Here is a 57,494-nt window from a genome sequence, read left to right on the forward strand (position 1 = left end):
AGGTAGAAGTCGGTGACCGGCAACGAGGCATTTTGTGCGCGCACGGCTTGCATCACACGGTACATGTCTTCGGCGTCTTCCTGGGTGATACCCGGGGTGGCGAAGCGCGACGCGGCGCTGATGAAGTCGAAACTGGTGGGCGATGACAACTGCACCACGTGGTAGCCGGCCTGGTAATACAGCTTTTTCAGGTATTCATTGATGCTGCTGTCAAATCGCGCACCGGTACCGGCGATCAGGAAGATCAACGGCGCAGCGCGATCTTGCTTGGCAATGCGGTAGGTGAGTTTCTTCACCGGCCAGAAATTGTCCGGCAGGCTGAATTCGCGCTCGGGGCGCATATTCAGGGTGTAATCGGATTGGTTGATTTCGTCGTCGGTCGGCAAGGTTGGCCGAAGATCGGGAGGCGTGGTGGCGATGGTCGCTTCGAACGGGTTGGTCAAAGGGTAGCCATAGCTGGCTTGGTCGATATCGACGGCCAGTGCTGACGCACTCAAAAATAGGCTGCCCAGCAAGGCAGCACAGCGCAAGGAACGGAGCATGACTTAATCCCTAAGAGGAAACGTGCTGAATGAAATTCGCAGGCTATGACCACCGCCTAGTCACCGAAGTGCCAGCACTCGGCACGAAAAGTCGGAAAAAACGTCGGAATCGGGGTAATAGTAGCCAGACGATACACTTTGCCATGCATTGTTGAACAGATATCTGCGCGAACACCTTGCTAACCGCCGCGGTCGGATTAAGCTGAGCGCCGTTTTTGCCTATCGGAGTGCTCCATGTCCCCTCGTTTGCCGTTGATCCTGCTGCTTATTGCCCTGCCGTTGTGGTTGGCTGCCAGTTATGCCGCACGTTATGGCTTTATGGAGGATGGACAATGGGTCGGCATCTGCGCCGAGCAAGCCAGCCGCTGGGAATGCCTGGTGCGTGCGAACCTGGGGTTGATGATTCACTTCAAGGTGCTGGGCTGGGCGGCGTTGATCACTTCGGTGTTGGGCTTTTTTGTACCGGGGCGTGCGGGATGGGGCTTGGCGGTGCTGGGGATGGTGTTCGGGTTACCGGCCTTGGCGTTGTACAACACGACGCTTGCGGTGTTTGCGGTGGTGATTGCGGGGTTGCGGTTGGTCCGGTAGGAGCGAGCTTGCTCGCGATGGTCGTTAACGATAACGCGGGGCACCTGATGCCCCGCATTGTCCTGATGTTTTTCGCGAGCAAGCTCGCTCCTACACCTGATTGTGTTAAGCCTTGCGCACCCGCAAGCAACGCCACAAAGCCATAACCATCAGCAGGCTTACAATCGCCCAACCCCAAGCCTGCTGGTTCAACAGACCTTCACGGTACAGTTGTGGCGCAATGCCAGCACCGATGATGAAGGCCAGCAGCGCAATCTCCCGACGCGGTCCGGTCACCGGGCGCACCAGGTACACCAGGGCTGGCAGCACCAGCGCCGCACTTGGAAAGCTGCGATAACGCGGGTCAAACACCAACGCCAGCATCATCACCGCCCCCGCAAACCCAGCGATTGCCATCAACCAGCCTGCGCGTTGCTCCAGCCAGTCGAACGCGCGTGTGCGCCAGCCGTCACGGGTGCTGAGGGTCAGGGCGGCGTGGGCCAGCACCAACAGGTTCAAGACCACCAGCAAGCCTGCCCATACCCATTCATCGTTGAAACGCGCAGTGACGCGGGTCAGTTCGGCCCAAGTGCCGATGGAGCAGGCAGCCACCGCACCGAGCAGTGGCAGGAGCAGCGCGGAGCGCGTGCTGCGAACGCGGCCACCAAGCGCCAGGGTGCCGAGCAGAATCACGGCGCCTACGCCCAGCCACAATGGCCAGTACGGCACATTGGTCACCGGCCCTGCGAGGATGCCCTTGTCCTGGCGGTCTGCATCGAACAGCCCCCAGTAACCGCCCACTGCGCCTTCACTTGCACGTTTCCACGGCTGGTCAAACGCTTCGATCAGGTTGTAGCGCCAGCCATTGGCTTCGGCCATGGCGACAAAGCCGCGCATGAACCTGGCTTCATTCACCCGGCTCGGCACGGCAGTTTCGCGCTGACGGCCTTCGCTCGGCCAACCGGTCTCGCCGATGACGATGTCCTTGGGCGCAAACTTGTGGCCGAAGGTCTGGCGTACATCGCCTACGTGCTTGAGCGCCTGGTCGATGCCGGACGGCTCATCTTCCCAGTACGGCAGCAAGTGAATGGTCAGGAAGTCCACCGCCGGCTCGATTTCCGGGTGTTGCAGCCAGAACTCCCATACATCGGCATACGTGACCGGTTGCTTGATCTGGCTTTTGACCTGATGGATCAGCGCCACCAGTTGCTTGGCCGTGACTTCCTTGCGCAGCAGCGCCTCGTTGCCGACGATCACCGAGGTGACGATATCGGGATTGGTGTTGGCCGCCGCGATCAGTTCGTTGATTTCTTTCTGGGTCGCCACCGGATCACTGCTGACCCAGGCGCCGGCCATGACCTTCAAACCATGCTTGCGCGCCATGTCCGGCAAGGCTTCCAGGCCGGTCATGGAGTAGGTGCGGATGCATTCAAAGCGTGTGGCCAGCAAGGCCAGGTCGGCATCCATGCGTTCGGGGCGCAGCTTGAATGGCTGGTCAAACGGCGACTGGTCCTTGTCGAAGGGCGTGTAGGACGCACATTGCAACTTGTGACTGGCGCTCGCCACATCCGGCAGCACTACCGGCCGGCCGAGGCCATACCAGTAGCCAGCGAGGGCAAGCACGCCAAGGATCAAGGCAAGAAAATAGGGCAGGGCAGGAAAGCGGGCAGTCGCGGGCATGGTCGGCTTATCTGGGGGAGCAAAGGCGCGCATCTTACCCGGATTTGGCGCGTGCCAGTGCGGCTGCATAATTTTGACATGCAAACTTCGGGCGGGATTCTGAGGATAACTCCTACAAAACGTCCTGCTGGCGATGTGATGTCGTTTCTTGCTCAACCAAGGTCGCCCACAGAGCAGGGCAAAGGCCTACGCAGGTTGATGATAAAACTGTCAGTACTCCACTGATGCCTCAGCAACCGGATCGATGCGCGTGAAGGGGGCGCGGTGCACCGCATAACAACAGGTTGATGTCGCTCGACATCCGTCGGGCGCAGCACTTTCGGGGAAGTACATATGAAGATGCGACGACTCTTGGGCGCAGCTGCCACGCTGGTAGTTGCGATGGGCTCCACACTGGTCAGTGCCGACAGCAAAACCCTGAGCATCGGTTACGTGGACGGTTGGTCCGACAGCGTTGCCACGACCCATGTGGCGGCGGAAGTGATCAAGCAAAAGCTCGGTTATGACGTGAAACTGCAAGCGGTCGCCACGGGGATCATGTGGCAGGGCGTCGCCACCGGCAAGCTCGATGCCATGCTGTCTGCCTGGCTGCCGGTGACCCATGGTGAATACTGGACCAAGAACAAGGACAAGGTGGTCGACTACGGCCCCAACTTCAAGGATGCAAAAATTGGCTTGATCGTGCCGGAGTACGTCAAGGCCAAATCCATCGAAGACCTCAAGACCGACACTACCTTCAAGAACAAGATCGTCGGCATCGACGCCGGTTCAGGCGTGATGCTCAAGACCGACGACGCCATCAAGCAATACGGCCTGGACTACAAACTGCAAGCCAGTTCGGGCGCGGCGATGATCGCTGAACTGACCCGTGCCGAAGACAAGCAGGAATCCATTGCGGTAACCGGTTGGGTGCCCCATTGGATGTTCGCCAAGTGGAAACTGCGTTTCCTGGACGACCCAAAAGGGATTTATGGTGCTGCTGAAACCGTCAACAGCATCGGCAGCAAGGGCCTGGAAAAGAAAGCGCCGGAAGTGGCGGCTTTCCTGAAGAAATTCCAGTGGGCCTCCAAGGATGAGATCGGTGAAGTCATGCTCGCTATCCAGGAAGGCGCCAAGCCAGACGCCGCGGCCAAGGATTGGGTGGCCAAGCACCCTGAGCGCGTCGCTGAGTGGACCGCTAAATAAAAGCCGCTGATGCACCCCTGTGGGAGGGGGCTTGCTCCCGATAGCGGTAGGTCAGTCACAGATTTTTTGACTGGCACATCGCTATCGGGAGCAAGCCCCCTCCCACATTGGTTTCGCACCGCCTCAAATCTTCCTGCACTTTGGCCATCCCTCGCTACACTCGATCTACTACTAAGGTCGTCTGGAACCTCTTCCGCAGCCGCATACAGTGGATATGTTCCAAAATAATAAAAAAGCTGTGCTGCGAGGATAAAAACAATGAACGACAGCATTTACCTCTCGATTCAAAACAGCCCGCGTTTCAAGGAGCTGGTCAGGAAAAGGGAAAGGTTCGCCTGGATTCTCTCGGCGATCATGCTAGGGCTTTACTCCGCTTTCATCCTGTTGATTGCCTACGGGCCACAAATACTGGGGGCCAAGATCAGCCCCGGTTCCTCGATTACCTGGGGTATTCCCCTGGGCGTCGGGCTGATTGTGTCTGCCTTCATTCTTACCGGCATCTACGTACGCCGGGCCAACGGCGAATTTGACGACCTGAACAATGCGATTCTCAAGGAGGCTGCGCAATGATCCGGCGTCTATTGGCTATATTCGGCGCTTCGCTGTTTGCTCCGGCCGTCTGGGCGGCGGACGCATTGACCGGTGAAGTGCACAAGCAACCGCTGAACGTCTCGGCCATCGTGATGTTCGTCGCGTTTGTCGGCGCCACCCTGTGCATCACGTATTGGGCGTCCAAGCGCAACAAGTCGGCGGCTGACTACTATGCGGCAGGCGGCAAGATCACCGGTTTCCAGAATGGCCTGGCGATTGCCGGCGACTACATGTCGGCCGCGTCCTTCCTGGGGATTTCCGCGCTGGTGTTCACCTCCGGCTACGACGGCTTGATCTACTCGATCGGCTTTCTGGTGGGCTGGCCGATCATTCTGTTCCTGATCGCCGAGCGCCTGCGTAACCTGGGCAAATACACCTTTGCCGACGTGGCGTCCTATCGCCTGGGGCAAACCCAGATCCGCAGCCTGTCGGCCTGTGGCTCGCTGGTGGTGGTGGCGTTCTACCTGATCGCGCAGATGGTTGGCGCGGGCAAGTTGATCCAGCTGCTGTTTGGCCTGGACTACCATGTGGCGGTGATTCTGGTCGGCATCCTGATGTGCCTGTACGTGTTGTTCGGCGGCATGTTGGCGACCACCTGGGTGCAGATCATCAAGGCAGTGCTGCTGCTCTCCGGTGCCTCGTTCATGGCGCTGATGGTGATGAAGCACGTCAACTTCGACTTCAACACGCTGTTTGCCGAGGCGATCAAGGTTCACCCTAAAGGTGAAGCGATCATGAGCCCGGGTGGGCTGGTGAAAGACCCGATCTCGGCATTCTCCCTTGGCCTGGCCCTGATGTTCGGTACCGCCGGCCTGCCGCACATCCTGATGCGCTTCTTCACGGTGAGCGATGCCAAGGAAGCGCGTAAAAGCGTGCTGTATGCAACCGGCTTCATTGGTTACTTCTACATCCTGACGTTCATCATCGGCTTTGGCGCGATTTTGCTGGTCAGCACCAACCCGGCGTTCAAGGATGCAGCAGGCGCCTTGCTCGGCGGTAACAACATGGCGGCGGTGCACCTGGCTAATGCGGTGGGCGGCAGTATCTTCCTGGGCTTCATCTCGGCCGTGGCCTTCGCCACCATTCTTGCGGTGGTTGCCGGCTTGACCCTGGCCGGCGCTTCGGCGGTGTCCCATGACCTGTATGCCAGCGTGATCAAGAAGGGTAAGGCCAACGAGAAGGATGAAATTCGCGTATCGAAGATCACCACCATCGCCCTGGCGGTGTTGGCGATTGGCTTGGGCATCCTGTTCGAAAGCCAGAACATTGCGTTCATGGTCGGCCTGGCGTTCTCGATTGCCGCCAGCTGTAACTTCCCGGTGTTGCTGCTTTCCATGTACTGGAAAAATCTCACCACCCGTGGCGCCATGATCGGCGGCTGGCTGGGCTTGATCAGTGCCGTGGGCCTGATGATCCTCGGCCCGACCATCTGGGTCTCGATCCTGCACCATGAAAAAGCCATCTTCCCGTACGAATACCCGGCGCTGTTCTCGATGATCATTGCGTTCATCGGCATCTGGTTCTTCTCCATCACCGACAAATCGGCGGCGGCGGAGAAAGAGCGTGCGCTGTATTTCCCGCAGTTTGTGCGTTCGCAGACTGGCCTGGGGGCGAGCGGGGCGGTTAATCACTAAGTCGTCAGATGCATAAGAGATACCTCGGTCGCAAGGCCGGGGTATTTTTTTGCCTGGGTCTTTTGTGTTGCCTGGGCTGGCCTCATCGCGGGCAAGCCCGGCTCCCACAGGTTGACTGTGTGAACCCGATCGACTGTGGGAGCTGGCTTGCCTGCGATGGCGGTAGATCAGGCCACACAAACAAAAACGGCCTCCGCTAAGGGAGGCCGTTCTCATTGCAAGCAAGCCGTTAAGTGCTTACTTGCGATCTTCCAGCTTGGTAATGTCACGCGACTCGTAGCCGGTGTACAGCTGGCGTGGGCGGCCAATCTTGTACGGGCTGGAGAGCATTTCTTTCCAGTGGGAAATCCAGCCCACGGTCCGCGCCAGGGCGAAGATCACGGTGAACATGCTGGTTGGAATGCCGATCGCCTTGAGGATGATCCCCGAGTAGAAGTCGACGTTCGGGTACAGCGAGCGCTCGATGAAGTACGGGTCGGTCAGGGCGATCTCTTCCAGGCGCATGGCCAGTTCGAGTTGCGGATCGTTCTTGATGCCCAGTTCCTTCAACACTTCGTCGCAGGTCTGCTTCATCACGGTCGCGCGAGGGTCGCGGTTCTTGTAGACCCGGTGACCGAAGCCCATCAGCTTGAATGGATCGTTCTTGTCCTTGGCCTTGGCGATGAACGTGTCGATGTTGGATACATCCCCGATTTCATCGAGCATGGTCAATACGGCTTCGTTCGCACCGCCGTGGGCAGGGCCCCACAGTGCGGCGATGCCGGCGGCGATACAGGCAAACGGGTTGGCACCCGAAGAGCCGGCCAGGCGGACGGTAGAAGTGGAGGCGTTTTGCTCGTGGTCGGCGTGGAGGATGAAGATCCGGTCCATTGCCTTGGCCAGCACCGGGCTGATCGGTTTGATCTCGCACGGGGTGTTGAACATCATGTGCAGGAAGTTTTCCGCGTACGTCAGATCGTTGCGCGGGTACATCATGGGCTGGCCCATGGAGTACTTGTAAACCATTGCGGCCAGGGTCGGCATCTTGGCAACCAGGCGGATCGCGGAAATTTCGCGATGCTCGGCGTTATTGATGTCCAGGGAGTCGTGATAGAAGGCCGACAGGGCGCCGACCACGCCGCACATGACGGCCATTGGGTGGGCGTCGCGACGGAAGCCGTTGAAGAAGGTCTTCAACTGCTCGTGAACCATGGTGTGGTTCTTCACGGTGCTGACGAACTGGGCCTTTTGCTCGGCTGTTGGCAATTCGCCATTTAGCAGCAGGTAGCAGGTTTCCAGGTAGTCCGACTTTTCAGCCAGTTGTTCGATCGGGTAGCCGCGATGAAGCAGAATGCCATTATCACCATCGATATAGGTGATCTTCGACTCGCAGGAAGCGGTCGACATGAAGCCTGGGTCGAAAGTAAAACGGCCCGTGGCCGTCAGGCCCCGTACGTCGATAACATCGGGACCAACGGTGCCGGTTAAAATGGGCAGCTCGACGGGGGCTGCGCCCTCGATGATCAACTGCGCTTTTTTGTCAGCCATGTGGCCTCCTATTTATGCTTCAAATCATCAGACAGACCCCCCACGCAGGGCCCGCACCACTATATTGATATAAATCCAGATGTCAATTTGCCTAAAGTCTTGCGCCAGAAGGCTTTAACCGTACTTTTTCGTCGAAATTGACTGCCATTTACGCCTTTTATCCCGCCAGCGCAATCAGCTATTAGGGTGAGGTGTGCGCGTTGTCATTAGTAACCTAACTGTCTATACTCGGCCACCGACCGCCAAGGGCTTTTGGGCTTGCTTTCATTGGGGGTCGCACTCCCTGGGTGGTGCTTACCTGACCAGTCGCACTCCCCAACAACTTTGCCCTGATTGTTAGGGGCTCTTCAGTGTGAAAAAAAGCCGTGAATAGCCAACGACCTGTAAACCTAGACCTAAGGACCATCAAACTCCCCATCACCGGCGTTACGTCGTTCCTGCACCGTGTTTCCGGCATCATCCTGTTCCTGGGCTTGGGCATCATGCTTTATGCATTGAGCAAATCCCTGGGTTCCGAGGAAGGTTACGCCGAGGTGAAGGCATGCTTGACCAGCCCGCTGGCCAAGTTCGTAGCATGGGGCCTCCTGTCCTCTCTTCTGTATCACCTGGTAGCCGGTGTGCGCCATTTGATCATGGACATGGGCATCGGTGAGACGCTGGAAGGCGGCCGCCTGGGCTCGAAAATCATCATCGCCATTTCCGTGGTGCTGATCGTTCTGGCAGGAGTTTGGATATGGTAACCAGCGTAACGAATCTGTCGCGTTCGGGCCTCTATGACTGGATGGCACAGCGTGTGTCTGCGGTCGTTCTCGCGGCTTATTTCATTTTTCTGATCGGATACCTCGTCGCAAACCCGGGCATCGGCTATGAGCAGTGGCACGGGCTGTTTTCCCACAATGCGATGCGAATCTTCAGTCTGCTGGCCCTTGTAGCCCTGGGCGCACACGCCTGGGTCGGCATGTGGACCATCGCGACCGACTACCTGACGCCGATGGCGCTGGGCAAGTCCGCGACTGCAGTACGTTTCCTCTTCCAGGCAGTATGCGGCGTCGCGATGTTCGCTTACTTCGTCTGGGGTGTGCAGATTCTTTGGGGTATCTGATTCATGGCTAACATTCCAACTATTTCATTCGACGCCATCATTATTGGTGGCGGCGGTGCGGGCATGCGCGCTGCGCTGCAGCTGGCCCAGGGTGGTCACAAGACTGCCGTGATCACCAAGGTGTTCCCGACGCGCTCCCACACCGTATCGGCCCAGGGTGGCATCACCTGCGCCATCGCCTCCGCCGACCCGAACGATGACTGGCGCTGGCACATGTACGATACCGTCAAGGGTTCCGACTACATCGGTGACCAGGACGCTATCGAGTACATGTGTCAGGAAGGCCCGGCCGCAGTGTTCGAGCTGGACCACATGGGGCTGCCGTTCTCGCGTACCGAGCAGGGTCGTATCTACCAGCGTCCATTCGGCGGCCAGTCGAAGGATTACGGTAAAGGCGGGCAGGCTGCCCGTACTTGCGCTGCGTCCGACCGTACCGGTCACGCGCTGCTGCACACCCTTTATCAGGGCAACCTGAAAGCCGGTACCACGTTCCTGAACGAGTACTACGCTGTTGATCTGGTGAAGAACGGCAAGGGCGAGTTCGTCGGCGTGATCGCCATCTGCATCGAAACCGGTGAAACCACCTACATCCGCGCCAAGGCTACCGTGCTGGCGACTGGCGGTGCAGGCCGTATCTACGCCTCGACCACCAATGCCCTGATCAACACCGGTGACGGCGTCGGCATGGCACTGCGTGCTGGCGTACCGGTGCAAGACATCGAAATGTGGCAGTTCCACCCCACCGGCATCGCCGGCGCCGGTGTACTGGTCACCGAAGGTTGCCGTGGTGAAGGTGGTTACCTGATCAACAAGCATGGCGAGCGTTTCATGGAGCGTTATGCTCCGAACGCCAAAGACCTGGCTGGCCGTGACGTCGTGGCCCGTTCGATGGTTAAAGAGATCATCGCCGGTAACGGTTGTGGCCCGAATGGTGACCACGTACTGCTGAAACTCGATCACCTCGGTGAAGAAGTGCTGCACAGCCGCCTGCCAGGTATCTGCGAACTGTCCAAGACCTTTGCTCACGTTGATCCAGTGGTTGCTCCGGTTCCGGTTGTTCCGACCTGCCACTATATGATGGGCGGCGTACCGACCAACATTCACGGCCAGGCGATCACCCAGAATGCCGAAGGCGTGGACGAGATCATCCATGGTCTGTTCGCGGTAGGTGAAGTGGCTTGTGTATCGGTTCACGGTGCCAACCGCCTGGGCGGCAACTCGTTGCTCGACCTGGTAGTGTTCGGTCGCGCGGCCGGCCTGCACCTGGAAAAGGCGCTGACCGACGGCATCGAATACGATGACGCCACCGACGCCAATATCGAAGCGGCCCTGGCGCGCCTGAACGCTCTGAACGAGCGCACTGATGGCGAAGACGTGGCAACCCTGCGTCGCGAGCTGCAAAACTGCATGCAGAACTACTTCGGTGTGTTCCGTACCGGCGAATACATGCAGAAAGGTATCGCCCAGTTGGCTGACCTGCGCAAGCGTATCGCCAACGTCAAGATCAACGATAAGAGCCAGGCGTTCAACACCGCTCGTATCGAAGCCCTTGAGCTGCAAAACCTGCTGGAAGTGGCTGAAGCGACGGCGATCGCCGCCGAGGTTCGTAAAGAATCCCGTGGTGCTCACGCTCGTGAAGACTTTGAAGATCGCGATGACGAAAACTGGTTGTGCCACACCCTGTACTTCCCGGGTGACAAGCGCGTAACCAAGCGTGCCGTGAACTTCTCGCCGAAGACGGTGCCGACGTTTGAACCGAAGATTCGGACTTACTAAGGGTGGCTGCCATGTTGAAAGTCAGTGTTTATCGCTACAACCCTGATCAGGACGCTGCGCCGTTCATGCAGGAGTTCCAGGTCGATACCGGTGGTAAAGACCTGATGGTGCTGGATGTACTGGCACTGATCAAAGAGCAGGACGAAGGTTTCTCCTATCGTCGCTCTTGCCGTGAGGGTGTCTGCGGCTCCGACGGCATGAACATCAACGGCAAGAATGGCCTGGCGTGCATCACGCCGCTGTCTGCTGTTGTCAAAGGCAACAAGCTGATCGTTCGTCCTCTGCCAGGTTTGCCGGTTATCCGTGACCTGGTCGTCGATATGAGCATCTTCTACAAGCAATACGAGAAAGTTAAGCCGTTCTTGCAGAATGACACGCCGGCTCCGGCCATCGAGCGTCTGCAATCCCCGGAAGAGCGTGAAAAGCTCGATGGCTTGTACGAGTGCATCCTGTGCGCTTGCTGCTCGACTTCGTGCCCATCCTTCTGGTGGAACCCGGACAAGTTCCTGGGTCCAGCTGCCTTGCTGCAAGCCTACCGCTTCCTGGCAGACAGCCGTGATACCAAGACGTCCGAGCGCCTGGCTTCGCTGGATGACCCGTTCAGCGTATTCCGCTGCCGCGGGATCATGAACTGCGTCAACGTATGTCCCAAAGGCCTGAACCCGACTAAGGCCATTGGTCACATCCGTAACATGCTGCTGCACAGCGGCGTGTAACTGACGTTGTAGTAATAGCAGGACCGTTGTGCCCGTAAATGCTGCGGCGCAGGCTTCAACCGGCGCCGTAGTTTTAACTTGAGCAGCGACTTACAAAGCCGCGGCTCTTATTTTGAAGAAATGAGACAAGCAGGGGCATTCGGGTTGGTACCCGAACTATCAGCGTGATCCTAAGTGGCTTGTTTTGGTCGCTGCACTTGGCCTTTTGCAAGCAAACTCGGTGTTTTCGCCGGTGGTGTCCCCAAATCGAGGGTGACCAAGCATGCAAGAAAGCGTGATGCAGCGCATGTGGAACAGCGGCTATCTTTCAGGTGGTAACGCTGCCTATGTGGAAGAGCTTTATGAGCTCTACCTGCACGACCCTAACGCTGTGCCAGAAGAATGGCGCACCAAATTTCAGACGTTGTCTTCAGACGGCAACGCTGCCACCGATGTATCGCACGCAACAATTCGCGATCAGTTCGTGCTGCTGGCAAAGAACCAGCGCCGCGCCCAACCGGTTTCCGCCGGCAGCGTGAGCAGTGAGCACGAGAAGAAGCAAGTTGAAGTATTGCGACTGATCCAGGCCTACCGTATGCGTGGCCACCAGGCAGCCCAGCTTGACCCGCTGGGGCTGTGGCAGCGTCCTGCACCTGCAGACCTGTCGATCAATCATTACGGCTTGACCAATGCCGATCTTGATACGACCTTCCGTGCCGGCGACCTGTTCATCGGCAAAGAGGAAGCGAGCCTACGCGAAATTCACGAAGCGTTGCAGCAGACATATTGCCGCACCATCGGCGCTGAATTCACGCACATCACCGATTCCGAGCAGCGCCAGTGGTTCCAGCACCGCCTGGAAGGCGTGCGTGGCCGTCCGGTCTTGTCCGCCGATGTCCGCAGCCACTTGCTGGAGCGTGTGACCGCGGCCGAGGGCCTCGAGAAATACCTGGGTACCAAATACCCGGGCACCAAGCGTTTCGGCCTGGAAGGCGGCGAAAGCCTGATTCCGATGCTCGACGAGCTGATCCAGCGTTCCGGTTCCTACGGCACCAAGGAAATCGTGATCGGCATGGCTCACCGTGGTCGCCTGAACGTGTTGGTCAACACCTTCGGCAAGAACCCGCGCGAGCTGTTCGACGAGTTCGAAGGCAAGAAGAAGGTCGAGCTGGGTTCCGGTGACGTCAAATACCACCAGGGCTTCTCGTCCAACGTGATGACCACCGGCGGTGAAGTTCACCTGGCCATGGCGTTCAACCCATCCCACCTGGAAATCGTTTCGCCAGTGGTCGAGGGTTCGGTACGTGCGCGCCAGGATCGTCGTAACGATGCCACCGGTGAGAAGGTTCTGCCGATTTCCATCCACGGTGACGCGGCATTTGCCGGTCAAGGCGTGGTCCTGGAAACGTTCCAGATGTCGCAGACTCGCGGCTTCAAGACCGGCGGTACCGTTCACATCGTCATCAACAACCAGGTCGGCTTCACCATCAGCAACCCGTTGGACGCGCGCTCCACCGAGTACGCCACCGATGTTGCCAAGATGATCCAGGCGCCGATCCTCCATGTGAATGGCGATGATCCGGAAGCCGTGCTGTTCGTGACCCAACTGGCAGTCGACTACCGCATGCAGTTCAAGCGTGATGTGGTGATCGACCTGGTTTGCTACCGCCGTCGCGGTCACAACGAAGCGGACGAGCCAAGCGGCACCCAGCCGTTGATGTACCAGCAGATCACCAAGCAGCGCACCACCCGTGAGCTGTACGCCGAAAGCCTGACCAAGGCCGGCGTGGTTGACGATGCGCGTGTTCAGGCGAAAGTCGATGAATACCGCAACGCGCTGGACAATGGCCTGCATGTAGTGAAAAGCCTGGTCAAGGAGCCGAACAAAGAGCTGTTCGTTGACTGGCGTCCGTACCTGGGCCACACCTGGACTGCACGTCACGATACATCCTTCGATTTGAAGACGTTGCAGGAACTGTCCGCCAAGCTGCTGGAAATTCCCGAAGGCTTCGTCGTACAGCGCCAGGTGGCGAAGATCTACGAAGATCGTCAGAAGATGCAAGCCGGCGGCCTGCCGATCAACTGGGGTTACGCCGAAACCATGGCGTACGCGACCCTGGCGTTCGAAGGTCACCCGATCCGCATGACCGGCCAGGACATCGGCCGCGGTACGTTCTCGCACCGCCATGCTGTATTGCACAACCAGAAAGACGCGGGCACCTACATCCCGTTGCAGAACCTGTACGAAGGCCAGCCACGTTTCGACCTGTACGATTCGTTCCTGTCCGAAGAAGCTGTACTGGCGTTCGAATACGGCTACTCCACCACCACGCCGAATGCGCTGGTGATCTGGGAAGCCCAGTTCGGCGACTTCGCCAACGGTGCCCAGGTAGTGATCGACCAGTTCATCACCAGCGGCGAGCACAAGTGGGGCCGCCTGTGCGGTCTGACCATGCTGCTGCCGCACGGTTATGAAGGCCAGGGTCCGGAGCACTCCTCGGCCCGTCTGGAGCGTTACCTGCAATTGTGCGCCGAGCACAACATCCAGGTGTGCGTGCCGACCACCCCGGCGCAGATCTACCACTTGCTGCGTCGCCAGGTGATTCGCCCGCTGCGCAAGCCGCTGGTGGTGCTGACCCCGAAATCGCTGTTGCGTCACAAACTGGCCGTTTCGACCCTGGAAGATCTGGCCCAAGGTTCGTTCCAGACCGTGATTCCAGAGATCGATACACTGGACGCCGCCAAGGTCACTCGCCTGATCCTGTGCAGCGGCAAGGTCTATTACGATCTGTTGGAAAAACGCCGTGCCGAAGGCCGCGAAGACATCGCCATCGTGCGTATCGAGCAGCTTTACCCGTTCCCGGAAGATGACCTCATGGAGATCATCGCGCCTTACACCAACCTCACGAACGTGGTGTGGTGTCAGGAAGAACCGATGAACCAGGGCGCCTGGTACAGCAGCCAGCATCATCTGCGTCGCAGCATCGGCAACCACAACAAGGCCTTGGTCCTTGAGTACGCCGGTCGTGATGCTTCTGCTGCACCTGCGTGTGGCTATGCGTCGATGCACGCCGAGCAGCAGGAAAAACTGCTGCAAGATGCTTTCACTGTTTAACGCCTTCGCGCTGACTGAAACCGAATTTTAAGGACCTACAGATAATGGCTATCGAAATCAAAGCCCCGTCATTCCCGGAATCGGTTGCCGATGGCACCGTTGCCACCTGGCACAAGAAACCAGGCGAGGCCGTCAAGCGTGACGACCTGATCGTCGACATCGAGACCGACAAGGTCGTACTGGAAGTGTTGGCCGAAGCTGACGGCGTGCTGGGCGCGATCGTGGCTGAAGAGGGCGCTACCGTTCTGTCGAACCAGGTACTGGGTTCGATCGAAGAGGGCAGCGCTGCTGCAGCTCCTGCTCCTGCCGCCGCTGCTGCTGCACCGGCTGCTTCGGCGCCTGCCGCTGCACCGGCAGCCGGTGGCGAAGATCCAATCGCTGCACCGGCTGCGCGTCAATTGGCTGAAGAGAACGGCATCAACCTGGCTTCCATCAAGGGCACCGGCAAAGACGGCCGCGTGACCAAGGAAGACGTGGTTGCTGCGGTTGAAGCCAAGAAGAACGCTCCGGCTGCCGCGCCTGCCAAGGCTGCTGCTCCAGCGGCTGCTGCCCCTGTGTTCGCTGCCGGCGACCGTACCGAGAAGCGCGTACCGATGACTCGCGTGCGTGCCACCGTGGCCAAGCGCCTGGTTGAAGCGCAGTCGAACATGGCGATGCTGACCACGTTCAACGAAGTCGACATGACCGAAGTCATGGCCCTGCGCTCCAAGTACAAGGATCTGTTCGAGAAGTCCCACAACGGCGTGCGCCTGGGCTTCATGTCGTTCTTCGTGAAAGCGGCCACCGAAGCACTCAAGCGCTTCCCGGCAGTCAACGCTTCCATCGACGGCGGCGACATCGTTTACCACGGCTATGCAGATATCGGCGTTGCCGTGTCCAGCGACCGTGGCCTGGTGGTTCCAGTGCTGCGTAACGCCGAGCTGATGAGCCTGGCCGAAATCGAAGGCGGCATCGCCGGCTTCGGCAAGAAAGCCCGTGACGGCAAGCTGACCATCGACGAGATGACCGGCGGTACCTTCACCATCACTAACGGTGGTACCTTCGGTTCGATGATGTCGACGCCGATCGTCAACCCACCGCAAGCCGCGATCCTGGGCATGCACAACATTATCCAGCGTCCGATGGCCATCAACGGCCAGGTCGTGATCCGCCCAATGATGTACCTGGCATTGTCTTACGATCACCGCCTGATCGATGGTAAAGAAGCCGTGACGTTCCTGGTGACCATCAAGAACCTGCTGGAAGACCCGGCTCGCCTGCTCCTGGACATCTGATAGAAGCAGCTGCAAGTTGCGAGCTACAAGCTGTAGGAAAAAGCAGCTTGGCTTGCAGCTTGTGGCTAGAAGCTTGTCGCAAATAGAGGATCTATTTTCATGACACAGAAATTTGACGTTGTAGTGATTGGTGCAGGCCCTGGCGGCTATGTTGCCGCCATCAAGGCTGCGCAACTGGGCCTCTCGACTGCTTGCATCGAAAAGTACACCGACAAGGAAGGCAAACTGGCGCTGGGCGGTACCTGCCTGAACGTTGGTTGCATTCCTTCCAAGGCGCTGCTGGACAGCTCCTGGAAATTCCACGAAGCCCAAGACGGCTTCGCGATCCACGGCATCAACCATGCTGGCGTTACCATGGACGTGCCAGCAATGGTCGGCCGTAAAGCCAACATCGTCAAAGGCCTGACTTCCGGCGTTGCCACCTTGTTCAAGGCCAACGGTGTGACTTCCATTCAAGGCCACGGCAAGCTGCTGGCCGGCAAGAAAGTCGAAGTCACCAAGCCAGACGGTTCGGTTGAAGTCATCGAAGCCGAAAACGTGATCCTGGCACCTGGCTCGCGTCCAATCGACATTCCGCCTGCTCCAGTTGATAACAACGTGATCGTTGATTCGACCGGCGCCCTGGAATTCCAGGCTGTGCCTAAGCGTCTGGGCGTGATCGGCGCTGGCGTAATCGGTCTGGAACTGGGTTCGGTATGGTCCCGTCTGGGCGCTGAAGTCACCGTGCTGGAAGCCCTGGACACGTTCCTGCTGGCGGCCGACACTGCAGTCTCCAAAGAGGCGCTGAAAACCCTGACCAAACAAGGTCTGGACATCAAGCTTGGCGCCCGTGTTACCGGTTCCAAGGTCAACGGCGAAGAAGTCGTGGTGACCTACACCGATAAAGACGGCGAGCAGACCATCACCTTCGACAAGCTGATCGTTGCCGTTGGTCGTCGTCCAGTGACCAATGACCTGTTGGCTTCCGACAGCGGCGTGAACATCGACGAGCGTGGCTTCATCCACGTTGATGATCACTGCGCAACCACCGTACCGGGCGTATATGCGATCGGCGACGTGGTTCGTGGGATGATGTTGGCCCACAAGGCTTCCGAAGAAGGCATCATGGTCGTCGAGCGCATCAAGGGTCACAAGACCCAGATGAACTACGACCTGATCCCGTCGGTTATCTACACCCACCCGGAAATTGCATGGGTCGGCAAGAACGAACAGCAGTTGAAAGCTGAAGGCGTTGAAGTTAACGTCGGCACCTTCCCGTTCGCCGCTTCCGGCCGTGCCATGGCAGCCAACGACACCGGTGGTTTTGTCAAAGTCATCGCTGATGCCAAGACTGACCGCGTATTGGGCGTCCACGTGATTGGCCCAAGCGCTGCAGAACTGGTTCAGCAAGGCGCGATCGGTATGGAATTCGGCACCAGTGCCGAGGACCTGGGTATGATGGTCTTCTCCCATCCGACCCTGTCCGAAGCGTTGCACGAAGCAGCGTTGGCAGTGAATGGCGGTGCCATCCACATCGCCAACAAGAAGAAGCGCTAAGCGAGATAATAAGAAACCACGGCGGAGTTGCCCGTCGTGAGCCTTGCGCGCAAGACTCACCGCGGAATATCCGCTGGACGCAGCCTTGCGCAGCTTTACGGGCCATAAGCCCCGCAAGTTGCGCAAGCAGCAGTCACAGGTGGTGCGGCACTCATAATGAGCGCAGCGCCGAATGCGCAGTACCTAACGAAGACGGTAAAAAGCATGAATCTTCACGAGTATCAGGGTAAGCAGCTGTTCGCTGAATACGGCCTGCCAGTTTCCAAGGGCTACGCAGTAGACACCCCGGAAGCAGCAGCAGAAGCTTGCGACAAAATCGGTGGCAGCGAGTGGGTTGTCAAAGCCCAGGTCCACGCCGGTGGTCGCGGTAAAGCGGGCGGCGTTAAGCTGGTTCGCAGCAAAGAAGACGCCAAGGCCTTCGCACAGCAGTGGCTGGGCAAGCGTCTGGTGACTTACCAGACTGATGCCAATGGCCAGCCAGTCACCAAGATCCTGGTTGAATCGTGCACTGATATCGCTAAAGAGCTGTACCTGGGCGCTGTCGTTGACCGTTCGAGCCGTCGCATCGTGTTCATGGCTTCCACCGAAGGTGGCGTGGACATCGAGAAGATCGCTCACGAAACCCCAGAAAAAATTCTGAAGGCCACTATCGATCCACTGGTTGGCGCACAGCCATTCCAGGGTCGTGAACTGGCGTTCCAGCTGGGTCTGGAAGGCAAGCAAGTTGCCCAGTTCGCCAAGATCTTCGTAGGTCTGGCCAAACTGTTCCAGGATCACGATCTGGCCCTGCTGGAAGTGAACCCGCTGGTGATCAAGGCTGACGGCGACCTGCATTGCCTCGATGCCAAGATCAACATCGACGCCAACGCCATGTACCGTCAGCCCAAGCTGAAGACTTTCCACGATCCGTCGCAAGACGATCCGCGCGAAGCGCACGCTGCCAAGTTCGAACTGAACTACGTAGCCCTGGAAGGCAACATCGGCTGCATGGTCAACGGTGCCGGCCTGGCCATGGGTACCATGGACATCGTCAACCTGCATGGCGGCAAGCCAGCCAACTTCCTCGACGTAGGTGGTGGCGCTACCAAGGAACGCGTTACCGAAGCGTTCAAGATCATCCTGTCCGACTCCAACGTCGCAGCAGTGCTGGTCAACATCTTCGGCGGCATCGTTCGTTGCGACATGATTGCCGAAGGCATCATCGGTGCAGTGAAAGAAGTCGGCGTTAAAATCCCGGTTGTTGTTCGCCTTGAAGGTAACAACGCTGAACTGGGCGCTAAAGTACTGGCAGAAAGCGGTTTGAACATCATCGCGGCTACCAGCCTGACCGACGCTGCTCAACAAGTTGTCAAAGCTGCGGAGGGCAAGTAATGAGCGTCCTGATCAATAAAGACACCAAAGTTATCTGCCAGGGTATTACCGGTTCGCAAGGTAGTTTCCACACCCAGCAAGCCATTGAATACGGCACCCAGATGGTTGGTGGCGTAACTCCGGGCAAAGGCGGCACCGAGCACCTGGGCCTGCCAGTGTTCAACACCGTGAAAGAAGCGGTAGAAGCCACTGGCGCCACCGCCAGCGTGATCTACGTTCCAGCTCCTTTCTGCAAGGACTCGATCCTGGAAGCGGCATTCGGCGGCATCAAGCTGATCGTGTGCATCACCGAAGGCATTCCTACCCTGGACATGCTGGACGCTAAAGTTAAGTGCGACGAGCTGGGTGTAGTCCTGATCGGCCCTAACTGCCCAGGCGTGATCACTCCAGGCGAATGCAAGATCGGCATCATGCCAGGTCACATTCACTTGCCAGGCAAGGTCGGTATCGTTTCCCGTTCCGGCACCCTGACCTACGAAGCTGTGAAGCAGACCACTGACGCCGGTTTCGGTCAGTCGACTTGCGTCGGCATCGGCGGTGACCCGATCCCAGGCTCCAACTTCATCGACATCCTGAAGCTGTTCCAGGAAGACCCGAAAACCGAAGCGATCGTGATGATCGGTGAGATCGGCGGTTCGGCTGAAGAAGAAGCGGCTGCCTACATCAAGGCACACGTGACCAAGCCGGTTGTTTCCTACATCGCTGGTGTGACTGCCCCTGCGGGCAAGCGCATGGGCCATGCTGGCGCAATCATCTCTGGCGGCAAAGGCACTGCAGACGAGAAATTCGCTGCTCTGCAAGACGCAGGTGTGAAAACCGTGCGTTCGCTGGCAGACATCGGCAAGGCCCTGGCCGAGCTGACCGGTTGGGCTGTCAAGTAAGCCTCGCGCTTAGCTGACGCTTCACCACACAAAGGCCACCTTCGGGTGGCCTTTGTGCATTCTGAAATAGAGTGAGGATGTACTTGGTCCCGTGTGGGAGCTGGCTTGCCTGCGATGCAGGCACCTCGGTGCATCAGACACATCGAGTCGATGCCATCGCAGGCAAGCCAGCTCCCACAGGGGCCAGCATTGCCCAATTAAGTACGAAAACGCGACATTCAAATGTCGCTTATCGGACAGTTCGCCGCGCAACAGTGCGTTTGTCAGCCTGATTCTGTACTCTAGCCGCCTCTTTATGCGTCCGCATCCCAAAAGGAAGCTGCGCGCTAGACCGGTCGGTCCCCATAAGGGCCGGCAGCATTTCCCTCATCCATAGGGAAGCCCTCTCTAAATTCCGATTCAGTAGTGTGGTATTTCCTCAAATGAAAGTGTTGAAAAGCCAGGATATCCTGGCGCTGGGCTTTATGACTTTTGCCCTGTTCGTGGGCGCCGGCAACATCATCTTCCCGCCTATCGTGGGTTTGCAGTCCGGGCCACATGTCTGGATGGCCGCGCTTGGCTTTTTGATCACCGCGGTCGGTTTGCCGGTGGTCACCGTGATCGCCCTGGCCAAGGTCGGTGGTGGTATGGATGCATTGAGCAGCCCGATTGGCAAGGTCGCGGGTGGCCTGCTCGCGGCAGCCGCGTACCTGGCGGTGGGACCGCTGTTTGCCACCCCGCGTACGGCGACGGTGTCGTTCGAAGTGGGCCTGGCGCCGCTGACGGGTGAAAGCCCATTGGCGCTGTTCCTCTACAGCTCGGTGTATTTCCTGGTGGTGTTCTTCGTGTCCCTGTACCCGGGCCGCTTGCTGGACACCGTGGGTCGTTTTCTCGCGCCGCTGAAGATCATTGCCCTGGCCATCCTCGGTATCGCTGCGTTTGCGTTGCCGGCTGGTGAAGTGGGCGTCGCCACGCCGGAATACGTTGCTGCGCCGTTCTCCCAGGGTTTTATCAATGGTTACCTGACCATGGATACCCTGGGGGCGCTGGTGTTCGGCATCGTGATCGTCAACGCGATCCGTTCCCGTGGGGTCGAGTCACCCAAGCTGATCACCCGTTACGCAATCATTGCCGGGCTGATTGCCGGCGTGGGCCTGGCATTGGTTTACGTCAGTCTGTTCCGTCTGGGTTCGGGCAGCCATGCCGTGGCTGCCGGTGCCAGCAACGGCGCAGCCGTACTGCACGCTTATGTGCAACACACATTCGGCTCCCTGGGCAGCGGCTTCCTCGCCGTGCTGATCTCCCTGGCGTGCCTGGTCACTGCCGTCGGCCTGACCTGCGCCTGCGCCGAGTACTTCAGCAAAATCCTGCCGCTGTCCTACAAGACACTGGTGGTGATTCTGGCGTTGTTCTCGCTGTTCGTGTCCAACCTGGGCCTGACCAAACTGATCGCGTTCTCGATTCCGGTGCTTACAGCGATTTACCCGCCGTGCATCGTGCTGGTAGCCCTGAGTTTCTGCAAAGGCTTCTGGCAGGAACAGGGCCGTATCGTCGGCCCGGTGATGCTGGTGTCATTCATCTTTGGTTGCATTGACGCACTCAAGGGCGCGGGCCTGGCGGGTTGGATGCCTACACAGTTGGCAAACCTGCCGCTGAGCGAGCAAGGCCTGGCGTGGCTGGTGCCGTCAGTGATGACGCTGGTGGTGGCCGTGGTGATCGACCGTATGCTGGGCAAGCGTAGCGAAGCCGTCGCATAACCTGCGGTTTGTGCTGCACTGAAATGCCCCGTATCAAACGATACGGGGCATTTTTTTTGAGTCGATGGCAGTGTCTTTTTTTTGGGGATGGCGTCAAAAATCTCAAGTTGAAAACACCGGTCGGTGTGGGAGCTGGCTTGCCTGCGATGGCGGTACATCGGTTGGCGCGGTGGTGACTGCAAAGACGCTATCGCAGGCAAGCCAGCTCCCACATTTGGACCGTGTCGGCCCTATCATCCTGTGTACAAGGACCCGCATGTCGTTCGTCGAAACCAATCAAGTCCATCTGCTTGCCGCCCTCTGGTTCATCCTGTGCTGGGGTGGCTACACCCGTTATGCCACCTGGAAAGCCCGGGACACCGCGTGCCTGGCCAGCGTGTTGCACCTGTACCGCGAAGACTGGATGCGTCGCATGTTGTTGCGCGATAACCGCATCGCCGATGCCAGCGTGATCGGCAACCTGGAACGTAATGCCTCGTTCTTTGCCTCCAGCACCTTGATCATCCTTGCGGGTATTCTGACCGTGCTCGGTGCTTCCGAGCGGGCGGTGTCGTTGCTGGCAGACATTCCTATTGTGCAGCAGGCCTCCCAAGGCATGTCGGAGATCAAGTTGCTGTGCCTGGCCCTGGTATTTGTCTATGCGTTTTTTACTTTCAGCTGGTGCATGCGTCAGTACAACTTCGCTGCGGTGCTGGTGGGCTCGGCGCCGATGATTGGTGAGCGGCACGTGTCGGAGCAGGAGCGCAATGCATTTGCCTTGCGGGCGGCGCGGGTGATTTCGATGGCGGCCAACCAGTTCAACTTTGGCCTGCGTGCTTATTACTTCGGCATGACCATGCTGGCCTGGTTTGTCAGCCCCTGGTTGTTCATGTTGATGAGCAGCGGGGTGGTCTTGGTGCTTTATCGCCGCGAGTTTTACTCCGACGTCTTGCAGGTGATGGTGTATACCCCGACGAATATGCAAGCTTCGGATGCCGCAAAAGAGAGTGTTTCTTAAAGACCGGATAAAACAGCAGGCAAAGAAAAGCCCGCTTTATAAGCGGGCTATCTTTTGCAGCACTACAGGTTCACACCCGGCAATTACTGCTTGGCAGGTTCTGCAGGTGCGGCAGGTGCAGCTTCTTTTGCAGCTTCGGCGTTCGATTCAGCCTGAGCTTTGGCAGCTTCGGCGTTTTCTTTCGCAGCGTCGTTCACTTTATCCTGTGCTTTAGCCATGTCTTGCTGTGCTTGCTCAGAATGTGCAGCGGCATCCTGGGCTTTGTCTTCGGATTTCTTGTCGCAGGCAGCCAGACCGAGTGCAGCGGCCAGCATCATGGAAATAGCTAATGTCTTGCGCATGGGGTGTTTCTCCTTATTGAAGATATCTACTGGCCTTTCGAACCCAAGGGGCCAGCATTAGTTCCTTTTGTCCCACAGATATATAACGCTTTTCGCACAAAAACTTTTTTCGGCGATTTAGTCCACTGCTTTCACACTAATAAGAGTCTAAAAACAATGACCGAAAACCCCTTGTTAGAGCGTGCCGCGCGCTTTGTCTCGGCGCTGCGCCATTGCCAGGTGCTGGGTGTGGCTGTCCACGCTGCAAGCGAGGAGGGCATGACCCTGGTGTTGCCGTATGGGCCCCATCTTGTTGGTGATCCCGCGACCTGCGTGATTCATGGTGGCGCCCTGACCTCGTTGATGGACACAGCCTGCGGCATGGCCACCTTGTGCGTATTACCTGAATTCGAGGTGTGCCCGACCCTGGACCTGCGTATCGACTACATGCGTGCGGCCGAGCCGCACAAGCCGGTGTATGGCTTCGCGCAATGTTACCGGGTGACCACCGATGTGATCTTTACGCGCGGGTTCGCCTATCAGGATGACCCGCAACAACCCATCGCCCATGTGGTGGGCACGTTCATGCGTATGGGCAAGCGCCTGAAAGGCACGCAAGGGCTGGGCAGCACGATCAAGGGAGAGCAGGCATGACGCATCGATTCAAGACCCGCCTGGAGCAGGCTCTTGAGCGTGGCAACTACGACGCCCTGCTGGGCTTGGTGCCCTACGCCAAGCTGATCGGCATCGAATGCACCCGCCTGGGAGATGAGCTGCTGTTTCGCCTGCCGGCCAACAAGGACAATATTGGTAACCCCATATTGCCGGCGTTGCACGGCGGGGTGATCGCCGGCTTCATGGAACTGTCGGCGGCCCTGCATCTACGGGTATTTACCGGGGCTCCGGGCCTGCCAAAAATCATCGACTTTTCCCTGGATTACCTGCGCGCCGGCCAGTTTCGTGACACTTACGCCAAATGCCAGGTGTGGCGCCAGGGCCGGCGCGTCGCCAATGTGGCGATCACCGCCTGGCAAACCACCGAGGCCGAGCCGATTGCCACCGCCCGCGCACATTTCAAGATTGAGGAATTGGCTCGCCCTTGAAATCCCGGTCTTAGCCCCCAACTTTGATGACAACCCGCCGCCAACCCTTTCGGGCGCGGCCACTGCCATCCAATTGGAGTTTGATGACCATGAGTGTGGAAACTCAAAAGGAAACCCTGGGCTTCCAGACCGAGGTGAAGCAACTGCTGCACCTCATGATCCATTCGCTGTATTCCAACAAGGAAATCTTCCTTCGCGAATTGATCTCGAACGCCTCTGACGCTGTCGACAAATTACGTTTCGAAGCCCTGTCCAAGCCTGAGTTGCTGGAAGGTGGCGCGGAACTGAAAATCCGTGTGAGCTACGACAAGGACGCCAAGACCGTCACGATCGAAGACAACGGTATCGGCATGAGCCGTGAGGACGCGATTACCCACTTGGGTACCATCGCCAAATCCGGCACCGCAGATTTCATGAAGAACCTGTCGGGCGACCAGAAAAAAGATTCTCACCTGATCGGCCAATTCGGCGTGGGCTTCTATTCGGCCTTCATCGTTGCCGACAAGGTTGAAGTATTCAGCCGCCGTGCCGGCCTCGACGCCAGCGAAGGCGTGCATTGGGCGTCCAAAGGCGAGGGCGAGTTTGAAATCGCCACTGTCGACAAGGCAGACCGTGGTACCCGCATCGTGCTGCACCTGAAATCCGGTGAAGACGAATTCGCCGATGGCTGGCGCCTGCGCAACATCATCAAGAAATACTCCGACCACATCGCTTTGCCGATCGAGCTGCCGAAAGAACAGACAGCTGCCGAAGGCGAAGAGAAGCCTGCCGAGGAATGGGAAACCGTCAACCGCGCCAGCGCCCTGTGGACCCGTCCGCGTACCGAGATCAAGGACGAGGAATACCAGGAGTTCTACAAGCACATCGGCCACGACTACGAAAACCCGCTGAGCTGGAGCCACAACAAGGTTGAAGGCAAGCTGGAATACAGCTCGCTGCTCTACGTACCGGCCCGTGCTCCGTTCGACCTGTACCAGCGCGAAGCGCCGAAGGGCTTGAAGCTCTACGTGCAGCGCGTGTTCGTGATGGACCAGGCGGAATCCTTCCTGCCGCTGTACCTGCGCTTTATCAAGGGCGTGGTTGACTCCAACGACCTGTCGCTGAACGTGTCGCGGGAAATCCTGCAAAAAGACCCGATCATCGACTCCATGAAGTCGGCGCTGACCAAGCGCGTGCTCGACATGCTGGAAAAACTGGCGAAGAACGAGCCTGAGCAATACAAGAGCTTCTGGAAAAACTTCGGTCAGGTGATGAAGGAAGGCCCGGCGGAAGACTTTGCCAACAAGGAAAAAATCGCCGGCCTGCTGCGTTTTGCTTCGACTCAGGGCGAAGACGGCGAGCAGGTTGTGTCCCTGGCTGACTACCTGGCACGCGCCAAGGAAGGTCAGGACAAGATCTACTACCTGACCGGCGAAACCTACGCGCAGGTTAAAAACAGCCCGCACCTGGAAGTCTTCCGCAAGAAAGGCATCGAAGTGCTGCTGCTGACCGACCGTATCGATGAGTGGCTGATGAGCTACCTCACTGAGTTCGACGGCAAGTCGTTCGTTGACGTTGCCCGTGGCGACCTGGATCTGGGCAACCTGGATTCCGAGGAAGACAAGAAAGCCGCCGAAGAAGTCGCCAAGTCCAAAGAGGGCCTGGTTGAACGGATCAAGGCGTCCCTTGGCGAAGCAGTCAGTGAAGTGCGGGTTTCCCACCGCCTGACCGACTCCCCGGCGATCCTGGCCATTGGCGAGCAGGACCTGGGCATGCAGATGCGTCAGATCCTTGAAGCCAGCGGCCAGAAGGTCCCGGACTCCAAGCCGATCTTCGAATTCAACCCGGCTCACCCGCTGATCGAGAAACTCGATGGCGAGCAGAGCGAAGAGCGGTTTGGCGACCTGTCGCACATCCTCTTCGACCAGGCGGCTCTGGCCGCTGGCGACAGCCTCAAGGACCCGGCCGCCTATGTGCGCCGACTGAACAAGCTGTTGGTTGAATTGTCGGTTTAACACCGTTGTAGAAAAAACCCGCTTCGGCGGGTTTTTTCGTTCTTGCTCTACTGTAGGAGCGAGGGGGACGCCTAGTTCTTGCTCGCGAAGAATGTCAACGATAACGCGCAAATGCTGAATGAACGCGGTGATCTCACGTTTTTCGCGAGCAAGCTCGCTCCTACAGGGAGCATCGTCAATCCATCTGAATTGGAGAAAATGATGAGCCAAGTCACAGTACGTTCCGTGGTCTATCAGATTGATGGCCAGTCTTATGAAAGCCGCCTGGCGTTCGATGCCAGCCACAAGGGCCCGCTGCCGGGGCTGCTGATGGCACCGAACTGGATGGGTGTGAGTGCGGGTGCCGAAGAAATCGCCAAGAGTGTTGCCGGCAAAGGCTACGTGGTGCTGATTGCCGATTTGTATGGGCAAACCGTACGCCCGACCAATGGCGATGAAGCCGGCGCAGCGATGATGCCGTTGAAAAATGATCGTCCGTTGTTGAACAAGCGTATGCAGGCGGCCTTCGAGCAACTGCAAGGCCAGACCGAGGCAGCTGTTGATACGTCGAAGCTGGCGACCTTCGGTTTCTGCTTCGGCGGCTGCTGCTCTCTGGAATTGGCGCGTACCGGTGCGCCGGTGAAGGCGGCTGTCTCTTTCCACGGTACCCTCGACACGCCGAACCCGGCGGATGCGAAAAACATCAAGGGTTCAGTGTTGGTATTGCATGGTGCGTCCGACCCATTGGTGCCCAAAGAGCAACTGCCAGCGTTCGAAGAGGAAATGAACGCAGCGGGTGTGGATTGGCAGTTGCTGAGCTACGGCGGCGCAGTGCATTCCTTCACCGACCCCCATGCCAATGTGCCGGGCAAGATGATGTACGACGCCAAGACCGCTGCGCGGGCTTTTCAGTCGATGCATAACTTGCTGGATGAAGTGTTCAAGGGCTGATTCTGACGCCATCGCGGGCAAGTCCCGCTCCCACATTTCAAGGTGCACACCCATCCAGTGTGGGAGCTGGCTTGCCTGCGATAGCTATTTCACAGGCAACTCAATTCGTTCTGACTCCCCCGGCACCGTCGGCCAGTCCCCAGCAGCCCAGCGCTGTCTGGCGTGCTCGATCACTGCCGGATCGCTCGCCACGAAATTCCAGTTGATCCGCCGCGGCCCGTCCAGCGGCGCCCCGCCAAACACCACCACATGGCAGTCGGTTTCGGCAAACAATGTCATCTCTTGCCCTGGCGGCAATACCACCAGGCTATGCACTGCCAGCGACTCACCGTCGAGCTGCGCCTCACCTTCCAGCACATACACCGCGCGCTCCTCATGCTCATCGGGGATCAGCAAGGTGGTGGCTGTTTGCATCTGCACCTCGGCATACAGGGTCGGCGAGAGCACCGGCACCGGTGATTTGAGACAGAAGCCGTCGCCAGCAATCAGACGCACCTTTACACCCAGGTTATCGCTTATCGGCAAGCTCGCCGCGGGGTGATGGCTGTAGTGCCCCGGGCCTGTCTCGTGGTCTTTGGGGGAGGCGAGCCATACTTGCAGGCCATGCAGGTTGAAACCACTGGCCTTGAGCGCTTCAGGAGTGCGTTCAACATGGGCAATCGCGCTGCCAGCGGTCATCCAGCTGACATCGCCGGCCTGCACCACCTGATCCGAGCCGAGGCTGTCCTTGTGCTGCAAGGCGCCTTCAAACAGGTAGGTGAGGGTAGACAGGCCGATATGCGGATGTTGGCGGATATTCATGCCGGTACCCGGCGCATAGGCGGTCGGCAGCATATGGTCGAAAAACACAAAGGGCCCGACGCTACGGCATTCACGGGAGGGCAGCGGGCGCAGGATCGGCTGACCCTCGACATCTTCGGCGCGGGGGCGGATCACGGTGAGGGTGGTCATGGTGCATCCCTGTCTGAGCGGGTTGAATGCTACTGAGCATAACCCGCTCGACGGGGCGATGGTGCTATTGGCTGAAGGCGCCTTCCGATAATTTTGTCTCGATGGTGACATCCGCAGTGGTCATCAGCTTGTGTACCGGGCATTTGTCGGCGACGCGGTGCAGTTCATTGCGCTGTTCGTCGGTAAGAACGCCTTTGAGGGTGAGCTTGACGTTGAGTTTGTATTTGCCTTTTTGCTCTTCGGCGGCTTCGTGGGCGACTTCCACAGTGACCCCGGTGAGCGGGATGTTTTTCTTCTGCGCATAGAGCTTCACGGTCAAGGCTTTGCATGACGCCAGAGCGGCATCGAAATAATCATGGGGGGAGGGCGCAGAATCATCGCCTCCCAGGCTCTTGGGCAGGTCGGTAAACAGTTCGTGGTTATTGATATTGACGCTGTGACGGAAGTTTTCAGCGTTCAACGTATTCACGGTAACAGGCATGGCGAACCTCACAGGGCTGTGGATGACGATCATGCAGTAATAGAACATGCTGGCACTTGGGTGTTCCAGGTTTTTCCACGCTGAACCCTGATGCCTGACGCGAGGTCTACCCGTATCAGCCCCTATCGAGGTTTCAACGTGCTTGGGATTCGCATGAGTCTTGCCCTGTTGCTCGCTGCCAGCAGCCATGTCGCCCAGGCTCGCGACTATGCCTACAGCGATGCGCACCTGCATTACGTGGATTTTTTCCAGGAAACAGCGGGCATGGACAAGCTGCTCAAGGCCATGGCGGACAACCGCATTGAGCACGTCATGATTTCCGGGATTCCCGTGGCCAAGAAATGGCACGAGGACGAACCCAAGCGTCCGCGCTATTACGCCGGAGACGACGCCGATGCCTATTGGTACAGCGCCACCGATGTCATTGTCGCGGCGGCGGTGAATAAACTGACCCCTGAGCAGCGCCAGCACTTTCATCCGTTCCTGGCCGGTTTCAACCCCAACGACAAGAATTCCGCTGCCCATATCCAGCGCATGATCGACCTCAACCCCGGGCTGTGGCAGGGCATCGGTGAAGTGTTTACCCGCCACGACGACCTTACCGCGCTGACCTCCGGCGACACGCCCCGCGCCAACAACGAAGCCATGACGCGTATCTATCACCTGGCCGCTGAAAATGACTTGCCGGTGCTGCTGCACTCCAACATCACCTCAAAGCGCGAGCGCAACCCGCTGTACCTGGCGGAAGTCGAAGAGCCGCTGCGCAACCATCCTCATACGCGCTTTATCTGGGCCCATGGTGGTACCAGCAAGGAAATCCATCGACACCAGGTGCAGATGGATTTTCTCCTGCCAACCTTGAGCCGTATGCTCGAAGCGTACCCCAATCTGTACATCGACCTGTCCTGGAGCATGCTCACTCCTTACCTGCTGGATGAGGCGGGCAAGCCTCGGCCCGAATGGATAACGCTGGTGGAGCGCTTCCCGGAGCGCTTCATGCTGGGTTCTGACGTTGTAGGGCGTTTCAATAAACTGGGTAAGGAGATGCGCCGTTTCGATCCCTTCCTCGATGCCTTGCCGCAAGCGGTGGCCAACAAGGTGGCCCGGGACAACTTCCTCGCGATCCTGCCTAAGCCGCCTCGCGATGCCAGCGCGCGCTGATATCGCGTTTCGGTCTTATATAAACGGCGCCAGGTGCCGATAACTCCAGGAGACCCGCTGCAGGTAGATGCAGTACTTTTGGAAGGAACCCTGGCATGAATATCCGTAGTTTGAATATTGCCCCCCGCGCCGGCTTGGGCTTTGGTGTGTTGGCCTTGATGGTGTTTGCGCTGGGCGGCTTTGCCCTGTTGCAGATGGCCAATATGCGCCAGCAGTCGGACCAGGTGGAGAACAACTGGTTGCCCAGTGTGATGGCGGTGGGGGAGATGAGCCAGGATTTGCTGCGTGTACGTGCCTTGACCTTACGCCTGCTGATCAATCGCGACCCGCAGGCGCGCGCGCAGAATGAGCAAAAGCTGGCAGACCTCAAAAGTGGCCTGCACCACGCACAAACCCTCTATGAAGCGTTGATCGTGCTGCCTGAAGAACGCACTTTGTTCGATCGCTTCAAGAGCCAGGAGCAGCAATACCTGCAACGCCAGGAGCAGGTGATGGCGTTCTCCAGGGCCGATCAACTCGACGCGGCGATCAAAGTGGTCAACGGCGAGATGAATCAACTGGCCGATGAGATGGCTGTAACCCTGCATGACCTGGTCAGCCTTAATAAAACCAGTGCCAACCAGGCGGCCAGTCTGGCGCAGAGCGTGTTCAGTCAGTCGCGTACCGGGGTGATTGGCATGATCGTCCTCACGGCACTGATCACCGTTGGCCTGGCGGTCTGGCTGACCCGCAGCATCGTGCTGCCGCTGGCGCAGTCGCTGAAAGTGGCCCAGGGCGTGGCCAGTGGCGACCTGACCGGCGAGATCAGCGTGACCGGCAGCGATGAGCCGGCACGTTTGCAGCAGGCCCTCAAGGGGATGCAGGAGAACCTGCGCGATACTATCCGGCGCATTGCCGAGTCGTCGAACCAATTGGCCTCCGCTTCCGAAGAGCTCAGTTGTGTGACGGAAGACGCCACTCGGGGCCTGCATCAGCAGAACCAGGAAATTGAGCAGGCCGCCACGGCGGTCAACCAGATGACGGCGGCGGTGGAGGAGGTGGCGAGCAATGCCGTGGCGACTTCCCATGCTTCACGCGAGTCTGACCGTATTGCCCAGCAGGGCCGCGAACAGGTGCAGCAAACGGTGGTGTCGATTGAAGCCCTGGCCACGGATGTGACCGCCAATGCGACTCAGGTCGAGGATCTCGCGCAAAAGGTCTATGGCATCAGCAAAGTACTGGACGTGATTCGCTCGATTGCCGAACAAACCAACCTGCTGGCGCTGAATGCGGCGATTGAAGCGGCGCGAGCCGGAGATGCCGGGCGCGGGTTTGCGGTGGTGGCCGATGAAGTGCGTGCCCTGGCCCATCGCACGCAGCAGTCGACCCAGGAAATCGAGCAGATGATCAGCGGGATTCAGCAGGGCACCGACCAGGCGGTCAGCTCCATGCAGCACAGCAATACGCGGGCGCGCTCCACCCTGGATATCGCCAAATCGGCGGGCATGGCGCTGGAAGAGATTGCCTCGGCGTTTACCCTGATCAACGAGCGCAACCTGGTGATTGCCAGCGCGTCGGAGCAGCAGGCGGCGGTGGCGCGTGAGGTGGATCGCAATTTGATGAATATCCGCGACCTGGCGCACCAGACGTCGACCGGCGCCAACCAGACCAGCGCCGCGAGCCAGGAGCTGTCGCGGTTGGCGGTGGATCTGAATTCGATGGTGGCGCGGTTTTCGGTGTAGGGCGGGGAACCGGGTTGGCCCAATCGCAGGCAAGCCAGCTCCCACACTGGACCGTATTCCTTCAGGATGAGCGCGGTCGAAGGTGGGAGCTGGCTTGCCTGCGATGAAGGCGACGCGGTTTCAAATCAAAGCGCAAAAAAAGCCCCGAACCAGTCGGGGCTTTTTCATGTGATCGACCTGCGGGGCTTACTTGCCCTGCCAGCGTTTCAGCACCAGGGTGGCGTTGGTGCCACCGAAGCCGAAGCTGTTGCTCATCACGGTGTCGATTTTTGCATCTTCACGGGTCTTGGTCAGGATCGGCATATCAGCAACGGCTGGGTCCAGCTCGTCGATGTTGGCCGAGCCGGCCATGAAGTTGCCTTCCATCATCAGCAGGCAGTAGATCGCTTCGTGAACGCCGGCGGCGCCCAGGGAGTGACCCGACAGGCTCTTGGTAGAGCTGATGGCCGGAGCCTTGTCGCCGAATACCGCACGCACGCCTTCCATTTCCTTGGCGTCGCCGACCGGAGTCGAGGTGCCGTGGGTGTTCAGGTAGTCGATTGGGGTATCAACGGTGGACATGGCCATCTGCATGCAGCGGATCGCGCCTTCGCCGCTTGGGGCAACCATGTCGTAGCCGTCGGACGTCGCGCCGTAGCCGACGATTTCCGCGTAGATCTTGGCGCCGCGGGCCAGGGCGTGTTCCAGCTCTTCAACCACGACCATGCCGCCACCGCCGGCGATGACGAAACCGTCACGCTTGGCGTCGTAGGCGCGGGAGGCTTTCTCCGGGGTTTCGTTGTACTGGGTGGACAGTGCGCCCATGGCGTCGAACAGGAACGACTGGCTCCAATGCTCTTCTTCACCGCCGCCGGCGAATACGATGTCCTGCTTGCCCAGCTGGATCTGCTCAACGGCAGTCCCGATGCAGTGGGCGCTGGTGGCGCACGCGGAGGAGATCGAGTAGTTCACACCCTTGATGGCGAACGGCGTCGCCAGGCAGGCGGAAACGGTGCTGCCCATGGTCCGCGTTACACGGTACGGGCCAACGCGCTTCACGCCTTTTTCGCGCAGGATATCCAGCGCTTCCATCTGGTTGAGGGTCGATGCGCCGCCGGAGCCGGCAATCAGGCCGGTGCGTACGTTCGAAACCTGGTCTTCGCTCAGGCCAGAATCGGCGATCGCGTCTTTCATGGCCAGGTAGGCGTAGGCGGCAGCGTGGCCGACGAAGCGATAGATCTTGCGATCGATCAGTTCTTCGAGGGGCAGGTCGATGGAGCCGGAAACCTGGCTACGCAGACCCATTTCGGCATATTCCGGGTTGAAGCGGATGCCAGGGCGACTTGCACGCAGGTTAGCGGTGACGGTCTCTTTGTCATTGCCCAGGCAAGAAACGATGCCCAGACCAGTGATAACGACGCGGCGCATGCGGATAACCCTTAAAAGTTGTCAGTGGAAGTGAATACGCCGACCCGAAGGCCTTCGGCAGTATAGATCTCGCGACCGTCGACAGTCACCGAACCGTCGGCGATGGCCAGGTTCAGCTTGCCCTTGAGGACGCGCTTGATTTGAATGTTGTAGGTGACTTTCCTGGCGGTCGGCAGGACCTGGCCAAAGAATTTCACTTCGCCCGAACCCAGGGCGCGACCGCGGCCCGGCAGGCCTTGCCAGCCCAGGTAGAAACCGACCAGTTGCCACATGGCGTCAAGGCCCAGGCAGCCTGGCATCACAGGGTCGCCTTCGAAGTGGCAGGCGAAGAACCAGAGGTCCGGGGTGATATCCAGCTCGGCGACCAATTCACCTTTGCCGTACTTGCCACCTTCTTCGCTGATATGGGTGATGCGATCCACCATCAGCATGTTCGGGGCGGGCAGTTGCGCGTTACCTGGGCCGAACAGCTCACCGCGACTGCAGCGCAGCAGGTCTTCCCGAGTAAAGGCGTTTTGTTTGGTCATGCGAGCTCCTCAATAATCCCATGCGGCTGGGTTGGGCAAATCTTCCCGAACCGAATGAAGCGTTCATGCCTCATAGCGGCAGCCTACACATAGACTATTGCGTTGTAGTGAAAGTCACAGCGGCAAGGCACTCAATGTACACTTGTGCACTGAAATTTTAAACCGGACCTGTTTGTCGGCCCGTTCGGGTGCCTAAGACTGCCGCACTTTCGTCTTTCACGCCAGTCGCAGTTGGTTGATGGCGCGGCGCTATTGCACCCAGCGTTGCAGGATTTGCTGCAAATCCGTGCGTTTGAACGGCTTGGCCAGGTAATCGTTCATTCCGGCTGCCAGACAGGCTTCGCGGTCGCCCTGCAAGGCATTGGCCGTCAGGGCAATGATCGGCAGATCGGCGCAGCCAGGCAGTTGGCGAATCTGGCGAGTGGCTTCGTAGCCGTCGATCAATGGCAGCCGGCAATCCATCAGGATAGCAGTGAAGATCAGGCTCTCGGCGCTGCGGATCGCCTCGGCGCCGTCGGTGGCCAGGCTGACTTCAAAGCCCAGGCTGCGCAGCATTGCTTCGACCACGGTGCGGTTGACCGGGTTGTCTTCCACCAGCAATACGTGGCGTCCTTCGCCGGCACTGGCCTTGCCGAGGGCGTCGGGCGTAATGGCCTGTACTTGTTGCTGATCGATGGCCAGCGGGATTTCCAGGGTAAACACAGAGCCCCGACCTTCTTCGCTTTGGGCCCGCAAGGTGCCACCCATGCGTTCGGCCAGGGTGCGGGCGATGGGCAAGCCCAGGCCAGTCCCGCCGTAACGTCTGGAAATGGAGCTGTCGGCCTGCTGGAACGCATCGAACATCAGCTCCAGGCGTTCGGCGCAAATACCGATACCGCTGTCGCGCACCGTGCAGGTGAACCACACCAGTTCGTGGTCCAGGGTTTGCCAATGGGGCTCGACGGTCACGCTGCCGCGTTCGGTAAATTTCAACGCATTGCCGATCAGGTTTACCAGGATCTGCCGGATCCGCGTCGGGTCGCCTCGTACCCGCAGGGCCTCCATGCCCGCGGGAATCGGCAGTTCCAGGCTCAGCCCGCGTTGCTGGGCACTGTGCTGGAAGGCCTGGGCGCAACTGTTGATCAGGTCGGCAAGGTTGAACGCAATATGTTCCAGTTCCAGGGCGGCGCGCTCAATGCGTGAGAAGTCGAGGATATCGTTGATCACCTTGAGCAGGTGCTCGGTGGACTCTGAGGCCAGCGCCGCGTACTCGGTCTGTTCGGCAGTCATGTCGGTGGTTTCCAGCAGTTGCAACATGCCCAGCACGCCGTTCATGGGTGTGCGCAGTTCATGGCTCATCATCGCCAGGAAGTCCGATTTGGCATTGTTCGCGCGCTCGGCCTCCTCGCGGGTCTGGATCAACTGGGCCATGGCTTGTTGCTGCTCGCGACTGGCCTGGTTCAAGCCTTCGGCCAGGTTGTTGATATGCCGCGAAAGGTCTCCCAGCTCCGAGTCATCGACAATCGGTAGCGGGGTTTTGTAATCGCCTTGCTGGATAGCCTTGACCGCATGGCCCATCGCGCTTATTGGTTGCGACAGGCTTGCCGCCAGGCGTCGTGCCAGCAGGAAGGTAAACAGCAAGGCGAACAGCGCCAGGATCCCGGCCTTGAACAGGATTTCCTGCTGGCGCTGGCTGAACGCGTCGTTGGACATGCCGACAATCACCCGCCCCAGGTAGTCGGCTCGGGGGGCCTTGGGTTCGTTGAGGTTGTCCTGGAAAAAGTCATTGTTGAGCTGGATGTGTTGCAGGCGGATTGGCGCCTGGAACACCTTCACGGACAGTGAACGGTCGCGTCTTTCCGACGGCTGTTCGACATACACCAGAATGTTTTCGGCGCTGTTCTGAATCTCCAGGAAGCGCACGTGAGGCGTGGCCAAGGTCGCACGCAGCAGGGCTTCAAGCACATCGTTGTTGCCGGAAATCACTCCATACTCAGTCGCGGGCGCCAGTTGGTTGGCGATCAATTGGCCGGTGTGGTCCAGCTCCTGGCGCAAATCCTGGATCCGTACGAAGGTAAAGAAGCTGATCAACAGCAGGGTCAACAATAACGCGGGGCCCAGGGTAATGAGCTGGGTGCGGGTGTTGATATCCCAACGGCGACGCAAGGTCATGGGCGTTTCTCTCCTTCGGCCAAGCGGGCGGCGACGGCGGTTTCATCAACCTGTTCGATGCCCAGTGAGCGCGCGACTTGCGGGTTGCCCACGACTTTGAAGTGCTGCGGGTACAACGTGTGCGGCCAATTGGCCGGCGGGTGATCCAGCAGACGGTCGAGCACGGCAAGCCAGTCGGGCTGATCGCTGTAGGTGCTGGCCAGGCTGCCGGCCCGGACAAACCCGGCATTGGGCCCTATCAGGGGCAGTTGCTGGGCGTAGCTGCTCAGCAGCAGGTTCTTTACCGTTTTGGGGTTGTACAGTTGCGGGTCGTCAAGGCCGAGCAGCACATCGCTGTTCTTGAACAGGGTTTGCAGCGGGCGGCTGTCACTGGTGTTGTCCCAGAGCTGAGGCACGATTTCCAGGCCCAGGGGGGTGGCAAACCGGATCAGCTCGCGCAGCAGGAATTCACTGTCGGCACCGTAAAGCACACCGATGCGTCGTGCCTGCGGCAGGGTGTCGGCGATCAGGCGCAACTGACGCTCCAGCGGCGGGTCGCTCCATAGCAGGCTGATTTTGGCCGGGTGCGTATTGCCCAGGCGTTGCCGAGCCTGCAGACGGCTGATGCGCAGCACCAGGGTCGGCGGTCCCTGGGTATCCAGCAGGCGCCAATCGAGGCTGGGCAGGTCGAGGAGGATCAAGCGAGTGCCGGCGGGCAACTGGCTTGGTGCCGGCAAGTCCTTGAGCGGGGTGAAGCTGACCTGATCGTCGGGGCGCTGCTGGGCAAGGGCCTGGGTGAAGGCTTGCACCCCGGCGCCGTCTTCGGCAGCCGTCAGCAGGATATCGGCACTCCACGCCGGCACCGCCAGCAGCAGGCACGCGAGCAGCACGCCACGGCGCCACAATCGTGAAAGCTGCAAGAGGGTCATCCGTGACTGATCGGCCATGTCAGAAGTCCAGCTCGGCGCTGAAGTAGAGAACGTGACGATGGTCGTAATTATTGTCGGCCCAGGTGGTGGGCTGGTCATCAAGGCGTTGCTGCAACATGCCGGCCAGCTCCACATTGGTTTTGCCCACGGCAATGCGTTTGGCTACCCGCAGGTCGACCCGTTGGAAGCGGTACTGGTTAAGGGCGTCGTCGCCATAGTAGAACAGGGCGCTGGACCACCCCTGGCCCCACTCGCGCAGCCAACCGGCCGAGCCGCTGTTGCGCGCGGTTTGCGCCTTGTCCCGCGGGTTGCTGGAAGTAGCGTCGACGTAAGCGTAGGTCAGGCGCAGGCGGTCGGCGTTGCTCATGCGCCAGTCGAACTGTGATTCGGCACCGGTAAAGCGCGAGCTGTTGGCGTTGCTGGCGATGTATTGGTTGTTGCGCAGCGGTGAGCTGATCATGTCGGTGATTTCGTCATAAAACAGCTTCACGTCGACATTCAGCCCCAGGTCGGCAAAGAACCCGTTGTAGCCCAGTTCCCGGGAGCGCATCAACTCTTTGTCGAGGTCGCCAGGGCCGCGCGTCACGACAAAATATTGCCCGGAGTTTTGTCCGTAGGCCGGGGAGCTGAGGTTGTTGACGCGGTAGCTCCAATTGACGTTGTTCTCGAACATGTCCGGCGAGCGGATCGCCTCGGAGTAAACCGCCCGCAACCCGTGACGGGGGTTGATCAGGTAATTGACCGCCACACGCGGCGTCAGTGAGTCGCCGCTCAGGTGACTGTCTTCGTACATGGCGCCACCCTGCAGCAGCCAGTGTTCGCTGGCCCGCCATTCCAGGTGCCCGAACAGGCGCCAGGTGGTGTCGTCCAGGGTTCCATTGAAGTAGGTGTCCGAGTCGGCGCGGTCATAGCGATAATTCATGCCGCTGACCAGACGCAAGCTGTCGGAGAGGCTGAAGGTGTCCTGGATCTCCACGTCGTAGCGGCTTTCGCGGGTGCTTTGGTCGATATCGCCGCAGACGGTATCCTTGCCGCCGTGGTTTTTCCATTGATCCAGCACCTGGTTGGCCAATGCCTGCTCGGCGGCGCTTCCCCGGGGTGGGGAGCCTTGGCTGTAGGTGTCCATGTGCCGCGCCAACAGTTCGGCATAGTTGGGGTTCAGTTGCCACAACTGGGTCAACTGCGGGCTGAACGAGACCTTGGCATCACAGGCTTTCCAGACCTGTCGGCGGTCCCATTGCTGGGCTGAACCCTGGATATACAGACTGTGATCGGGATTAAACTCGAAATTCCAGCGCAAAGAGCCGGCGTAGTCCTTGGCGATAACATCGGAATTGCTGCCGCCTTCGCTGATCCCGTCAAACACCGGAGTGTAGGTATAAGGGCGCTGATTGGTGCCTTCCTTGGCATTGAGTTGCCAGTCGATACTTTGTTGCGCGTTCAGCGTCTGGCTCACCGCCAGGCTGAAACGGTTGAGACGGCGACCGTCACGGCGGTCGGCGCCGACCGCGTCGCTGTCAAAACCATCGTCCTGTTGCCCGGACAGGGATAAGCGCAAATCGCCGGTTTCCCAGCCCACGCCCTGGCTGGCATAGAAGTCGTTGATCCCCCGTTCGCCGCGGGTGACCTTCACCCGCGAACCCTGGCTGTTGGCGGGGGAACGGGTGAGGATGTTGACCACCGCCATCAGTGCATTGGCGCCATAGCTGACGGTGTTGGGGCCGCGAAATACCTCGATGCGCTCGATATCTTCCATGGCCACCGGGATATCGCTCCAGTCCACCGTGGCCAGGCCGGCGCGGTACACCGAACGCCCGTCGATCAACACCTGCATCCGCCGCGCATCACTGGCGCTGGTGCCGTGGTAGTTGACCGACGCCTGGTTGCCGGTGGTGTAACCGACCATCATCCCGGGCACCAGGCGCAGCAGTTCGGCGATGTCCCGGGCGCCGCTGGCCTTGATCAGCTCACTGTCGATCACCGTCATGCTGCCGGGCACGGCGGCGGCCGATTGCTTGAGGCGCGTGGCGGTCAACACCTGCGGCAGCGGCTGGCTGTCCAGAAACAGATCGTCAGCCAGTGCAGGTACGCTGCACAACAGCATCAACCATAGAGATGAGCGAGGAGGAGGGCCCAGGTACACGGCACGGCCTTGTTAATGACGGATAGCCGCCCATGTTAACTGAGGTGGGGCTATTTGCCAGTCGTCGGACTTGCAATTACTTCGTACAAACGTGGCATTTTCCGACAAGTGCGCGAATTGATACGGGGGCTGGCCGCAAGCCGGGCGCTCCGTATAATGCCGCCATCGCCATTGGTATGGATTAACGGATTGCATATGACTCAACAGCGCCCTATTGCGGTCCTGGGAGGCGGAAGTTTTGGCACCGCCGTGGCTAACCTGCTGGCCGAGAACGGCCACGCCGTGCGTCAGTGGATGCGCGACCCCGAACAGGCTGAAGCCATTCGCGTGCATCGGGAAAACCCCCGTTACCTTAAAGGCATCAAGATTCATCCCGCTGTCGAACCGGTTACCGACCTGCTGGAAACGCTCACTGCGTGCGACCTGTGCTTTGTCGCGCTGCCCTCCAGTGCGTTGCGCTCAGTGCTGGCGCCGCACGCCGAGCGCCTGGCAGGCAAGTTGCTGGTCAGCCTGACCAAAGGCATTGAGGCCCACACCTTCAAACTGATGAGTGAAATCCTCACCGAGATTGCCCCTCTGGCCCGCATTGGCGTGCTGTCCGGGCCGAACCTGGCGCGGGAGGTGGCCGAACACGCCTTGACCGCCACGGTGGTTGCCAGTGAAGACGACGCCTTGTGTGAGCAGGTACAGGCCGTGCTGCATGGCCGCACCTTCAGGGTCTACGCCAGCGCCGATCGCTTTGGTGTCGAGTTGGGCGGGGCGCTGAAAAACGTCTACGCGATCATTGCCGGCATGGCCGTCGCCTTGGGCATGGGTGAAAACACCAAGAGTATGCTGATCACCCGTGCGCTGGCGGAGATGACCCGCTTTGCGGTGAACCAGGGCGCCAACCCGATGACGTTCCTGGGCCTTGCGGGCGTGGGCGACTTGATCGTCACCTGCTCATCGCCCAAAAGCCGCAACTATCAGGTAGGTTTTGCCCTGGGCCAAGGGCTGAGCCTGGAAGACGCTGTGACGCGTCTGGGTGAAGTGGCCGAAGGGGTCAACACCCTCAAGGTATTGAAGGCCAAGGCCCAGGAAGTGGGGGTGTATATGCCGCTGGTCGCCGGTTTGCACGCGATCCTGTTCGAAGGGCGCACCTTGGAGCAGGTCATCGAGTTGTTGATGCGGGCCGAGCCAAAGACCGATGTCGACTTTATTTCTACCAGTGGTTTTAACTGAGGAACGCGCCATGAACGATCCGAAAGCAGCCCCCAAATATGAGTCGATTGCCTTGCGCATCCTGTGGATGCTGGCGTTTGCGCTGGTGTGGCAGGTGGCGCAATTGCTGCTCGGCGCGTTGGTGGTGGTGCAATTGATTTACCGGCTTGTCTACGGTGCGCCGAACCTGGGCCTGATGAATTTTGGCGACAGTCTCAGCCAGTTCCTGGCGCAGATCGGCCGCTTCGGTAGCTTCCACACCGAACAAAAGCCTTGGCCGTTTGCCGATTGGCCAACCCCGCGTGTACCCGAAGGCGAAGCCGCCCACAGCGTGCCGCCAGCACCGCACCCGGTGCGTGATGAAGAGCCAAAGCTATGAAGTTGTGGGTTTTGCGCCACGGGGAGGCCCAGGCGCACGCCCGCACGGATGCTGAACGCAATCTTACCGAGCATGGCCGTGACGAAGTATTGCGCAGCGCTGCGCACCTGATCGGGCAGCCGCTCAGTGCCATCATCGCCAGCCCTTATGTGCGGGCGCAGCAGACGGCTCAATTGGTGCGCGAGGCGTTGGGTTTCGAACCGGATGTGCGCACGGTGCCGTGGTTGACGCCCGATGGTGACGTTCAGCAGGTGCTGAGTGAACTTGATACTGATGACGACGTGTTGCTGGTCAGCCATCAGCCTTTGGTGGGCAGTTTGATCAGCTTTTTGCAGCATGGGCATCAGCGTCAGCCACAGCCGATGTATACGGCCAGTCTGGCGGAGCTTGAGGGGGATTTTCCGCTGGCGGGTTTGATGAGTCTGGTGGGGGTGACGAATCCCTGGGCATAAGGGGGCGACGCTGGGCCTGTGGTAAGGGAGCTTGCTCCCGTGACGGCCTGCCAGCCGACACAGCTATACCGAGTACATATCCATTCCTGCGGTAACGGCTGATATTGGTTCCGCTTTTACAGCGTGTCACTTTTGAAAAGCGCAAAAGTAACCCAAACGCTCTTGCCCCACCACTCGGCACCTCGCTCAGGCTCGGTGTGCCCGTAATCCGCCATGGATTTGGGGGGCCGCCGCCACGCGCCATCCATGGCGCAGGGCGGCTAAACCGGCATCCCTGCCGGTTTACCCCCCAAATCCCTGTCGAATTCCGGCCAGCGTGGTTTAACGGGGCGCCTGAGATCAAGAGCAGATCAAGATCAAGAGCGGCTCGCTTCGCATCGTGGTTACGGGGGGGCTCGTGTACTTCGCCAGAAGGCCGTTGGCTTTGTGTGTGCTATACAGTCAGCCAAGCAAGTGCTTGGTTGGCTGTATCTCGGATCACAAAGGAGCGCGTCCCATGCCTGTCGCTTTTCGTTTGCCGTTGCAGGTCTTCTTCGAGCGTGAAGCGCGGCACCCGCGTAAGGTTTTTCTGGTGCAGCCCATTGACGGTGGCGAGGTGCAGACCCTCACCTGGGGCGACGTCGGCCACCAGGCCCGGTGCGCTGCCCATTGGTTGCGTGCGCGAGACTTGCCCCAGGGTTCGCACATCGCCCTGATCTCGAAAAACTGCGCACACTGGATCATCGCCGACCTGGCGATCTGGATGGCCGGGCACGTTTCGGTGCCGCTTTATCCCAACCTCACCGCTGATTCTGTCGCCCATGTGCTGACCCACTCCGAGGCGGTGTTGGCGTTGATCGGCAAGCTGGATGACTGGCCGGCAATGGCGCCGGGTATGCCAGCGGGTGTGCCAACCATTAGCCTGCCGCTGTGCCCGGTGGGGACGTTCGATTTCAGCTGGGCGGACCTGCAAGCCTGCTCACCGATCCAGGACCACCCCGAACCCCTTGGCTCGACACTGGCCACCATCGTTTATACCTCCGGGACGACCGGCTTGCCGAAGGGTGTGATGCAAACGTTCGGGGCACTGGGCTTCGCTGCCACCCGCGGCACCGAGTTGTTCGGCCTGGGGGAGGGCGATCGGTTGCTGTCCTACCTGCCGCTGTGCCATGTCGCCGAACGCATGTTTGTGGAAATGGCGGCGATCTACACCGGGCAAACCGTATTTTTTGCGCAAAGCCTGGATACTTTCCTGCAGGATTTGCGCAGGGCACGGCCGACGGCCTTGTTTGGCGTGCCACGTATCTGGACCAAATTCCAGTTGGGTGTCTACGCCAAGGTCCCGGAAAAACGCCTCGACACCCTGTTACGCCTGCCTTTTATCGGCAAGCGAGTCGGTCATAAAGTGCTCGCGGGACTGGGGCTGGATGCACTGCGTATTGCCCTGTCCGGTGCGGCACCCGTGCCCGAGGCGTTGCTGGGTTGGTATCAGCGCCTGGGCCTGGACGTGCTGGAGGTGTACGGCATGAGCGAAAACTGCGGCTATTCCCATGTGTGCCGCCCCGGCGCACAGACGCTGGGTTGGATCGGCCTGCCATGCCCTGGCGTAGAAGTGCGCATCGACCCATCAGGCGAAGTGCAGGTACGCAGCGGCGCGACCATGCTGGGCTACTTCAAGGACCCGCAAAAAACCGCTGAGACCCTTACCGAAGATGGCTTCCTGCGGACCGGCGACAAGGGTGAGCAGGACGCAGACGGCCGTCTGCGCTTGACCGGGCGCCTCAAGGAGATTTTCAAGACCAGCAAAGGCAAATACGTGGCCCCGGCGCCGATTGAAAATCGTCTGGCCGAACATGCACGCATCGAACAGGTGTGTGTAGTCGGCGAGGGGCTTGGCGCACCGATCGGGCTATGCGTGTTGTCGGCACACGGCCAAGACCGCCAAACGCTTGGAACCCACCTTGACCACTGGCTGGCACAGGTCAACGCCGGGTTGGATAAACATGAGCGCTTGCGCCAATTGGTGGTGGTGAAAGACAACTGGGCGGTGGAAAACGGCTTTCTCACGCCGACCTTGAAGATCAAGCGCAACGTGATCGAGTCGACGTACGGGCCACATTTGCACACTTGGAGCGAGCGCGCTGAAACCGTTCTGTGGCAGGATTAGGATCGTAATAAAACCAACAAGGACAACCCTATGAGCCTGTGGCGCACCCAACCGAATATCGAACAACTCAACGCGATCCAGAAAAACACCATCGGTGAGTTGCTCGATATTCGTTTCGAAAGCTTCGACGAGCACTCCCTCACTGCCAGCATGGTGGTGGATCACCGCACCCATCAGCCCTACGGCCTGCTGCACGGTGGCGCCTCGGTGGTGCTGGCCGAGAGCGTCGGCTCCATGGCTGCTTACCTGTGCATCGATGCCAGCAAGTTTTATTGCGTGGGCCTTGAGGTCAATGCCAACCACCTGCGTGGCGTGCGCAGCGGGCGGGTGACGGCGGTGGCCAGGGCCATTCATATCGGGCGCACCACACAGGTATGGGATATCCGCCTGAGCAGCGATGATGGCAAGGCCAGTTGCGTCTCGCGCCTGACCATGGCCGTGGTGCCGCTGGGCGAAAACCCGCCGGCGCGATAGGCGTGGCGTGAGTGTCATCATTCCTGGCAGTTACAGTCATTGCTGCAGGCGGCCGGCATGGTGACAATCAACCTCTGTTTTTATCGATGGAACCTGTATGTCGCAGCACGTGTTTTTTACCCACGCCAATGGCTTCCCTTCGGCCACCTACGGCAAGCTGTTTGCCGCGCTGGCCCCGGAATATACGGTGGCGCATCTGCCGCAGCACGGTCACGACCCCAGGTTCCCGGTGGATGATAACTGGCAGAACCTGGTGGACGAGTTGATCCACCACCTTGAGCAACAGCCGGAACCCGTGTGGGGCGTCGGCCATTCCCTCGGTGGCGTGCTGCATTTGCACGCGGCCATGCGTTGTCCGCAGTTGTACCGTGGCGTGGTGATGCTGGATTCGCCGGTGCTCACCCGTGCCGACCGCTGGGTGATCCGCGCCGCCAAGCGCTTTGGTTTTATCGATCGACTGACACCGGCCGGGCGTACCCTTGGCCGGCGTGAAGAATTCACCGATCTGGACACCGCGCGCAGCTACTTCGCCGGCAAAACCCTGTTTCGTGGCTTCGACCCCGAGTGCTTCGACGCGTATTTGCAGCATGGCTTGCAGCAAGTCGGCGACCGCCTGCGCCTGCGCTTCGACCCGGCCACCGAAATCAGCATCTATCGCGGCGTGCCGCACACCAGCCCGGGCCAGGTACGCCAGTTGAAAGTGCCACTGGCCGTGGTGCGCGGTCGCCAGAGCCGAGTGGTCATGCGTCACCATGCCAGCGGCGTCGGCCGCTTGCCCATGGGCGAAATGCTCACTATGCCGGGCGGTCATATGTTCCCCCTCGAACGCCCCCAGGACACGGCTGCCTTGATCAAGAACCTGTTCGCCCGCTGGCAAGCCCGCGAGCGCAGTTGCGCATGAGTACGCCGGTCGAAGAAGTTCGCCTGAGCCTGGCGCATATCGAATTGGCCGCGCACCTGTTCGGGCCCGAGGATGGCCTGCCGGTGATCGCCCTGCATGGTTGGCTGGACAACGCCAACAGTTTTGCGCGCCTTGCGCCGAAGCTGCACGGGTTGCGCATTATTGCTCTGGATATGGCCGGGCACGGGCATTCGGCCCATCGCCCGGCAGGCGCGGGTTATGCCTTGTGGGATTACGTCTACGACGTGCTGCAGGTGGCCGAACAATTGGGGTTGAAACGTTTTGCATTACTTGGCCACTCCCTGGGCGCCATCGTCTCGCTGGTGTTGGCCGGGGCGTTGCCGGAGCGAGTGACGCACCTGGGTTTGATCGACGGTGTGATCCCGCCGACCGCCAGCGGCGAGAATGCAGCCGAACGTCTGGGCATGGCCTTGCAGGCGCAACTGAACCTGCAGGACAAGCGCAAGCCGGTCTACAACACCCTCGAAAAAGCGGTTGAAGCGAGAATGAAGGGTGTGGTGGCAGTCAGTCGTGAAGCGGCGCAACTGCTGGCCCAGCGCGGTTTGATGCCGGTACCGGGCGGTTATACCTGGCGCAGCGACAGTCGCCTGACCCTGGCATCGCCGATGCGTTTGACCGATGAACAGGCCATGGCTTTTGTGCGTCGCGTCAGTTGCCCGGCGCAGTTGGTGGTGGCGGCTGACGGCATGTTGGCGAAACATGCCGAATTGCTTTCTCAGCTACCCTTCAGCGTTACTACGCTGCCCGGTGGCCATCATTTGCACCTGAATGATGAGTCCGGCGCCGCTCTTGTTGCAGACTGTTTCAATCGGTTCTTCTCCACGCCTTGACTTGGCGGGGTCAACTGCCGAGGCTGGGCGGATTGAAAGGGAGTCAACCATGAACACACTCAACATCGCTGTGACCTCCATTGGCCAGGGCCTATCGATCCGATGAGCCTGGGTAAAGGATGTATCCGTGCCCTTGGCCTTTGCTGTTTCAGCCCCCTGGTGTTTGCCGCCGATATACCCGGCAGCCAGGATTTACCTGCCGTGTCCCGCCAGGTTGACGCGCAAATTGTCGACTATCGCCCCGCTGAAGAGAAGGAACGCATCTACCCCATGGGCGCGATTCGCAAGATCAGCGGCCAGTTGCGTTACGAAGGCCAGGCCACCGCGCGCGGCCAGGCCACTGCAATCACCTATGAATTGCCCGCGGAGCACAGCTCCAGCGCCGCCTTTACTGCAACGCGCGAAGCTTTGCAGGCCAAGGGCGCGCAGCTGTTGTTCTGGTGCCAGGCCCGCGATTGCGGCGAGAGCAGCCTGTGGGCCAATGAAGTGTTCGGCAACGCCAAGCTGGTGGGGGCCGACGGCCAGCAGGAATACCTGCTGCTGCGCCTGGCCGCTGCGCAGAACAACTCGCTGGTCGCGCTGTACGGCATTACTCGCGGCAACCGACGCGCCTACCTGCATGTGGAGCAACTCGATGCCAGCGCGCCCTTGGGCGATCTGCTGCCCACCTCGGCCACCCTGCTGCGAGAACTCAAAAGCACGGGCGAGCTGGATCTCCCTGCATTGGCCGCCGAGCCTGATGACACCTGGCTGACCTTGATTTCCCGTGGATTGAACCTTGATACCACGTTGCGCGTGAGCCTGACCGGCCCGAAAGCCGAGGCCTGGCGCCAGGCCCTGGTCGACAAGGGTGTACGCGCCGCGCGCCTGGAAACCGGCAGCGGTGACGCTAAGGGTTTGCACCTGCATCTGATACGCTGACCGTTACAAGGCGAACGGACCCGTGCCGTTCGCCTAAGCTCTCTTCCTACAGCCATATTCTCGAGATACCCGATGCTCAATAACGATCGCCTGCTGGTGCAAATCCTGCTGTTGGTGCTGTTTGGCGCCAGCTTCTGGGTCATGGCGCCGTTCTGGTCGGCGCTGTTCTGGGGCGCGGTGCTGGCGTTTGCCAGTTGGCCGCTGATGCGTTTGCTCACTCGCTGGCTGGGCGGACGGGAGTCCCTGGCTGCTGGCATCCTGACCTTGGGCTGGATGCTGCTGGTGGCGGTGCCGCTGGTGTGGCTGGGGTTCAACCTGGCCGACCATGTGCGCGATGCGGTGGCGCTGATCAAAGACATTCAGGTCGACGGCTTGCCCGAGGCGCCGACCTGGTTGGGCTCGATCCCGTTCGTCGGCGAGCGTCTGGTGGCGATGTGGGACAGCATTGACCAACAAGGCGCGGCGTTGATGGTCAGCATCAAGCCGTACCTCGGCCAGGTCGGCAACTGGTTGCTGGCACGCAGTGCGCAAATTGGCGGCGGTATTCTTGAGCTGACCCTGAGCCTGGTCTTCGTGTTCTTTTTCTACCGTGATGGGCCGCGCCTGGCGATGTTTGTGCACCGTCTGCTGGAGCGGCTGATCGGTGAACGTGCCGGCTATTACATCGAGCTGGTGGCCGGTACGGTGCAGCGGGTGGTCAATGGTGTGATCGGCACTGCGGCGGCCCAGGCCTTGCTGGCGCTGATCGGCTTTCTGATCGCCGGCGTGCCGGGTGCGCTGGTGCTGGGTATTGTTACCTTCCTGCTCAGCCTGATCCCCATGGGCCCACCGCTGGTGTGGATTCCGGCCACGGCGTGGCTGGCGTGGAAGGGGGACTACACGTATGCGGTGTTCCTGGGGGTGTGGGGGACGTTTGTGATCAGCGGTGTGGACAACGTGCTCAAGCCTTATCTGATCAGTCGTGGCGGTAACCTGCCGTTGGTGATTGTGCTGCTGGGGGTGTTTGGGGGGTTGATCGCCTTTGGCTTTATCGGGCTGTTTATCGGGCCGACGCTGCTGGCGGTGGCGTACAGCTTGTTGACGGATTGGAGCGCTACCCAGGCGCAGGTGCGTCGTGACGACAAGCCGTGTAATTGAGGGGCTAGGCATCAGGATGTGATGCGACGTTGTACCTGTGGGAGGGGGCTTGCTCCCGATGGCGGCCTCAGGGCTGACCAGGATGTTGGATCAGACCGAGTACATATCCGTTATTTGGGTAACGGCTGATATTGGTTCCGCTTTTACAGCGGGTCACTTTGGAAAAGAGCCCAAAGTAACCAAAGGCTCTTGCCCCACCACTCGGCACCTCGCTTAGGCTCGGTGTGCCCGTAATCCGCCATGGATTTGGGGGGCCGCCGCCACGCGCCATCCATGGCGCGGGGCGGCTAAACCGGCATCCCTGCCGGTTTACCCCCCAAATCCCTGTCGAATTCCGGCCAGCGTGGTTTGACGGGGCGCCCAAGATCAAAAGCAGATCAAGATCAAGATCAAGAGCGGCTCGCTTCGCATCGTGGTTACCGTGGGTGCGGCAAGCTGCACATTTGTATAGAAGGGAGAAGCCTCAGCCCCTCGGCAACCACATCACGGCAGTCAACCCACCACCCGGCGTGTCCTCCAGGCTCAAGTGCCCGCCAAGCCGCTCGACGGCCTCTCTGGCAATGGTCATCCCCAAACCGACCCCTCCGGAATTGCGGTTGCGCGATCCCTCCAGCCGAAAGAACGGTTCGAACACCGCCTCGCGTTTATCGGCGGCGATTCCCGGGCCTTTATCGATCACTCTGATCACCAGTGCGCCACGGCTGTCGGCCAGTTCTACCCGGGCCATGCCGGCATAGCGCAGCGCGTTGTCGATCAGGTTGTTGAGGCATGAGCGCAGCGCCATGGGCTGCACTTGCAAGGGCGCGCAGGTGCCTGAGAATTGCACGTCGCAGCCCTGGTCCTGGGCGTTCTCGCTGAGGGACTCCACCAGTGCCTGCACGTCGAGCCAATGCCGCGTTTCGCTGGTGCGTTGTTCGTGCAGGTAGCTCAGGGTGGCGTCGAGCATATCGATCATGTCGTTCAGGTCCTGACGCATCTGGCCTTGCAGCTTGGTGTCTTCGATCTGTTCCAGGCGCAGTTTGAGGCGTGATAACGGGGTGCGCAGGTCGTGAGAGACCGCACCGAGCATACGTGCCCGCTGGCTGACTTGTTCGCGGATGCGCTTTTGCATCAGGTTGAAGGTCGAGGCCGCTTGCCTTGCCTCGCGCGGGCCGGATTCCACCAGCGGCGGGCTGTCGAGGTCGACGCTCAAGCGCTCGGCTGCGGCACTCAGGCGCTGGATCGGCCGGCTCAGCAGCTTGGCGCCGTACCAGGCGGCAATAATCAACGAGATAAATTGAAACGTCAGCGGTACCAGCGGGCCACCAAACCAAGGGCGAGGTTCCTTGCGCAGCGGTTTGAGGGTGCCGTCCGGTTGTTCGACGAACGCCTGGGGAGGCGGAGGCGGTGGCCGGCCGTAGTGGTGGAACCAGAAGAGCGCCAGCACGTGGGCCAGCACAATGGCCACCAGCAATAGGCCGAACAGTCGCCCGAACAGCGTATTGAAGGTGGCGCGCATCAACCGATATCCCGGGCGTCGAACAGGTAGCCTTCGCCGCGTACGGTCTTGATCAACTGCGGGGCCTTGGGGTCATCTCCCAGTTTCTGGCGCAGGCGTGATACCAGCAAGTCGATGCTGCGATCAAAGGCTTCGATGGAGCGACCACGGGCCGCATCCAGCAGTTGCTCGCGGCTCAATACGCGGCGCGGGCGTTCGATGAACACCCACAGCAAGCGAAACTCGGCGTTGGACAGCGGCACCACCAGGCCGTCATCGGCCACCAACTGGCGCAGCACGCTGTTGAGGCGCCAGGTGTCGAAGCGGATGTTGGCCCGTTGCTCGGTGCGGTCATCGCGCACCCGGCGCAGGATGGTCTGGATACGGGCCACCAGCTCCCGGGGCTCGAACGGTTTGGACATATAGTCATCAGCGCCCAGTTCCAGGCCGATGATGCGGTCGGTGGGTTCGCAGCGGGCGGTGAGCATCAGGATCGGAATGTCCGACTCGGCACGCAGCCAGCGGCACAGCGACAACCCGTCCTCGCCCGGCAGCATCAGGTCCAGTACCACCACATCGAAGGTTTCGGCTTGCATGGCTTGGCGCATGGCGGTGCCGTCGGTGACGCCCGAGGCCAGGATATTGAAGCGCGCCAGGTAGTCGATCAGCAGTTCGCGGATCGGCACGTCGTCGTCGACGATCAGTGCACGGGTGGTCCAGCGCTTGTCTTCGGCGATCGTCGTGCCTTTAGGCTCTTCGTTTACGGGGACGGAAGGGGTCTGCATAGTGCGATCATCTGCCTGAGTAGTGCTGTCAGCATAGGCGCCCAGCGCCGTGGCTGGAAATGCTGGGCGGGCGATAGTGTGCGCGAGGCTAGCCGGGCGGCGTGTTGAGGGCGTGTCGTGAATGTATCGACTTTGAAACAAGTACTCGAAATCGCGTGTATCGGGCACTTGATCAGTATTTACCGATCATCGGATCCCGCAACGGCGCTGCTTGCGCTACAATCCGCGCCGATTTCGACTTGCCTGAGAGCCCATTCCAATGTCCGTCTGCCAGACTCCTATCATCGTCGCCCTGGATTACCCCACCCGTGACGCCGCACTGAAGCTGGCTGACCAGTTGGACCCCACGCTATGCCGGGTCAAGGTCGGCAAGGAACTGTTCACCAGTTGCGCGGCGGAAATCGTCGGCACCCTGCGGGACAAAGGCTTCGAAGTGTTCCTGGACCTGAAATTCCATGACATCCCCAACACCACGGCAATGGCTGTGAAGGCTGCCGCCGAAATGGGCGTGTGGATGGTCAATGTGCACTGCTCCGGCGGCTTGCGCATGATGAGCGCGTGCCGCGAAGTGCTGGAACAGCGCAGCGGCCCCAAACCGCTGCTGATCGGCGTGACCGTGCTGACCAGCATGGAACGCGAAGACCTGGCCGGTATTGGCCTGGATATCGAGCCTCAGACGCAGGTATTGCGCCTGGCGGCTCTGGCGCAGAAAGCCGGCCTCGATGGCCTGGTGTGCTCGGCCCTGGAAGCCCAGGCCCTGAAAAACGCCCACCCGTCGTTGCAACTGGTGACGCCGGGTATTCGCCCGGCGGGCAGCGCGCAGGATGACCAACGCCGTATCCTGACCCCGCGCCAGGCCCTGGATGCCGGTTCGGACTACCTGGTGATCGGCCGTCCGATCAGCCAGTCGGCGGATCCGGCCAAAGCGTTGGCCGCGGTGGTTGCCGAAATCGCCTGATACTCAGGGGAACACGGTAAAAAATGAGTGAGGGGGCTTACCCCCCAAATCCCTGTCGAATTCCGGCCAGCGTGGTTTAACGGGGCGCCTAAGATCAAAAGCAGAGCAAGAGCAAGCAGCGAGTCAGCATGGTCATCGTGGGCAAGCCCTAATGCCAGTCAGTCAAGCGTACATCGCCCTCTGTAGGAGCGAGCTTGCTCGCGAAAAACGTCGACGATAACGCGTGTTGTCTGAATGAACGCGGTGCCTGTGAGTTTTTCGCGAGCAAGCTCGCTCCTAAAAAAGCCTAGGGCAAGCCCCCTCCCACATTTAGATCTGCCGTGTGTCAGCTGACTTTCAGTATCAACTTCCCGAAGTTCTCGCCGTTGAACAGCTTCATCAGCGTTTCCGGGAATGTCTCCAATCCTTCGACAATATCCTCCTTGCTCTTGAGTTTGCCCTGGGCCATCCAGCCGGCCATTTCCTGCCCGGCCGCCGCGAAGTTTGCCGCGTGGTCCATCACCACAAACCCTTCCATGCGCGCACGGTTGACCAGCAACGACAAGTAGTTGGCCGGGCCTTTGACGGCTTCCTTGTTGTTGTATTGGCTGATCGCGCCGCAAATCACCACGCGGGCTTTGAGTGCCAGGCGGCTGAGCACAGCGTCGAGAATATCGCCGCCGACGTTATCGAAATAGACGTCCACGCCCTTGGGGCACTCGCGCTTGAGGGCGGCAGGTACGTCTTCGCTTTTGTAGTCGATGGCGGCGTCAAAGCCCAGCTCATCCAGCAGGAATTTGCACTTGTCGGCACCGCCGGCAATCCCCACCACGCGGCAGCCTTTGATCTTGGCGATCTGCCCGGCGATGCTGCCCACGGCACCCGCGGCGCCGGAAATGACCACGGTGTCACCGGCTTTCGGCGCACCGGTCTCCAGCAGGGCGAAGTATGCCGTCATGCCGGTCATGCCCAGGGCAGACAGGTAACGGGGCAGGGGCGCAAGCTTGGGATCGACCTTATAGAAACCACGGGGCTCGCCGAGGAAGTAATCCTGCACGCCCAGGGCGCCATTCACGTAGTCCCCCACCGCGAAGTTCGGATGGTTCGAGGCAATCACCTTGCCTACCCCCAGCGCCCGCATCACTTCGCCGATGCCGACCGGCGGGATGTAGGACTTGCCCTCATTCATCCAGCCACGCATGGCCGGGTCGAGGGACAGGTATTCATTGCGCACCAGCACCTGGCCGTCGGCCGGTGTACCCACCGGCACTTCCTGGTAGGTGAAGGTCTCTCGCGTGGCCGCACCGACCGGGCGTTTGGCGAGCAGGAATTGGCGGTTGGTCTGGGCGGTCATGGCAAGGACTCTTTGGAAATGAATCATCAGTGATAGCCCTTCAGTGACGCCAGGGCAAGGTTGTCTGCGGGAGGCGAATGCCCGTCGATAGGCATCGCTGATAACCATCCCGGTAGACTTATCACTGCGATTCATGCAGCGCTAACCCGCCGTCTGATAGTGCTGACGCGCTGATCCCTGTGTTGGCTAGACTCGCGCCACCGTTACCACTTCCATAGGACAGTTCCCATGAGCATGACATTTTCTGGCCAGGTCGCCCTGGTAACCGGCGCCGCCGCGGGTATTGGTCGCGCCACTGCGCTGGCGTTCGCGGCCGAAGGCTTGAAGGTGGTCGTTGCCGACCTCGACGTGGCGGGGGGCGAGGGCACTGTCGCGCTGATCCGACAGGCCGGCGGCGAAGGGGTGTTTGTGCGTTGCAACGTCACGCTCGAAACGGACGTACAGCAATTGATGGCGCAGACGGTCGCCATCTATGGACGACTGGACTATGCCTTCAACAACGCCGGGATTGAGATCGAGAAAGGCAAGCTGGCCGACGGCAGCCTGGATGAGTTCGATGCCATCATGGGGGTTAACGTCAAAGGGGTCTGGTTGTGCATGAAGTATCAGTTGCCGTTGTTGTTGGCCCAGGGCGGCGGAGCGATCGTCAACACGGCTTCGGTGGCCGGGCTGGGGGCGGCGCCGAAGATGAGCATCTATGCGGCGTCCAAACACGCAGTGATCGGCCTGACCAAGTCGGCAGCCATTGAGTATGCGAAAAAGAAGATCCGCGTGAACGCGGTCTGCCCTGCCGTGATCGATACCGACATGTTTCGCCGCGCCTACGAGGCCGACCCGCGCAAAGCCGAATTCGCGGCGGCCATGCACCCGGTCGGGCGCATCGGTAAGGTGGAGGAAATTGCCAGCGCCGTGTTGTACCTGTGCAGTGATGGTGCCGCCTTTACCACCGGCCAGTCCCTGGCGGTGGATGGCGGCGCGACAGCCATCTAGGACGGCAAGTCGCACCGCGTTCGAAAACAGGGCGAGGTGCTGTGGGGCGTTTCCATAGCGGGCAGTGGGCCGTGCCCGAATATGTATCAGTAGGTAAATAATCTAATAAAATCAATACTTTAATAAATCTTCCCGGCAAATTTTGGTGAGCTTCTGTGCTTAACTGTTTTGGGTTAACAGACAGTTGAAGTGAGTGGCTCATGGATTTAGGGATCGATCGACAAGCCCTGGTACCGGTTGTTCAGCAAATCGTCAGCGCGGTGGCGCATTGGATTCGCAAGGAAGGGGTGAGCCCCGGAACGCGCTTGCCGTCCATTCGGCAATTGGCCCTCGACAACCTGCTGAGCCAGTCCAGCGTGATTGAGGCGTTCGAACGGCTGGTGGCCCAGGGGCTGCTGGCCTCCAGGCACGGCTCGGGCTTCGTGGTGGCGCAACCTGCAGCGACCCACGAACACCACTGGTATGAAGGCGCGGAGCAGGGATGGGGCGCTTTTACCGACAGTCCCGTCGGCGAGTTGAAACTGGGGTGTGGCTGGCTGCCAGACGACTGGCGCGAAAGCGATGACATCAGCTATGCAATCCGCGAACTCAGTCGTACCGATACCGGGGCCTTGTTCAACTACAGTACGCCCTTGGGGCTGCCGACGCTGCGTGAACAACTGTTCAAGCGTCTGACCCAGATTCACATAGCCACCCGCCTGGACTGTATTCTCACCACCCATGGCGCCGGTCATGCCCAGGACCTGCTGATACGCACCTTGCTCAAGGCCGGTGATGAGGTCGTGGTGGAAACACCCGGGTATGGCAACCTTTATCGCCAGTTGGCCTTTCAGGGTGTGACCCTGCTGGAGGTCCCGCGCGCCCGCGGCGGCCCGGATATCCCTGCCTTGGAAACGCTGCTGCAAACCCATCGGCCCAAGTGCCTGTTCATCAATAGCCTGTATCACAACCCCACCGGCACCAGCCTGTGCCGTTCGGTGGCGCAGCGGTTGTTGGAACTGGCGCGAGAGCGGGATTTCCTGATCATCGAAGAGGATGTCTACGGCGACCTGCAACATGCCAGTTGCACGCGCTTGTCGGCGCTGGACCACGATGACCGGGTGATCTATGTGTCGAGTTTTTCCAAGACCCTGAGCAGCGCCCTGCGCGTGGGCTACCTCTGTGCCAGTGCCACGCTCATTGAGCAATTGGCCCATCTCAAGACCCTGACGGGCATCGGCACCTCGCGCTTTGCCGAAGCAATGGTGGCAACGTTGTTGAGCAACGGCACTTACCGTAAGTGGGTGCAGCGCCTGCGCAAGCACCTGAATGCGCAGATGGCTGCAACGTTGCAGGTGCTTGAGGATGAAGAGTGGCAGGTCTTTGCCGTTCCCGCCGGGGGCATGTTCCTGTGGGCGCGACCGGGTATCCCGGACCCGTCGCGACTGCAGGCCTGTGCCCGGCGGCTCGGCGTGCTGCTGTCGCCCGGGGCGCTGTTCAGCCCCACCGGAGAGCGTAGCGACTGGCTACGCATCAACGTGGCCTACGCGGCGGATCAGCGCGCACTGGCGTTGTTCCGTGCCATGGGGCCAACCAGATCGACCTCGACCATTCTGAAAACGACGAGCATGTAGCTTTTTGCCATTATTGCGGCGCCAGCGGCTTGTGCTCAGTGCCCTGGGGTTGCCACTCTCGCTGCTTGTAAACCTGGCTTATGGCATCTGCCATTGCAAGAGGATCAAGTGCAATGATTTGGGGCGTGCAACGACGATTCGCCAACCTTGGCATGGCAAAAAAACTGGGCTTGGGTTTTACCTTGGTGCTCCTTCTGACGGCCCTGATAGCGGCGATCGGTGTGTGGTCCCTGCACACCGTCGGTCAGCGCTTTGATGGCCTCAAGCAGATGTCTTCGCTCAACAGCGAGCTGCTCAAGGTGCGCGTGATCGAGCAGAACTACGCGCTGCACGCCGACCCCAAGGCGGTGGACGCCCTGCATGGCAGTGTTGACGCATTGCTGGCCCAGGCCATCAGCCTCAAGGCCCGGTCCGTCATCAACGAGCGGGTGATGAGCGATGTCGAGCAAGCTTTGCTCGCCTATCGCAAGGCGTTCGATGAGTTCGTCGAGTTGACCCAGGCCAAGGACCTGGCGCTGGAAATGGCCAGTTGGTCAGTGTCCAGCGTGGCGAATAACCTGGACGTGTTGCAAGCGGGTCTCGCGGACGATGGTGCCTATGGCCTCAAGGAGAGCCAGGGCAAGGAGGGCGCCGAGTTTATCGAGCAGGCGGGGCAGGTCAGCCAGGTGTCGCGCTTGATGCTGCAAGCCATGAACGAAGCGCGGGTGCGCCTGGACCAGAGCCGCAAGGCTGAGGCAGACGACGTTGCACAGGGCAAGATCGAGCAGGCCGACCAGGCCCTGGCCGAGGTCGAGAAGCTGAAAACCAGCGTCAAGGACGCGGGCTACCAGACCGTACTCAACGAAGTCAGCGGGCATATCGCGTCATTCAGTGAAAAACTCGGCGAGTACACCGGGCTGCTGGCCCAGGAAAAACTGGTCTACACGCAACTGCATGACCGCGCCGAGCAAGTGGTCAGCCAGGTCAATCAGGCGTACGCCGCTGAAGATCAGTCCATGCAGGCTCAGTTGCAGCACAGCACGCTGCTGATCATCGGTTCCTCCGCCTTGGCGTTGCTGGTGGGCTTGATTGCTGCGTGGCTGATTACCCGGTTGATCGTTGCGCCGTTGCGCAGTGTGATCGCCGTGGCCCAGCAGATTGCCTCGGGCGACCTGAGCGGGCGCATGGAGGTCAGCCGTCGCGATGAAATTGGCCAGTTGATGCAAGCCATGCAGCAGATGAGCAGCGGTTTGAGCCAGATGGTCAGCGGGTTGCAGGCCGGCATTGAACAGCTGGCCAGTTCCGCGCATTCGCTGTCCAGCGTTACCGAACAGACCAACCACGAGGTCAACAGCCAGAAGGAAGAAACCGAACAGGTTGCCACGGCGATGAACCAGATGACCGCCACGGTGCACGATGTGGCGCGCAATGCCGAGCAAGCGGCGCAAGCCGCACAGACGGCGGATGCCAAGGTCGACAGCGGCCAGCAGGTGGTGCGCATGAGTTTGCAGCGTATCGAATTGCTGGCGACGTCGAGCAACAGTGCCAGCGCGAGTATTGAAAGCCTCAGCGCAGAGATCCAGAACATTGGCACCGTGCTGAGCGTGATCAACAGCGTGGCCGAGCAAACCAATCTGCTGGCCTTGAACGCCGCCATCGAAGCGGCGCGCGCCGGTGAGCAGGGGCGTGGCTTTGCTGTAGTGGCCGACGAGGTACGGGCCCTGGCCAAGCGCACCCAGCAATCGACCGAGGAGATCGAACGGCTGGTCAGCACCTTGCGCAGTGCGGCGCAGTCGTCGGTGCAGCAGATCCAGCAAAGTGGCGAACTGGTGAAACTGGCGGTCGGTGATGCGCTGGAAACCGAAAGTGCCTTGGGCAGCATTGCGGCAGCCGTGTCGCTGATCCAGCAAATGAACCAGCAGATCGCCGCCGCCGCCGAAGAGCAAAGCTCGGTGGCCGAAGAGATCAATCGCAGCGTCACCAGTATCCGGGCGAGCGCCGATCATTCGGCGCTGAGTATGCAAGGCAATGCAGCATCAAGCGTCCAACTGGCGCAGTTGGGCGTGGAGCTCAAGGGGATGGTGGGGCATTTCCGCCTGTGATCGCCGCTGGGGTGCGGCGAGCAAGGCGAAGGGTGGTCAGGCGTTGTTGGCGAGGAAGGTCAGCAGCGCTTCGTTGACGAAGTCCGGGTTCTCACGGCTTGAGATATGCCCGGCCTCGGGGATCAGGATCAGGTCGCAACCAATCAGTCCGGCCATTTCCTCGGATTCGGCAGGCGGGCGGGGTTTGTCTTGCTCGCCGCACATTACCAGGGTGGTGTCGGCGTCCAGGCGCGGCAATTGCTCCAGGATATCTTCACGGCTGAAGATCAGGCGGCCCAGCGGGACGATGCTATCGAGCAGACGTTCGCGGGGGAAGCCCTGCAGGGATTTGCGAAAATCCTGATACAGCGCCGATTCACGGTCGATGCCCGGGCGAAAGAAGATCGGTGCGATCACATCCAGTAGCGGCTCGGGGATGGCGCCGGCGTCTTCGATCATCTTGAACAGCGAGAAATAATACTCGCGCGTCGCTTCGGGTTCGGCGCCGAGGTAGGTGTCCATCAGCACCACGCTGTTGATGCGCGCGGGCGCCAGCAGTGCCAGGCGCGCGCCCCACATGCCACCGACCGACAGGCCCACGAGGTTGATCTGCTCGACGTCCAGGTGATCCAGCAGCGCCAGGGCCTGGCGAGCCAGATCATCCAGGGACCGGGTTTGCGTGGGCAGCGGGCCCGACTCGCCATGACCCCACAGCTCGGGGACGATTACCCGGTATTGCTGGGACAGCGCTTCAATCTGCGGCGTCCACATGTCGCGAGCCCACAGGTAACTTGAACCAAGCAATACGACCGGGCCGCTGCCCTGGTCGACGTAGTGCAGCGGTTGTCCATCAATCACGGCAACAGGCATAGCAGGCCTCTAACTTCACGGAGTGAGGGGCACTTTTTTACGCTAGTCGTGGGCGGGGGGATAGATGCAAAGTGATGGCATCTTGTTTTGCAGGAGCGAGCTTGCTCGCGAAAACCGTCATCGATAACGCGCGCGTTCTGGTTCAACGCGGTGCGAAGGTTTTTCGCGAGCAAGCTCGCTCCTACAATTGGGCGTAGCTGTCAGTCGTAGATAGCTTTCTTTTTCCACTCGGCGTCGGCATCGACGACCTTCAAACCTTCGGTCAGCTCGTTGACTTCGTCTTCCGCCGGTTGGCTGTTGGTCAACACTGTGGAGTTGGCGCGGGCCAGTTGTGACTCCAGCAGTTGCAACTGTGCGCTGTAGAGCACCGGTTCCGGTTGTTTGCGCAAGTACTGCACGCCGCGTTCGAACGCCAGGCGCGCCTGGCCGGGCTGGCCTTGCAGCAGGGCATGTTGGCCGAGGTTGTTGAAGAACTCGATATGCAGCAGTACCAGGATATGACGGATTTCCTTGATCCAGTGCTTGGCTTCGTTGGTTGGCAGGAAACCGTCCTGGGCTGCACGGGTGACTTGGCCGTGCAGGGCTTCGAGCAAAAAGCGCACGTCCTTGGCCTTGGCTTCGGTCTGGATCGGCGCAGGTGGGTTGGCCACCGGAATCGATTCGCCCTGGGCGATCAGCGCATTCAGTTCGCTGATACGTGCCTTGATTGGCGCGCTGGACTTGTTGAGGTTCAACAGGCGCTGGTTGACGTTCAGTTCCAGGCGAGCCAGCAACAGTTTGAGCGCCGGGGTCATCAGTTGGCCGGGGAAGGTCTCGGTGATTTCACCGCAGCGACGCAGCCGATCATTAAGCTCGATCTCGGTACGCTTCTTTTCCAGCTTGTTGTTTTCCACCACGTGGTTCATGTAGCCAATGGCGATCAGTATTACGATCCCGGCTAT

50 protein-coding genes and 1 pseudogene (2 of these 51 running past the window's edge) are annotated in these 57,494 nt (G+C 59.8%); 35 read left to right on the top strand and 16 right to left on the bottom strand.

Annotated features, from left to right (window positions below):
- Positions 1–542: the start of a serine/threonine protein kinase gene (locus IH404_RS10145; protein WP_122733748.1), read on the bottom strand. 757 nt of this gene lie to the left of the window's left edge; the window shows 542 of its 1,299 coding nt (coding positions 1–542); it begins with the start codon at positions 540–542; its stop codon lies beyond the left edge, outside the window.
- Between the two features lie 234 nt (positions 543–776).
- Between IH404_RS10145 and IH404_RS10150 the strand changes: the two genes are divergently transcribed.
- Both IH404_RS10150 and IH404_RS27830 read left to right on the top strand, forming a co-directional pair.
- The gene (locus IH404_RS10150; protein WP_194440362.1) at positions 777–1,130 is read left to right on the top strand and encodes a hypothetical protein; all 354 of its coding nucleotides are present in this window, start codon (positions 777–779) and stop codon (positions 1,128–1,130) included.
- 17 nt (positions 1,131–1,147) lie between these two features.
- A pseudogene (locus IH404_RS27830) lies at positions 1,148–1,237 on the top strand (outer membrane lipoprotein carrier protein LolA); the annotation flags it as partial.
- Here the strand turns inward: IH404_RS27830 and IH404_RS10155 are convergent.
- Positions 1,236–2,789, bottom strand: coding sequence for a glycosyl hydrolase family 17 protein (locus tag IH404_RS10155; RefSeq protein ID WP_194440363.1), 1,554 nt, complete (start codon positions 2,787–2,789; stop codon positions 1,236–1,238). The pseudogene IH404_RS27830 and the gene IH404_RS10155 sit on opposite strands and share 2 nt — an antisense overlap.
- Positions 2,790–3,122: 333 nt before the next feature.
- Here IH404_RS10155 and IH404_RS10160 point away from each other — a divergent pair, with 333 nt between their 5' ends.
- From IH404_RS10160 to IH404_RS10170, 3 genes are all read left to right on the top strand, one after another.
- Complete coding sequence (locus tag IH404_RS10160; RefSeq protein WP_032877092.1) at positions 3,123–3,974, top strand: glycine betaine ABC transporter substrate-binding protein; 852 nt, start codon at positions 3,123–3,125, stop codon at positions 3,972–3,974.
- 258 nt (positions 3,975–4,232) lie between these two features.
- Positions 4,233–4,544 carry a DUF485 domain-containing protein gene (locus tag IH404_RS10165; protein WP_005786564.1) on the top strand — a complete coding sequence of 104 codons (312 nt, stop codon included), beginning with the start codon at positions 4,233–4,235 and terminating at the stop codon, positions 4,542–4,544.
- Entirely contained in the window at positions 4,541–6,199 is a 1,659-nt protein-coding gene (locus IH404_RS10170) for a cation acetate symporter (RefSeq protein ID WP_005786566.1), read from the top strand. The genes IH404_RS10165 and IH404_RS10170 overlap by 4 nt, the downstream gene beginning before the upstream one ends.
- 237 nt (positions 6,200–6,436) lie before the next feature.
- Here IH404_RS10170 and gltA read toward each other — a convergent pair whose 3' ends face one another.
- Positions 6,437–7,726 carry a citrate synthase gene (gene gltA / locus IH404_RS10175; RefSeq protein ID WP_005786568.1) on the bottom strand — a complete coding sequence of 430 codons (1,290 nt, stop codon included), beginning with the start codon at positions 7,724–7,726 and terminating at the stop codon, positions 6,437–6,439.
- Between the two features lie 365 nt (positions 7,727–8,091).
- Between gltA and sdhC the strand changes: the two genes are divergently transcribed.
- The 11 genes from sdhC (at position 8,092) to IH404_RS10230 (ending at position 22,209) form a co-directional block, all read left to right on the top strand.
- On the top strand, positions 8,092–8,466 hold the full coding sequence (gene sdhC / locus IH404_RS10180; protein ID WP_003190005.1) for a succinate dehydrogenase, cytochrome b556 subunit: 375 nt from the start codon (positions 8,092–8,094) through the stop codon (positions 8,464–8,466).
- Positions 8,460–8,828 carry a succinate dehydrogenase, hydrophobic membrane anchor protein gene (gene sdhD / locus IH404_RS10185; protein WP_003172805.1) on the top strand — a complete coding sequence of 123 codons (369 nt, stop codon included), beginning with the start codon at positions 8,460–8,462 and terminating at the stop codon, positions 8,826–8,828. Before sdhC ends, sdhD begins: the two co-directional genes overlap by 7 nt.
- A gap of 3 nt (positions 8,829–8,831) precedes the next feature.
- The gene (gene sdhA / locus IH404_RS10190) at positions 8,832–10,604 is read left to right on the top strand and encodes a succinate dehydrogenase flavoprotein subunit (RefSeq protein ID WP_005786572.1); all 1,773 of its coding nucleotides are present in this window, start codon (positions 8,832–8,834) and stop codon (positions 10,602–10,604) included.
- 11 nt (positions 10,605–10,615) lie between these two features.
- Positions 10,616–11,320, top strand: a complete 705-nt coding sequence (locus IH404_RS10195) for a succinate dehydrogenase iron-sulfur subunit (protein WP_005786573.1) — start codon at positions 10,616–10,618, stop codon at positions 11,318–11,320.
- A gap of 262 nt (positions 11,321–11,582) precedes the next feature.
- Positions 11,583–14,414: a 2-oxoglutarate dehydrogenase E1 component gene (locus tag IH404_RS10200; RefSeq protein ID WP_005786575.1), complete on the top strand. Its 2,832-nt coding sequence runs from the start codon at positions 11,583–11,585 to the stop codon at positions 14,412–14,414.
- A gap of 44 nt (positions 14,415–14,458) precedes the next feature.
- Positions 14,459–15,688, top strand: coding sequence for a 2-oxoglutarate dehydrogenase complex dihydrolipoyllysine-residue succinyltransferase (gene odhB, locus IH404_RS10205; RefSeq protein WP_032877091.1), 1,230 nt, complete (start codon positions 14,459–14,461; stop codon positions 15,686–15,688).
- Positions 15,689–15,787: 99 nt separating this feature from the next.
- Positions 15,788–17,224, top strand: a complete 1,437-nt coding sequence (gene lpdA / locus IH404_RS10210; RefSeq protein ID WP_005786578.1) for a dihydrolipoyl dehydrogenase — start codon at positions 15,788–15,790, stop codon at positions 17,222–17,224.
- A gap of 204 nt (positions 17,225–17,428) precedes the next feature.
- On the top strand, positions 17,429–18,595 hold the full coding sequence (gene sucC, locus IH404_RS10215) for an ADP-forming succinate--CoA ligase subunit beta (protein WP_003190011.1): 1,167 nt from the start codon (positions 17,429–17,431) through the stop codon (positions 18,593–18,595).
- Positions 18,595–19,476, top strand: a complete 882-nt coding sequence (sucD, locus tag IH404_RS10220) for a succinate--CoA ligase subunit alpha (protein WP_003190013.1) — start codon at positions 18,595–18,597, stop codon at positions 19,474–19,476. Before sucC ends, sucD begins: the two co-directional genes overlap by 1 nt.
- A gap of 422 nt (positions 19,477–19,898) precedes the next feature.
- Positions 19,899–21,212 carry a branched-chain amino acid transport system II carrier protein gene (gene brnQ / locus IH404_RS10225; RefSeq protein WP_122733753.1) on the top strand — a complete coding sequence of 438 codons (1,314 nt, stop codon included), beginning with the start codon at positions 19,899–19,901 and terminating at the stop codon, positions 21,210–21,212.
- A gap of 256 nt (positions 21,213–21,468) precedes the next feature.
- The gene (locus IH404_RS10230; RefSeq protein ID WP_194440364.1) at positions 21,469–22,209 is read left to right on the top strand and encodes a DUF599 family protein; all 741 of its coding nucleotides are present in this window, start codon (positions 21,469–21,471) and stop codon (positions 22,207–22,209) included.
- A gap of 83 nt (positions 22,210–22,292) precedes the next feature.
- Here the strand turns inward: IH404_RS10230 and IH404_RS10235 are convergent, their stop codons facing one another.
- Complete coding sequence (locus IH404_RS10235; protein ID WP_005786587.1) at positions 22,293–22,550, bottom strand: hypothetical protein; 258 nt, start codon at positions 22,548–22,550, stop codon at positions 22,293–22,295.
- Between the two features lie 156 nt (positions 22,551–22,706).
- On the opposite strand from IH404_RS10235, the gene IH404_RS10240 reads away from it, so the two are divergent.
- From IH404_RS10240 to IH404_RS10255, 4 genes are all read left to right on the top strand, one after another.
- Entirely contained in the window at positions 22,707–23,183 is a 477-nt protein-coding gene (locus IH404_RS10240; RefSeq protein WP_005786588.1) for a PaaI family thioesterase, read from the top strand.
- The gene (locus IH404_RS10245) at positions 23,180–23,632 is read left to right on the top strand and encodes a PaaI family thioesterase (RefSeq protein WP_122733755.1); all 453 of its coding nucleotides are present in this window, start codon (positions 23,180–23,182) and stop codon (positions 23,630–23,632) included. Before IH404_RS10240 ends, IH404_RS10245 begins: the two co-directional genes overlap by 4 nt.
- Before the next feature lie 89 nt (positions 23,633–23,721).
- A complete protein-coding gene (gene htpG, locus IH404_RS10250; protein WP_005786592.1) occupies positions 23,722–25,626 on the top strand; it encodes a molecular chaperone HtpG in 1,905 nt (634 codons plus the stop codon).
- A 201-nt stretch (positions 25,627–25,827) separates the two neighbouring features.
- Entirely contained in the window at positions 25,828–26,556 is a 729-nt protein-coding gene (locus tag IH404_RS10255; protein ID WP_194440365.1) for a dienelactone hydrolase family protein, read from the top strand.
- 84 nt (positions 26,557–26,640) lie between these two features.
- On the opposite strand, the gene IH404_RS10260 is transcribed toward IH404_RS10255, so the two are convergent.
- Positions 26,641–27,507: a pirin family protein gene (locus IH404_RS10260; protein ID WP_194440366.1), complete on the bottom strand. Its 867-nt coding sequence runs from the start codon at positions 27,505–27,507 to the stop codon at positions 26,641–26,643.
- A gap of 64 nt (positions 27,508–27,571) precedes the next feature.
- The gene (locus IH404_RS10265; protein ID WP_194440367.1) at positions 27,572–27,988 is read right to left on the bottom strand and encodes an OsmC family protein; all 417 of its coding nucleotides are present in this window, start codon (positions 27,986–27,988) and stop codon (positions 27,572–27,574) included.
- Positions 27,989–28,126: 138 nt separating this feature from the next.
- Here IH404_RS10265 and IH404_RS10270 point away from each other — a divergent pair, with 138 nt between their 5' ends.
- The gene (locus tag IH404_RS10270) at positions 28,127–29,149 is read left to right on the top strand and encodes an amidohydrolase family protein (RefSeq protein ID WP_122733758.1); all 1,023 of its coding nucleotides are present in this window, start codon (positions 28,127–28,129) and stop codon (positions 29,147–29,149) included.
- 95 nt (positions 29,150–29,244) lie between these two features.
- Positions 29,245–30,870, top strand: coding sequence for a methyl-accepting chemotaxis protein (locus IH404_RS10275; RefSeq protein WP_194440368.1), 1,626 nt, complete (start codon positions 29,245–29,247; stop codon positions 30,868–30,870).
- A gap of 186 nt (positions 30,871–31,056) precedes the next feature.
- Here IH404_RS10275 and fabB read toward each other — a convergent pair whose 3' ends face one another.
- From fabB to IH404_RS10300, 5 genes are all read right to left on the bottom strand, one after another.
- Positions 31,057–32,277: a beta-ketoacyl-ACP synthase I gene (gene fabB / locus IH404_RS10280; protein WP_005786601.1), complete on the bottom strand. Its 1,221-nt coding sequence runs from the start codon at positions 32,275–32,277 to the stop codon at positions 31,057–31,059.
- 11 nt (positions 32,278–32,288) lie between these two features.
- Positions 32,289–32,804 (bottom strand): 3-hydroxyacyl-[acyl-carrier-protein] dehydratase FabA, encoded by a 516-nt coding sequence (gene fabA / locus IH404_RS10285; protein WP_122733760.1) that lies wholly within the window; start codon positions 32,802–32,804, stop codon positions 32,289–32,291.
- 249 nt (positions 32,805–33,053) lie between these two features.
- Positions 33,054–34,955 carry an ATP-binding protein gene (locus IH404_RS10290; protein ID WP_005786609.1) on the bottom strand — a complete coding sequence of 634 codons (1,902 nt, stop codon included), beginning with the start codon at positions 34,953–34,955 and terminating at the stop codon, positions 33,054–33,056.
- Positions 34,952–35,881 (bottom strand): ABC transporter substrate-binding protein, encoded by a 930-nt coding sequence (locus IH404_RS10295; protein WP_122733761.1) that lies wholly within the window; start codon positions 35,879–35,881, stop codon positions 34,952–34,954. Before IH404_RS10295 ends, IH404_RS10290 begins: the two co-directional genes overlap by 4 nt.
- A gap of 1 nt (position 35,882) precedes the next feature.
- Positions 35,883–38,006 carry a TonB-dependent receptor gene (locus tag IH404_RS10300; RefSeq protein WP_347340291.1) on the bottom strand — a complete coding sequence of 708 codons (2,124 nt, stop codon included), beginning with the start codon at positions 38,004–38,006 and terminating at the stop codon, positions 35,883–35,885.
- 195 nt (positions 38,007–38,201) lie between these two features.
- On the opposite strand from IH404_RS10300, the gene IH404_RS10305 reads away from it, so the two are divergent.
- The 9 genes from IH404_RS10305 to IH404_RS10345 all read left to right on the top strand — a co-directional run bounded on the left by IH404_RS10305 (position 38,202) and on the right by IH404_RS10345 (position 46,467).
- Positions 38,202–39,227, top strand: a complete 1,026-nt coding sequence (locus tag IH404_RS10305; protein WP_122733763.1) for an NAD(P)H-dependent glycerol-3-phosphate dehydrogenase — start codon at positions 38,202–38,204, stop codon at positions 39,225–39,227.
- A 10-nt stretch (positions 39,228–39,237) separates the two neighbouring features.
- Complete coding sequence (locus IH404_RS10310; RefSeq protein WP_122733764.1) at positions 39,238–39,585, top strand: DUF4389 domain-containing protein; 348 nt, start codon at positions 39,238–39,240, stop codon at positions 39,583–39,585.
- Positions 39,582–40,037 carry a phosphohistidine phosphatase SixA gene (sixA, locus tag IH404_RS10315; RefSeq protein WP_122733765.1) on the top strand — a complete coding sequence of 152 codons (456 nt, stop codon included), beginning with the start codon at positions 39,582–39,584 and terminating at the stop codon, positions 40,035–40,037. Before IH404_RS10310 ends, sixA begins: the two co-directional genes overlap by 4 nt.
- A gap of 496 nt (positions 40,038–40,533) precedes the next feature.
- A complete protein-coding gene (locus IH404_RS10320; RefSeq protein ID WP_122733905.1) occupies positions 40,534–42,183 on the top strand; it encodes an AMP-binding protein in 1,650 nt (549 codons plus the stop codon).
- A 30-nt stretch (positions 42,184–42,213) separates the two neighbouring features.
- The gene (locus IH404_RS10325) at positions 42,214–42,657 is read left to right on the top strand and encodes a hotdog fold thioesterase (protein ID WP_194440369.1); all 444 of its coding nucleotides are present in this window, start codon (positions 42,214–42,216) and stop codon (positions 42,655–42,657) included.
- A 97-nt stretch (positions 42,658–42,754) separates the two neighbouring features.
- Positions 42,755–43,558 (top strand): alpha/beta hydrolase, encoded by an 804-nt coding sequence (locus IH404_RS10330; RefSeq protein WP_122733907.1) that lies wholly within the window; start codon positions 42,755–42,757, stop codon positions 43,556–43,558.
- Positions 43,555–44,409 carry an alpha/beta hydrolase gene (locus IH404_RS10335; RefSeq protein ID WP_122733908.1) on the top strand — a complete coding sequence of 285 codons (855 nt, stop codon included), beginning with the start codon at positions 43,555–43,557 and terminating at the stop codon, positions 44,407–44,409. The genes IH404_RS10330 and IH404_RS10335 overlap by 4 nt, the downstream gene beginning before the upstream one ends.
- 102 nt (positions 44,410–44,511) lie before the next feature.
- Complete coding sequence (locus IH404_RS10340) at positions 44,512–45,330, top strand: DUF4892 domain-containing protein (protein WP_122733909.1); 819 nt, start codon at positions 44,512–44,514, stop codon at positions 45,328–45,330.
- A gap of 72 nt (positions 45,331–45,402) precedes the next feature.
- Positions 45,403–46,467 carry an AI-2E family transporter gene (locus tag IH404_RS10345; protein ID WP_005786630.1) on the top strand — a complete coding sequence of 355 codons (1,065 nt, stop codon included), beginning with the start codon at positions 45,403–45,405 and terminating at the stop codon, positions 46,465–46,467.
- Positions 46,468–46,930: 463 nt separating this feature from the next.
- On the opposite strand, the gene IH404_RS10350 is transcribed toward IH404_RS10345, so the two are convergent.
- Together IH404_RS10350 and IH404_RS10355 are read right to left on the bottom strand one after the other, a co-directional pair.
- The gene (locus IH404_RS10350; RefSeq protein ID WP_194440370.1) at positions 46,931–47,965 is read right to left on the bottom strand and encodes an ATP-binding protein; all 1,035 of its coding nucleotides are present in this window, start codon (positions 47,963–47,965) and stop codon (positions 46,931–46,933) included.
- A complete protein-coding gene (locus IH404_RS10355) occupies positions 47,965–48,729 on the bottom strand; it encodes a response regulator (protein WP_032877075.1) in 765 nt (254 codons plus the stop codon). Before IH404_RS10355 ends, IH404_RS10350 begins: the two co-directional genes overlap by 1 nt.
- Before the next feature lie 259 nt (positions 48,730–48,988).
- On the opposite strand from IH404_RS10355, the gene pyrF reads away from it, so the two are divergent.
- On the top strand, positions 48,989–49,687 hold the full coding sequence (gene pyrF, locus IH404_RS10360; RefSeq protein WP_122733737.1) for an orotidine-5'-phosphate decarboxylase: 699 nt from the start codon (positions 48,989–48,991) through the stop codon (positions 49,685–49,687).
- Between the two features lie 325 nt (positions 49,688–50,012).
- On the opposite strand, the gene IH404_RS10365 is transcribed toward pyrF, so the two are convergent.
- Positions 50,013–51,020, bottom strand: coding sequence for an NADP-dependent oxidoreductase (locus IH404_RS10365; protein WP_194440371.1), 1,008 nt, complete (start codon positions 51,018–51,020; stop codon positions 50,013–50,015).
- A gap of 228 nt (positions 51,021–51,248) precedes the next feature.
- On the opposite strand from IH404_RS10365, the gene IH404_RS10370 reads away from it, so the two are divergent.
- The 3 genes from IH404_RS10370 to IH404_RS10380 all read left to right on the top strand — a co-directional run bounded on the left by IH404_RS10370 (position 51,249) and on the right by IH404_RS10380 (position 55,704).
- Positions 51,249–52,010, top strand: a complete 762-nt coding sequence (locus tag IH404_RS10370; protein ID WP_194440372.1) for an SDR family oxidoreductase — start codon at positions 51,249–51,251, stop codon at positions 52,008–52,010.
- 200 nt (positions 52,011–52,210) lie between these two features.
- Positions 52,211–53,623: a PLP-dependent aminotransferase family protein gene (locus IH404_RS10375; RefSeq protein WP_122733734.1), complete on the top strand. Its 1,413-nt coding sequence runs from the start codon at positions 52,211–52,213 to the stop codon at positions 53,621–53,623.
- 113 nt (positions 53,624–53,736) lie between these two features.
- Entirely contained in the window at positions 53,737–55,704 is a 1,968-nt protein-coding gene (locus IH404_RS10380; protein ID WP_122733733.1) for a methyl-accepting chemotaxis protein, read from the top strand.
- A 36-nt stretch (positions 55,705–55,740) separates the two neighbouring features.
- On the opposite strand, the gene IH404_RS10385 is transcribed toward IH404_RS10380, so the two are convergent.
- On the bottom strand, positions 55,741–56,553 hold the full coding sequence (locus IH404_RS10385; RefSeq protein ID WP_122733732.1) for an alpha/beta hydrolase: 813 nt from the start codon (positions 56,551–56,553) through the stop codon (positions 55,741–55,743).
- A gap of 200 nt (positions 56,554–56,753) precedes the next feature.
- On the bottom strand, positions 56,754–57,494 hold the 3' portion of the coding sequence (locus tag IH404_RS10390) for a hypothetical protein (RefSeq protein WP_005786648.1). The gene runs 18 nt beyond the window's last position; the window shows 741 of its 759 coding nt (coding positions 19–759); its start codon lies beyond the right edge, outside the window — the gene reads right to left on this strand; it ends in the stop codon at positions 56,754–56,756.

It is taken from the genome of Pseudomonas sp. OST1909, assembly GCF_015277575.1.
GTDB classification, from domain to species: domain Bacteria; phylum Pseudomonadota; class Gammaproteobacteria; order Pseudomonadales; family Pseudomonadaceae; genus Aquipseudomonas; species Aquipseudomonas synxantha_A.

Bases quoted from the DNA above. Each gene is read 5' to 3' on its own strand.
- brnQ (WP_122733753.1), top strand. From the start codon at position 19,899: ATGAAAGTGTTGAAAAGCCAGGATATCCTGGCGCTGGGCTTTATGACT.
- IH404_RS10380 (WP_122733733.1), top strand. From the start codon at position 53,737: ATGATTTGGGGCGTGCAACGACGATTCGCCAACCTTGGCATGGCAAAA.
- IH404_RS10385 (WP_122733732.1), bottom strand. From the start codon at position 56,553: ATGCCTGTTGCCGTGATTGATGGACAACCGCTGCACTACGTCGACCAG.
- IH404_RS10155 (WP_194440363.1), bottom strand. From the start codon at position 2,789: ATGCCCGCGACTGCCCGCTTTCCTGCCCTGCCCTATTTTCTTGCCTTG.
- IH404_RS10265 (WP_194440367.1), bottom strand. From the start codon at position 27,988: ATGCCTGTTACCGTGAATACGTTGAACGCTGAAAACTTCCGTCACAGC.
- IH404_RS10375 (WP_122733734.1), top strand. From the start codon at position 52,211: ATGGATTTAGGGATCGATCGACAAGCCCTGGTACCGGTTGTTCAGCAA.
- htpG (WP_005786592.1), top strand. From the start codon at position 23,722: ATGAGTGTGGAAACTCAAAAGGAAACCCTGGGCTTCCAGACCGAGGTG.
- sucD (WP_003190013.1), top strand. From the start codon at position 18,595: ATGAGCGTCCTGATCAATAAAGACACCAAAGTTATCTGCCAGGGTATT.
- sixA (WP_122733765.1), top strand. From the start codon at position 39,582: ATGAAGTTGTGGGTTTTGCGCCACGGGGAGGCCCAGGCGCACGCCCGC.
- sdhD (WP_003172805.1), top strand. From the start codon at position 8,460: ATGGTAACCAGCGTAACGAATCTGTCGCGTTCGGGCCTCTATGACTGG.
- IH404_RS10160 (WP_032877092.1), top strand. From the start codon at position 3,123: ATGAAGATGCGACGACTCTTGGGCGCAGCTGCCACGCTGGTAGTTGCG.
- IH404_RS10195 (WP_005786573.1), top strand. From the start codon at position 10,616: ATGTTGAAAGTCAGTGTTTATCGCTACAACCCTGATCAGGACGCTGCG.
- IH404_RS10340 (WP_122733909.1), top strand. From the start codon at position 44,512: ATGAGCCTGGGTAAAGGATGTATCCGTGCCCTTGGCCTTTGCTGTTTC.
- IH404_RS10325 (WP_194440369.1), top strand. From the start codon at position 42,214: ATGAGCCTGTGGCGCACCCAACCGAATATCGAACAACTCAACGCGATC.
- IH404_RS10230 (WP_194440364.1), top strand. From the start codon at position 21,469: ATGTCGTTCGTCGAAACCAATCAAGTCCATCTGCTTGCCGCCCTCTGG.
- IH404_RS10290 (WP_005786609.1), bottom strand. From the start codon at position 34,955: ATGACCTTGCGTCGCCGTTGGGATATCAACACCCGCACCCAGCTCATT.
- IH404_RS10245 (WP_122733755.1), top strand. From the start codon at position 23,180: ATGACGCATCGATTCAAGACCCGCCTGGAGCAGGCTCTTGAGCGTGGC.
- IH404_RS10310 (WP_122733764.1), top strand. From the start codon at position 39,238: ATGAACGATCCGAAAGCAGCCCCCAAATATGAGTCGATTGCCTTGCGC.
- sdhA (WP_005786572.1), top strand. From the start codon at position 8,832: ATGGCTAACATTCCAACTATTTCATTCGACGCCATCATTATTGGTGGC.
- IH404_RS10295 (WP_122733761.1), bottom strand. From the start codon at position 35,881: ATGGCCGATCAGTCACGGATGACCCTCTTGCAGCTTTCACGATTGTGG.
- IH404_RS10255 (WP_194440365.1), top strand. From the start codon at position 25,828: ATGAGCCAAGTCACAGTACGTTCCGTGGTCTATCAGATTGATGGCCAG.
- pyrF (WP_122733737.1), top strand. From the start codon at position 48,989: ATGTCCGTCTGCCAGACTCCTATCATCGTCGCCCTGGATTACCCCACC.
- IH404_RS10275 (WP_194440368.1), top strand. From the start codon at position 29,245: ATGAATATCCGTAGTTTGAATATTGCCCCCCGCGCCGGCTTGGGCTTT.
- IH404_RS10330 (WP_122733907.1), top strand. From the start codon at position 42,755: ATGTCGCAGCACGTGTTTTTTACCCACGCCAATGGCTTCCCTTCGGCC.
- IH404_RS10335 (WP_122733908.1), top strand. From the start codon at position 43,555: ATGAGTACGCCGGTCGAAGAAGTTCGCCTGAGCCTGGCGCATATCGAA.
- fabB (WP_005786601.1), bottom strand. From the start codon at position 32,277: ATGCGCCGCGTCGTTATCACTGGTCTGGGCATCGTTTCTTGCCTGGGC.
- odhB (WP_032877091.1), top strand. From the start codon at position 14,459: ATGGCTATCGAAATCAAAGCCCCGTCATTCCCGGAATCGGTTGCCGAT.
- IH404_RS10370 (WP_194440372.1), top strand. From the start codon at position 51,249: ATGAGCATGACATTTTCTGGCCAGGTCGCCCTGGTAACCGGCGCCGCC.
- IH404_RS10320 (WP_122733905.1), top strand. From the start codon at position 40,534: ATGCCTGTCGCTTTTCGTTTGCCGTTGCAGGTCTTCTTCGAGCGTGAA.
- sucC (WP_003190011.1), top strand. From the start codon at position 17,429: ATGAATCTTCACGAGTATCAGGGTAAGCAGCTGTTCGCTGAATACGGC.
- IH404_RS10355 (WP_032877075.1), bottom strand. From the start codon at position 48,729: ATGCAGACCCCTTCCGTCCCCGTAAACGAAGAGCCTAAAGGCACGACG.
- gltA (WP_005786568.1), bottom strand. From the start codon at position 7,726: ATGGCTGACAAAAAAGCGCAGTTGATCATCGAGGGCGCAGCCCCCGTC.
- IH404_RS10350 (WP_194440370.1), bottom strand. From the start codon at position 47,965: ATGCGCGCCACCTTCAATACGCTGTTCGGGCGACTGTTCGGCCTATTG.
- IH404_RS10150 (WP_194440362.1), top strand. From the start codon at position 777: ATGTCCCCTCGTTTGCCGTTGATCCTGCTGCTTATTGCCCTGCCGTTG.
- IH404_RS10240 (WP_005786588.1), top strand. From the start codon at position 22,707: ATGACCGAAAACCCCTTGTTAGAGCGTGCCGCGCGCTTTGTCTCGGCG.
- IH404_RS10235 (WP_005786587.1), bottom strand. From the start codon at position 22,550: ATGCGCAAGACATTAGCTATTTCCATGATGCTGGCCGCTGCACTCGGT.
- IH404_RS10260 (WP_194440366.1), bottom strand. From the start codon at position 27,507: ATGACCACCCTCACCGTGATCCGCCCCCGCGCCGAAGATGTCGAGGGT.
- fabA (WP_122733760.1), bottom strand. From the start codon at position 32,804: ATGACCAAACAAAACGCCTTTACTCGGGAAGACCTGCTGCGCTGCAGT.
- lpdA (WP_005786578.1), top strand. From the start codon at position 15,788: ATGACACAGAAATTTGACGTTGTAGTGATTGGTGCAGGCCCTGGCGGC.
- IH404_RS10305 (WP_122733763.1), top strand. From the start codon at position 38,202: ATGACTCAACAGCGCCCTATTGCGGTCCTGGGAGGCGGAAGTTTTGGC.
- IH404_RS10170 (WP_005786566.1), top strand. From the start codon at position 4,541: ATGATCCGGCGTCTATTGGCTATATTCGGCGCTTCGCTGTTTGCTCCG.
- IH404_RS10165 (WP_005786564.1), top strand. From the start codon at position 4,233: ATGAACGACAGCATTTACCTCTCGATTCAAAACAGCCCGCGTTTCAAG.
- IH404_RS10345 (WP_005786630.1), top strand. From the start codon at position 45,403: ATGCTCAATAACGATCGCCTGCTGGTGCAAATCCTGCTGTTGGTGCTG.
- IH404_RS10200 (WP_005786575.1), top strand. From the start codon at position 11,583: ATGCAAGAAAGCGTGATGCAGCGCATGTGGAACAGCGGCTATCTTTCA.
- IH404_RS10365 (WP_194440371.1), bottom strand. From the start codon at position 51,020: ATGACCGCCCAGACCAACCGCCAATTCCTGCTCGCCAAACGCCCGGTC.